We start from the raw sequence: 57,048 nt of genomic DNA, 5'->3' as shown, positions 1-57,048 counted from the left end.
CGAGCAGGTGGATGGTCATGCTGGTGGTGGCGCCGAGCATCGCGGCCGGATCGAGCTTGACCATCGCCTCCATGCGATGGCGCTCCGGCCACAGGATCATGGTCATGACCACGCTGAGCGCGATCAGCTTGCCGAGGCCTTTCAGGAAGTTCGTCGCCGCCTGCTTGCCGAAGATGCGCTTGAAGCCGGCGCCGGGCGAGATCTTGTTGAATTTGGGTTTCAGGGATTCGGCCGACCACACCAGACGGTGCTGGAGCATGTTGCCGGCAATCGCCGCCAGCACCAGCATCAAGAGGGGCACGCCAATCGCCGCAAGCACGGCGAACTCGATCTGCTGCATCAGCGCGAGCAGAGCCTTGCCGTCGGTCTTGATCATCCAGGAATTGGCGAGCAGGTTGCGCATCGGCGTCAGCAGCCCGCTGCCGACCGAGCCCGAGAAGGTCGAGACCACGAGCGTGCCGCCCGCCATCATGAACCAGGTGTTGATCTCCTGGCTCTTGGCGACGTCGCCGCGTTCGAGCGCATCGTCGAGGCGCTTTTGCGTCGGGTCTTCTGTTTGACTCTCTGGATCGTTGTCTTCCGCCATCGATCACCTATTTGAGCGGCATCATCTGGTGCATGACACCGATGAAATAGTCGAGAAACGTACCCATCATCGCCGTGAGCACCACGGCGAGGACCAGAAAGCCCGCGAAGATCGAGAGCGGCACGCCGACGAAATAGACCTGCATCTGCGGCATCAGCCGCGCCAGCACACCTAGCCCGATGTTGAAGACGAGGCCGAACACCAGAAACGGTCCGGAGAGTTGCAAGCCCAGGCGGAACGCGGCTGCAAAGGCCCGCGTTGCCAGCGAGGCGATGTCGCCGCTCGAGACGGTCTCGCCCGGCGAGAAGATCTTGTAACTGTCGTTCAGCGCCGCGATCACCAGATGGTGGCTGTCGGTGGCAAACAACAAGGTCACGCCCAGCATGGTCAGGAAATTGCCGACGAGCACGCCCTGCTGTCCCTGCGTCGGATCGACCGAGGTGACGAAGCCGAGCCCCATCTGCTGCGCGATCACGGAGCCGGCGACCTGCAGGGCCGAGAGCGTCACACGGGCGGTCGCGCCCAGCACGATGCCGATCGCGATCTCATGCAGCATCAGGACCAGGAGCGGCGCGAGCGAGCCCATGTCGACCTGATAGGCATTGCGGTGCAGGGGCAGGATGATCAGCGTGAGCAGCAGCGCGATCGACAGCTTGATCCGCGTCGGGATGTTGGTCTCACCCAGGCCCGGCAGCAGCATCACCATCGCACCGACCCGGGCGAAGGCGAGCATGAAGGAAGCGGCGAGCGCCGGCAGCAGCGAGACGTCGATGCGCATAGTTTACGCATCTTGCCTCAGCCGCCGATGATTCGCGACGAGATCCGCAGCATGTGGGCGTGGAGCGAGTCGGCCATGAACGGCAGCGTCAACAGCATCGTGGCGAAGATGGCCAGGATCTTCGGCACGTAGATCAGCGTCTGCTCCTGGATCTGCGTCAGGGCTTGGAACAGCGATACGATGACGCCGACCACGAGGCCGACCACCATCAGCGGCGACGACACGATCACGATGGTCCAGATCGCATCGCGCGCGACGTCGAGGGTTTCGGGTCCGGTCATTGCAAACTTCCTTTATTCGTTCCTCGCCTCCTCACGCGCTTGAAGCGGTGCGAAGACCTATCTCCGTCATTGCGAGCGAAGCGAAGCAATCCAGACTGGCGCCTGCGGAAAGACTCTGGATTGCTTCGCTTCGCTCGCAATGACGATTGGGGCGAGCGCCATTCCCAAATCAGATCGGCATCTTCATGATGTCTTCATAGGCCGCGATCACGCGATCGCGGACCGAGACCAGCGTGGACACCGCGACATCGGTGTCGGCGACCGCCGTCACAACGTCCATCACGTTGGCCTTGCCGGCGGCCATCGCCACCGTCTGCGCATCGGACTTGCGGCCGGACTCCATGACGCTGCCGACAGCGTCTTTCAGCAGCGAAGCGAAGGATTGTCCGCTGGGCTCGCTGCCCTTGCCGGCGCCGCTATTCTCCAGCACGCGGGCGAGATTAGCGTAAGCATTGGCGGCGATTGTCGGTGATGCCATGGCTCAAATGTCCTGTTCAGCTCTTGAGGATGTCGAGCGTGCGCTGGATCATCCGGCGCGTCGCACTGATGATGTTGAGATTGGCCTCGTAGGATCGCTGCGCATCGCGCATGTCGGTCATCTCGACCACCGAATTCACGTTGGGATATTTGACGTTGCCGCTCGCATCCGCGGCCGGATTGTTCGGCTCGTATTTGACGCGGAAGCTGGACTGGTCGGGCTTGATCCTGCCGAGGGTGACGACCTGCGCCTCGAGCGTGCGGTCGAGCGCGGAAGAAAAGGTCGGCACCTTGCGCCGGTAGGGATCGCCGCCTGATGTCTGCGAGGTCGAATCCGCGTTCGCGATGTTCTCCGAGATCACCCGCATGCGCCCGGCCTGGGCCCGCAGGCCGGAGGTCGCGATCGCCATCGAGCGGGCAAAGTCGCTGCTGTCATTCGCCATGACGGGGCTCCTCTAGGTCTAGCCCTTGCCGATCGCGGTCTTGAGCAGATGCAGGCTCTTCGAATAGAGCGAGGTCGCCGCCGCGTAGTCCATCTGGTTGCTGGCGGCCTTCATCATCTCCTCTTCGAGATTGACGGCGTTGCCCGCAGGACGGGTCTCAAAACCCGCATTCTTGTTCTGGTCGAATGCGGAAGCCGCGCCTGACGGCGTCATGTGGGAGGCGCTGGTGCGGACAAGGGCCAGAAGCCCCATCGAGCCCGTGACGGCGCCGGTCTTGTCGAGCTTCGGCTCGACCAGGTCGCGCGGCCGGAACTTGGGGGTATCGGAGTTGGAGACGTTCTCGGACAGCACGCGCTGGCGCTCCTGGTGCCACTGCATCTTGGTCCGAAGCGCCGACAGCACCGGGAGGTCGTTGATGGACATCGTTGCGGCTCCTTCCGCCCCTTCCGGACCTTGAGGTCCGAAGCTAGGCAGAATTTGCCGCCTGTATGGTTAACAGCTGGTTAAAGATGTCACGGGCACTTGTTCCCCGATGGGACACGATATGCGCGCGTTGTGATTCGACGCTGCCAAAAGTGGCATTAACCCAACCGTTTGGCGGCGCGTATACAGGCCAAGAAGTCGTTTTGGATCGAGCGATTCATAGGTTATTAAGAGTTGGGGACGGCAAAACTTGCCGTGGAACATTAAGAGATCGCAGTTTGGGGCATCGTAGGCCGGTGGTTGGCGCGTCTGACCACGGGCACGAGAAAAGCGCCATTTGTCGGGGACAAGTATGCAAGGCAGCCCTATCACCTTCATCGTCGCGTTCATCGTCGTTCTGGCGTTGATCGGCGTCGCTGCATGGCTGGTTCGCCGATTCGCCGGCAGCCGGCTGGGCGCCAACACCCAGCGCGGCAGGATGCCTCGGCTCGCCGTGATCGATGCCGCCGCCGTCGACGGCCGGCGCCGCCTGGTGCTGGTCCGGCGTGACAATGTCGAGCATCTCCTCATGATCGGCGGCCCGACGGACATCGTCGTCGAGCCCAACATCGTTCGCGCCGCGTCCAGCCGCGACCAGCTTCCGCAGCGTCCCAGCGCCGCGGAACCGCCGCGCCTCGCCCCCATGCCCGATTCCGGCGGCTGGGCCGACGAAGCGCCGCGACCCGAGCTGCTGGATCATCCCGAGCCACACACGCCCGAGCCGCCGCCGCGGCCCGCGCGCCCGTCCTTCGCCGATGAAGTGCGCCGGCCTGCGCCCGCTTTGGCCGAACGCCGCAGCGAGCCGCCGCTCGCCGGCTTTCCGCCCGAACCGATCGCGCCGCGACCCGAGCGTGAGCCACGGCCCGAGCCGTTGCCGCCGCGCATCGCCCGCGGCGAGCCGCCGCTGATGCCGCGCCCGCCGCGCCAGAGCGAGCCGCCGAAGATGCCGCCGGTGCGCGCCGAGCGCGCAGCCGCGCCGCCGCCTCCCCCCATTCCCCAGGCTCCGCCTGTTCCGCCACCGGCGCCGGCCGCTATCCCCTCGAGCGCCGAGCAGAATCTCGCCGAAATGGCTCAGCGGCTCGAAGCTGCCCTGCGCCGCCCAGCCGGCGAAACGGTCGCCCCTCCGGTTGCGCCGGAGCCGCCGGCCGCTCCCCCGCGCGCGGGACGCAGCGAGCCGCCGGCGCCACCGGCCCCGCCTGCAAAGCCCGCCGCGGAAAAGACCAGCTTTGAAAATCTCGAAGACGAGATGGCCTCGCTGCTCGGCCGTCCGAAGCCGTCTTCGTGAGGTTGCCGGCCCTCCCGCGTAGAGTTCTTTTCCTTTCTGTCCTGGTCGGCGCGGCCTCGCTCGCGAGGCTTGCGCATGCGCAGGACATCAGCATCAATCTCGGCGGCGGCGCTGGCGGTGGCGGCGTTACCGAGCGCGCGATCCAGCTCATCGCCCTGCTCACGATCCTGTCGATCGCGCCGTCGATCCTGATCATGATGACGTCGTTCACGCGCATCGTGGTCGTGCTGTCACTGCTGCGCACCGCGATGGGCACGGCGACCGCGCCGCCGAACTCGGTGATCATTGCGCTCGCGATGTTCCTCACCTTCTTCGTGATGGGGCCGGTCCTGCAGAAATCCTACGACGAGGGCATCCGCCCGCTCGTCGCCAACCAGGTCAGTGTCGAGGACGCACTTCAGCGCGCCTCGGTGCCGTTGCGCGGCTTCATGCAGAAGAACGTGCGCGAGAAGGACCTCAAGCTGTTCCTGGATCTCTCCGGCGAACAGCCGCCGGCGACGCCCGACGATCTCGCACTGCGCATCCTCGTCCCCGCCTTTATGATCTCCGAGCTGAAGCGCGCCTTCGAGATCGGCTTTCTGTTGTTTCTCCCCTTCCTGATCATCGACCTCGTCGTCGCTTCCGTGCTGATGTCGATGGGCATGATGATGCTACCACCTGCAACGATCTCGCTGCCGTTCAAGCTGATCTTCTTCGTCCTGGTCGACGGCTGGTCGCTGGTGGCGGGAAGCCTGGTGCAGAGCTACGGGGGGTGAGGCCGATGCATCCGCAGTCATGCCCCGCGAAGGTGGCATCCTCTCCGCTCCCAGCGATAGCCTCCGGCCCCTCCCCGTCATTGCGAGGAGCTCTTGCGACGAAGCAATCCAGACTGCCGCCGCGGAAAGACTCTGGATTGCTTCGCTGCGCTCGCAATAACGGAGGATGCGGCGCCGTTCCGGGCCGCGCTTCGCGCGGCAGCAGAGCCCTATCGCGTCATCTTGATCTGTCGCACGACCGGAATCGTGGGCAGCGAGCCGGTGTGGTCGGACTCGTCGTTGGCCTGCGGCGCGCTTGGGGCGCGGGCGGTGGCGTCGGGGAAACGCTGCTTCATCTCGCGCAGGAAGCCGTCGAGCGTATCGACGCTGGCAGCCAGCTTGGCGATCTCGGCGAATTCGGCGCTGGAGGCCGCGGCCGGCTTGCTCGCGATGTCGAAGGCGAGACGGTCGGCGCTCTCGCTCATCAGCGGCGCGTATTTCTCGCGGAAGCGTGACAGGCCGATCGAATCGTCGGCGAGCGCGTAACCGACTGCGGCGCGGATGATATCGCTCTTCTCGACCGCATTGAGCGGCTTGAAGTCGCGGAATCGCTCGCCGTAATAGAGCTCGATCTGCTCGGCGGATTCGCGCCAGCGCCGCGCCGCCCAGAAGATGTCGGAGCGCAGGCGGAGCACTTCGCGCCCGGAGACGTTGGAAACGATGTCGAGCGCGAGATCGTGACGTCCGACGTCGCTCTGCGCCCGCCCTTCCAGGAGCAGGCGCTGCTGCCTGAGCTCCCCGGAGAGGTCGCTGATGCGGCTCGCGCGCAGCGCGGTGATCGCCATGTCGGGCTTGCGGTTGGCCAGATAGATCATGGCAAGGCGCGCGGCGACCTGGGCGCGGGCGGCGCCTTCGAGGCGGTGATCGACTTGGTATTGCAGGAGCTCGGCGGCTTGGTCGAGCAGATCGATCGAGGCGAGACGGTCGGCGAGACGGCGGATTAGCTCATCGCCGCGGCGGCCGATCGGCGTGAGCTCGCGGAACTCGTAGAACATCCCGAGCGCCTCGACCGGCGGCAGCTCGTCACCCTTGGGCCCTAGGAAGATCTGCGTGAACAGGTCGGAGGCGAGATCCTGCGCCTGGCGCGAGGCTTCTGCGTTCGGCTGCAGCTTCGTCGCGGTGCGCGCCGCCGTGAGCGCGTCCCGGTAGCGCCCGTTCTCGGCATAGAGCTGCGACAGCATCTGGAGCGTCTTGACCTCGATCGCATCGCCGCGCCAGGTCATCGACAGCGTCTCGAGCTCGCGCAGCGCTTCTTCCTTGCCGATCTCGTCGCGCTTCTGACGCAGCGCGACCTCGAGCTGCTTGGCCTCGGCCGCAGCCGGCCCGTCGCTTGAGGCGACCGCGAATTTGTAGTCGTCGAGCGCATCCTTGTCGTGGCCGAGCGCCTCGGCGAGCCGGCCGCGCAGCACGGCGAAGCCGGGCGCAGCCTCGGGCGAGACCCCGACTACCTCGAGCTCGCTGCGGCGCTTGGAGGCGCCGGCATAGTCCTTCACCTCGAGGGAGGCGCGCATCGCATCCATCGTCACGATGCGCTGGATGTCGAGCGGCAGCGAGGCGATGGCGAATTCGACGTTCTTGAATTTCTCGCGCGCGTCCGCCCATTTGCCCTGGCGCGCATAAGCGAGTGCCTTCCAGAGCTGGGAATCGTGGCTGTTGCCGATCACGGGATTGGCGAGGTCCTTCAGGCCCTGCGCCGGCCGGCCGATCAGGATGTTCGCGATCGCATGCATGATCAGCGCGCCGCTCTCCTCCTTGTTGAGGGGATCGCTCAGCATCACGTCCGTCACGGCCTTGGCCTCGTGATACATGGCGCGCGACATGTAGAACTGCGCGAGGTCGAGCCGCGGCAGCGAACGCAGCGCGGGATCGACCGCCGAGATCGCCGTCATCAGATCGCTCTGGCGCGTCCAGAAATTCTCCGACTGGCCCTTGCGCCAGCCTTCGGGGCTGAAGATCGGCCGCACCGCGGTCGGCGCCCGCTCGGCCGAGATGTCGACCGGCGACAGCGTCAGCCCGCCCTTCTTGCCGAGAATGATCTTGTCGGCGCCGACCTCGACGCCGACCTCGTCGGAGTTCGGCCGGATCGCGATGCCGTGCGCGGATTCCAGCAACGAGAGATCGACCAGGTCCTGCCGCTTGATGAAGCCGCGCACCGGCCGCTGCGCGGTGACGACATAGAGCGTGTCGCCAGCATCGGGATCGGTGAGCTTGTGCAGAACGCCCGGATTGGCGAAGGGGATCGCGATGTTAGCGAGCGCAGGATCGGTGATGTTGCGCGACATCATCAGCGGCAGCGGCGTCGCCTGGATCTTGTCGGCGAGCGTCAGCAGCCAGTTGGTCTCCTTGCCGACCTCCTCGCTCGTCAGCGAATAGACCAGCGGACGGGTGAGGCGGATGCGAACCGCCTGCCCCTTGTCGAGCGGCACGCGACCGACCTCGCCGATCATCGCGCCGCCCTTGGTGCGGATCGCTTCGACATCGATCGGCTTCGGTGTATCGAACACCAGCCAGACCGTGTCGCCGCGGCGGAACGCCGCCGCAGGCGTTGCGACCTGAAGCGGGAACGTCACGAGCAGGCCGTCGCTGTCGCGGCGCGCATCGACGTTGGCAATACCGGACTGCGCCGGCGCCGGCGCAGGAGCAGTCTTGGGAGCTTCCTTGGCAGCTTCCTCGACCGGCTCTTTCGCAGCTTCCTTCACGGCCTCTTGCGGTGCTTCGGCGGGCGCGGGCCTGGCAAGGGCGGCTTCGGCAACGGGCGGCGCCGGCTTGGAGGCTTCCATGGGCGCTGCTGGAGCGTGCGCCGCCTCAGTCGCCGGCGCCGGCTTCGGCGCTTCGATGGCCGGCATCGCGGCGGGCGCTTCCGGCTTCACCTCGGGCTTCACCTCTATCCTGGCTTCGCGCGCGATTGTCTCGGACGTCGGCGCCGCGATCTCGCGATGAGCGTCCTTCGGCTTCTCGGCCGCCGGCTTTTCAGGCGCAGGCGCAGGTCCGTGACCAGCGGGCTTGACCTGCGCGATCGCCGCCTCGGGCGTCGCCGCCGCCCTGCCCCTGTCCGGCTGGAAGGCGATGTCGACGACGTAGTTCTTCTCGTCGCGGAACGAATGCACGTCGGAATCGCCGATCAGCGCGATCTCGACACTGGTCTGGTCGATGTCGGCCTTCTGCTTGATCGAAGCGACGTTCGGCGGCGCGGCGACGACCGCGTCCGCCAGATCGAAATTGAGGTTGGCGTTGAACGCGAGCGTGAGCTTCTGCTCATTGAGCACGGAGGACACGCCGACGCCGTCGGGCATCTCGAACACGAAGCGGACGAAGGTCGGCTGCACCGAGGCGCGGACGCGGATCTGCGGACGCTTCTTGGCCTCGGCGGCGGCGCGCTGCGCACGCAGCGCACGCTCGGCGACGCGGGCGCGCTCGGCCAGTTCCTTGACCACTTCCATCGGCAGGCTCGGCGGCGGCCCCTTCCACCCCTCGGGCAAGAGGTCGATGAAGGTGCGCTCGCCGGCATTCATGGTGTTGACGGTGACCCGGCGCGCCAGCGATAGGCGGATGGCGCCGCCATCGGGATCGCGCCGTGCGGAATTGACATAGTCGGGCGCGCCTTCCGGAACGCGATCGACGGGTACGTCGACGGGCCGATCGAAACGGATCACGAGAATGGAGCCGGCCGTGGTCACCTCGGAGGGAACGTCCTCGCCGAGCTTGATCACGAGACGGGCAAAACCGCCGCCCGCGGAAAAGCTCGCCTCGCCCCTGACGGGATCGGCCGCCCGGGCAGGCGCCGCGAAGCCGATCAGCAGGCAGGCCGCGAGCACGGGCACCTTGCGGACATGACGCAACAATTGCCGCGCCACGGCGCGGGCTCGCGTCAACAATCCAGCGGCAGCCTCTCGCGCCATTGGCGGCATTTCTTCCGGTCCGACAATCCATGCCGGCAATGGCGCCGGCCGGTGCCGTCGACTGTAGGTCTCGCCAATTAAGGACTTGTTAATGCTATATCTTGATTTGCCTTGGGGGCAGCACGCGGTGCCGGATCGAGCGTGGGCAGGTCCCCCAGCTTTGGATTTGAGAGGCAGGCGGTTAAGGAGTTGTTAACACCTGCACAACAGCGCTGCCGCGATTGGTCAATCGTTCGACGGCACCCCATAGCGGGCAAAGTCCTCGCGGATTCCAGCGTCGATTCGTCTTGCCGCCGAAATATCGCTATCGCCGCCGGCTCTGTCGCCGAGCTTGAGTCTGGCAACGCCGCGGCCGTAGAGCGCGCTCGCAAGCTTGGGCGCGAACCGCAGCGCTGAGTTGTAGTCATCGATAGCCGCGGAGAGTTGCCCCATTTTCAGATTTATCAGAGCTCGCGAATCGTATGTTGCGGCGTTGTTTGCGTCCGATCGAAGCGCCCTGTCGCAATCGTCCAGCGCAGCCTGCAAGGCGCCGAGGACGGCTCGAGCCCAACAGCGTCCGCTCCACACCGCCTCCAGATTCGGATCAAGGCGAATTGCCTCGTCATAGTCCTGCGCTGCACGCTCGTACGCATTCCTCTTCAGGTAGGCTGCCGCACGGTTGGCAAAAGCAGCCCCATAGTTTGGGTTCAGCTTGAGCGCCTCCTCAAAAGCGCCCAGGGCCAGGTCGTGCGCGCCCTTCCTCAGATAGGCCACGCCGAGGTTGTTGAAGGCTTTGGCATAATTTGGATTAAGCCTGGTCGCTTCGACGAAGTCCTTGATCGCGCGTTCGTAGTCGGTTTTGGCGCTATAGGCATTGCCCCTGTTGTTGTGGGCGACAGCGAAGCCGTTCGCAGTCCCCTCGCCCGCATCGATAAACGCCGTGCAGCCATCGATCCGAGCTTCGGGCGACACGCGATCTGAGCCGTTACACAGTTCAACATTCTTGAGGGAGCTGCCCTTCTCCGGCTTCTGCGCCAAGGCCGACGAGCCGGACAGCACGATGATGATAATGAGCATCACGGCCTTGATGACACTGGCTGTTGCGATCATTTTCACAGCAGGCGTCCAACTCCGAGAACGAACGAAGCGCTAATCCCAGTCTTCTCTGCCCGGCTGCGTTGCGGCGGCATCACGGCGGCTTAGGCCAAGCAAAGTTCTCAGCATCCCCGACAGATGTTGAGCCTGCGGTTGCTGCTTCGATCGGGCCCTGGCGCCGCGGACGCCGGCGGCTTCTTCAGGAGCTTACTTTCGCCCTCTTCGATCAGGGTCGAAAACTTGACCGACCCATCATCCGAAATCTCGATATGCGGCGTCGTGCCTCGAATCCCTAGCGTGGCGACGGGAGTCTCGACCTTCATGTCGCCGGTCTTTGCGACGCTGCCAGCAACGAAAGTGAACGTTCCCTTGGCGAGATTGAACAGGGTCGCATTGGACTTGCCGTCCGGTTCATACACGTAATGATCCAACACCATACGGGCGTTGCTCGATAGATTGAACGAGGTGCCATCGGTAAAGTTGATGCCGACTCGGCCGTCGGCCCCGGTCCGCACCACGTCACCGAGATACACGGGATCACCCGTGTTGGCCCGACCGGGCTCACCCGAGACATTCGCCTGAACGATCACTGCGCCCGCATGTTCGATCGTGACCGAGCCTGTGGCCGCCACCACCTTGCCAATGGGTTTGGCTGACGAGTCAGCGACGGCGGGCTTAGCGGAATCGATTTGCGCTCGAGCGGCACTCGGCAAGAAACTGGCAAGCGCCAAAACGAAGCTGGTCACCAATGCGGCTGTCGTAGGTCTGCACATGATCCCCCCTTTCTGAGAAGGATCTGTCGCTATCGTTGGCCCATTTTTGAACCGCGAAGCGCAGCTGCAATAAAATATAATTGTTGTTTAATCTTCTCGACCGGCCTAATTTATCCTCAACGTTAAGTAAACGCCACATATTAAATACGTCTCGTTTGTCAATTTAATCACATTGGCGGGAGGGAGCACGGCGGGAATGGCGGTACGCGTCGCTGTACCCCGCGCAATGCGTCTCTCTCTAAAGCAGACTTGATTATTTCGGCGGGCAAGCCTTCGGGCTGCCAGCGCCCAGGATATTTTGTCCATTGGCGAGGGCGCCCCGAGCAAGACCCTGGCAGCACGCCGAGCCTGAATCGATCACCCAGGCGAGGTCGAACCATGTCAGTTGCGTCCGACATCCAGGTTGGTAACGGGGCCGCCACGTCCCTGCCCGTCCAGATCATCGGCCACATTCATACGGTGATCGGTTGCGGTACGCTCACGCGAGCGAGCGGCGTCGCCACACAGGCCGTAGCTGGTGCGCCTGTTTACAGGGCCGACGTGATCGAAACCGATGCCGACGGACAGATCACACTTCGCTTCATCGACGGTACTCTTTTCAACATCTCCTGCGGCACTCACGTCGCGCTGAGCGACTTCGTCTTCGAAATCGAAGGCATGTCACATGCAGCGTTGTTCGACGTGACCCGAGGGAGCTTCAGTTTCGTACTGGGCCGGCTGGCAGAAGCCGGGTCTCTCCGGCTGAATACGCCGATTGCAGGCATTCGCACCCGAGGCCATGCGGGCGGTTTCGGGATGCTGACGCTTGCAGCACTGACTTTCTCGGCCGCGCAAAATGCCGAGGCCGCGGATCCGGATGTCACAGTCCTGGATGACGACTCCATCACCTACAAGGATCTTGCGCACGGCGCATTTGAGCTCGTGACCAAGGAACCGATCCCACGACACATCATCGTCGAAGATCCTGGTGAGACGATCATCCTCAAAAAAGTGGGATCCAGCATCAGTGTCAACCAGGTCACGAACACTGCCGCTCGGATGGACGAGTTGCGTGCCGAGCAACAGGACGTGCTCGCCAATCTAGCACAAGGGCAAGGGCCGCATGGCTCGAGCACGCCTCCCTTCGTCAAATCCCAGCTGCTGCAGCCGATCAACTTCGTTCCGCCTGACGCGCCGGAGCTGCAGACGTTGCCAACTGTGTTGCCATTCGCCATTATCGAGCCTCTGGGACGTCTACCGCCGACGCTCAGCACCGGAGCCGGGCCCGCTGAACTCGACACGGTGGTGTTTGACACATTCACTGCGACGACAGGGACTTTCAGTGCCAGTAGCACCAACGGCAGCGGCCAGCTGATCTTCGGCGTTATCGGGGCGAGCGCCGGCAATACGGTCCTGAATGGAGTGACGTACGATCTGTCGAAGACAAGCCCCTACGGGACACTCTATGTCAACAGCACGAGCGGCGCCTATACGTTCGTGCCTGATGACGCCGCAATCAACGCGCTGAAGGCGCCCACGACCGACGGTTTTGTTATCACGGTCTCCGATGGAGATACCACCGTCAATCAGACCTTCACGATCACCATCAACGGTGTCAACGACGCCGCAATCATCTCCGGCACCACGACTGGATCGACGATCGAGGCTGGCGGCATCGCCAACGAAACGCCAGGCGCGCCAATTGCGACCGGCACCCTCACCGACACCGACGTCGACGATCCGCCTAATACGTTCACGACGGTGAGCTCGCCAACAACGAGCGCCGGTGGCTATGGCACCTTCACGATGACGGCGGCCGGCGTGTGGACCTACACCTTGGACAACGGCAACGCCGCTGTGCAGGCGCTCAATGCCGGCGACACACTCATCGACAGCTTTACGGTGACCACGATCGGAGGCACCGCCCAGGTGGTGACGATCACCATCCACGGAGCGAGTGACGCGGCGGTCATCTCCGGCGCGACGACCGGCACAGTGATCGAGGCTGGCGGCATCGCCAATGCAAACCCCGGCACGCCCACCGCGACCGGCACGCTCACCGACACCGATGTCGACACGACCGCAAATGCTTTCACGGCGGTCGGCTCGCCAACGGCAAGCGCCGCCGGCTACGGCACCTTCACCATGACGGCAGCGGGCGTGTGGACCTACACCCTCGACAACGCCAACGCTGCAGTGCAGGCGCTCAGTGCCGACCAGACACTGACCGACACGTTCACAGTGACCACGCTCGACGGAACCGCCCAAGTGGTGACGGTCACCATCCATGGCAGCAACGATGCTGCCGTCATTTCCGGCAGCACGGCCGGCTCGGTGACCGAGGCCGGAGGCGTTGCCAACGCGACACCAGGCGCGCCGAGCGCAACGGGCACGCTGGTTGCTGCCGACGTCGATAATGCGTCCAATACCTTCACAACCGTGAGTTCGCCCAAGGCAAGCACGAGTGGCTATGGCACTTTTACAATAACCGCCGCCGGCGTGTGGACCTACACGCTCGACAACGCCAACGGCGCGGTGCAGGCGCTCAATGTCGGCGGCACGCTCACTGACAGTTTCACTGTCACAACCCTCGACGGCACGCCGCAGGTGGTGACGATCATCATCAATGGCACCAACGACGCGGCCATCATTTCGGGCACGACAACCGGCTCAGTGATCGAGGCAGGAACTTTCTCGCCCGGCGCTCCCGTCGCGACCGGCACGCTCACCGATACAGACGTCGACAACGCGCCGAACACCTTCACCGCTGTCTCTTCGCCTACTGCGAGCGACGACGGATATGGCACCTTCACCATGACGGCGGCCGGCGTATGGACTTACACACTCGACAACAACAATAGCGTGGTTCAGGCGCTCGATGTCGGCGACACGTTGACCGACACTTTCACGGTAACTGCCATCGATGGCACCACCCAGGCGGTGACCATCGCCATCCATGGCGCAAGTGACGCAGACCCCAACGATTTTGATAACCTGGCGACCGGATCCGTCGTGATCTCCGATCCCCCCAACGTGTATGGAACGCCGGGGAGCGAAACCATCGCGGGCGGCGGCGACACAGGTCAGATCATCTACGCGGGGGCCGGCAGTGATACCGTCAATGGCACCGGCAAAGCGGACGTTCTCTACGGAGGCTCCGGCAATGACACGATCAAAGGCAACGATGGGGATGACGTCATCTACGGGGGCTCGGGCAACGATACGATCAACGGCAACAACGGCAGCGACACTATAATCGGTGGATTTGGTGCGGACCAACTCACCGGCAGCAATGGGAACGACCGTTTCGCTTATTTGTTCGTAGCCGATTCCAACGCAAGCCAGTTCGACACCATCACCGACTTCGCCTCGGGGGCCGATAAGATCGACTTGACCGCTCTTGGCGCGCTCGGGTTCGTCATCTTGGCTTTGAGCTCAACCAGCACGGCCGTGCCGGCACATACCATCGCCTGGCTCTATGACAGCGCGGCGAATGAAACCATCGTGTACGTCAATCCAACGGACCAGACCTTGCACCTCGGCGATTCCGGTCTGCTCGAAGTCCATTTGCAGGGAATTGCAACCATCGACGCGTCGGACTTCATCCTGGCGCCGGCTGCGGCACCTGTGATGGCGGCCGCCAGCGAACTGCTCGACCTCACCGCAACCGCTCAGAGTGACGCGACTGCCGTGACGACGACCACCTCCGAGGTCTCCTCCGATTCCGGGAGCGGCGACGGCACGATCTCCGCCGATGGGAGTTCCACAATCCAGTCAAGCGAGGCGACCTACAGCCTGAATTGGAGCTGGGACCAAACCGAAGGGACCGAATATTCCAGCCTCTCCAGTTCAGACGACGTGCAAACGTACGCGACCGAAACTGCGGTAGCTCCCTCAGCCAGCGGACCGTCTACGATCTTGCAGCACATGGCCGCACCGACGGAGGTCAGCTTTGTCTTCAACCACTTGGCGGCGCCCGACACGACGGCTGGCAAAGATGGCGCGATTTCCGGAAGCGGTCAGATGCCTGACATCGCCATCGCCGCGCTGAATTTTGCCCACAACGCCGCCGAACTGCACGCCGGGCACGGGCTTGCGCTGGGGAGCGAGGCTGGCAATCACGGCGTCTCGCCCCCGGGAAACGCCGCCCAGGCGGCTGGTCATCCCAGCGATGACACGGCAAAGACGACGCTCAACCCCGGCCTACTGAAGTCATCGACGGCTGGCGCCAACCATTCGCCCTCGAGCGAGGCGGCCGAGCAGCACGAACCGCCCCATGGAGCGTCCGGGCTAAAGCCCGCCAATCCGCAGCAGCTCGGCGACTCGTTCCAGTTCAAGGATGACGCTTCGCAGGGTTCACAGCACAGCGCGGGGCTGGATCATCTCTCAGACCTCGCCGGTCATCACGACCACGCTGGGACATTCCACGGGTCCGAGCTGGCGTCCGTGCATGAAACATCCCCACCTGATGTTGATCCAGCTTACGGAGCAGGTACAGTTCAGGGCCATGTGTTGCACGATCTGATCGTGTGACGCCCGCAAGCCGATGGCGTCTTCAGTGTCGATTGCCGGCGCCATCCGGCGCGGAGGAGCTCTCTTGACCGAGAGAAGATTCATCATCGTTGCCGTCGTCGCCCTCGGGCGGCGCTGCATGCTGATGGCTTAGCGCGGATGTCCAGGCGGACGTCATCGCCGCTAGGAGGAGCCGGTTGACGGCCTCGATTACGCGTTCTGCTGCGGACGAGTAGTTCATGGCCTCCTCCTCCTGCGCTGCTGATTGCGAATGGCCGAAGCCTACGACGGCGCCTTGGGCGTCACTGTCCGCCACTTCACACCTGCGCGCGTCAACTCACCGCAGTCTCAGAAGGTGCCACCTGCCGCAGCTGCATCCGCAACGGGAGCTGGATGTGCTGCCTTGACAAGTTGCTGAGCACGCGCACTCACAACCTTCGAGGCGTTGCGCTTCGCACGCGACTCTGAATCAGATGTGATCTCGGCGATACGAATCGATTGGTTAGCTCTGGGGGTAATCAATGAGCGGAGAAGCCGGTTGCATTGTGTGTAGCAGGGCAAGAGCGGTCGTAGCGATCGTTCCGATCGCCAGAGGATATGCCCTGAAAGTATATGAATGCTCCTGTTGCCATAGCACGCTGCAGCTCGTGACTCGGGTCACAAAGGCCGCGCTGATCAAGCAGCAGCTCAAAACTCTTCCTCGCGTTGAGAAGCCGTTGCGCCCGCCTGTTCGCAGGGTGCCGCAGGCGTTCGCGAACTAGATACGCAAGGCGTCTCAATTCGGCTTTTGCGTCGGCTTGCCGTCGATCTTGGGTAGATCGCCGGCCAAGGCGGACTGATCCCCGCCGCCATTAGCCCGGCGGGCCATTTCGACCGTGAGCCGCTCGGCGGCCTCGGGCGACATCAGCCCGAGGATGTCCGACATCTTCCGCGGCGCGATGGCCGAGGCGATCTCGATCAGCACGCCCATCTCGAGCCGGTCGAACACCCGTGCGGCATCCTTCGGCTTCATGCCTTCATACATGGTGACGAGGCCCTTCATGCGCTGCGCTTCGGCCGCCTTCTGCTCGGCCTGGGTCGCGGAGATGCGGGTTTCCACCGCCTTCATCTCCTCGACCTTGTTCTCGATGCGCTTCTCGGCCGATTTCAGCAGGCTCTCGCGGATGTCGATCTCGCGCTGGCGGGCCTCGATCTCCTGGCGGCGTGCCTGCAACCGCTCGAGGATCGCGCGCTCGGAGGCCGACACCTGCGGCTGGGCCTCGTCCATCTTGACCACAGTGCCTTCGGGCTTGGTCTCGGGAGCAGCCGGTTTCGGCGCCTCCTTCGGCGCGCCATGGGTCGATCCGGTGATATCAGGGTCCTCGCGACCGGTCGGGAAGTTCAGATTCTCCTGCGCCCAGGATTTCTTGGCCTGGTTCGGCTTGTAGTCGAACACATAGCCGCCATTGATCACGAGACCCGCGACCTTCAGCGTGGCGAGACCTGCGACGGCAACCAGGACGACCGGGATGACGCGGATGTTACGAAAGGACTTCATACCCTGACTTTATGCGGCAAGGCCGTTGGATCGTCGGCGCTCGGAGAAAGCTTCGGCCGCCGCCGCCACCGCCTTCGCCGACGAAGGCTTGGCCGCGGGCGCGGCAACCATTTCCGGATTGGTCACGGGGCGCGCGGCGATCGCGATCTTGGACAGGCGCCGCACCACGTTGTCGGCTTCGCCGAGCTGCTTGTAGAGCTGGTCGGACATCTGGGTTGCCGCCGCAAGCTGGCTGCCGAGGTTCTCGTTGACGTCGCGCACGGCGAGCTTCAGCCCGCCGATCGCGCGCTCGGCGATCTCGGTCGCGGTGATCAGCTCGCCGATCACCGCCTTCAGCGAATGCTCGTCCGCCTTCAGCCGCGTCAGGCGCTTGTTGAGCATGACGCAATAGACGATCGTCAGCATCAGCAGGATAGCCACCAACGACTCGATCGCCATTCCCAGGGAGTGGTTCATGGGGCCTCCATCATCTTGTTCTGCTCGTCCACCTTCTCGAACATCGCAAGTGTCGTACTTGGCTTGCGCAGGGGTTTCGTCACGCGGATCGCGACGCGGTCGCCGACCCGGCCCATCCGCCCTTCGGTCAGCGTGACGCTGCCGCAGCGCACCGACACGTTGGCATCCGCGCGCATCTCGAGCGGCAGCGTGTCGCCGACCTTGAGCCGCATCAGCTGCTTGAGTGGAATGTCGGCCTCGTAGAGCACGGCATCGACGGCGATCTCGGCCTGCACGATCTCGGTGGCGAAATGCCCCTCCCAGACCGGGTCGCGGCCGAACTTTTCGCCCATGAACATCTGGAGCAGGACGCCCCGGATCGGTTCGATGGTCGCATAAGGCAGCAGCAGCTCGATGTTGCCGCCGCGGTCTTCCATATCGATGCGCAGGCGCACCAGGATCGCGGCGTTGGCGGGTCGGCTGATCGCGGCGAAACGCGGATTGGTCTCGAGCCGGTCGATCGTGAACGTCACCGGGGACAGCGGCCGGAACGCCTGCTCGGCGTCGGCCAGCACCACCTCGACCAGCCGCTTGACCAGCTCGGTCTCGATCGTAGTGTAGGGCCGCCCCTCGATGCGGAGCTGGCTGGTGCCGCGGCGACCGCCGAGCAGCACGTCGATCATCGAGTAGATCAGGTTGGAATCGACCGTCGCCATGCCGAAATTTTCCCACTCCTCGGCCTTGAACACCGAGAGCACGGCCGGTAGCGGGATCGAGTTCATGTAGTCGCCGAACCGCACCGAGGTGATGCGGTCGAGCGAGACTTCGACGTTGTCGGAGGTGAAATTGCGCAAGCTCGTCGTCAACAGCCGAACCAGGCGGTCGAAGACGATTTCGAGCATCGGCAGACGCTCGTAGGAGACCATCGCCGAATCGATGATCGCGCGAATGCCGGAATGGTCGTCGAGCGTGACATCGCCGACGGTGAAGCCGAGGAGATTGTCGATCTCCTCCTGCGACAGCACCCTTTCGCCGGAGTTCTTGCCAGTGCCGAGATCGCGGCTGCCGTCCTCGACCATGGCCGCCCATTGCAGGGCCATGGTCTCGGATAATTCGTTCTCGGCGGCAACCTTCGCGGCCTCCGCAGGATCCTCGGAATCGAGCGAAGCCTCCCATTGGGCGGCAATCGCATCCTGGTCCATCTGCTCGTTGCCGGCCATCGTGCTAGCTCATTACCCTCACTGCACCACGACTTCCTTGAACAGCACCGCGCTGACCTGGATCGGGGCGACCGCCGCGTTGACGCGCTTGGTCAGCTCCTCCTTGAGGCGAAAGATGCCGGCGGAACCGTTGAGGTCGGAGGGGCGCAGTTCGCGCACATAGGTCTGGAAGAGGTCGGTGACGCGCGGCATCGTCGGCTTGATCGCCTCGATCTGCTTCTCTTCCTTCAGCTCCAGCACGATCTTCAGCCGCAGATATTGCACCCGCTCGCCGGGCGCGCCGGCGAGGTTGACCATCATGTCGGGGACGTCGACGAAAGCCGGCGGCTTTGGCGGCGGCGCCGCCTCGGCATGGTGCTCGTCATCGCCGTGACGGAAGAAGAAGAACCAGGTCGCAGCACCGCCGCCGAGAACGGCGAGCAGGCCGACGGCCATGATGATGAGCTTGAGCTTGTTCTTCGGCGGAGCGGCTTCCGCGCCCTCGGCGGCTGCACCGCCTTCCGCTTCGTTCTCTGCCATAGTCGCCGCGCCCGGATCTCTCAAAGGGGTCGATAGAGCGAAGCCTCAGACAGTGACGCGATACAAATGCCCCCGGCGCAATGCGCTCCTCTTCATGGCAAACGCTACGGTAATAATGGTTAACGGAATCTTTCGATTGGGCCTCCGCTAGGAAAAATCTGCCGGGCAAACATGGCTAACAGAACCTTTCTGCCGCCCTCCCGCGCCCCGAGAATTCATCAACAATTTGAAATTACACACTTTTTCGAGTTGGCACGGCTTTCGCTGAGAAAGGGCCGAGACCTGACGGTTTGGGAGAACCAGACGGTCTCGTTCACGGGGTCCGCCAAGGCGCTTGGGAGAGCGAGGTGGCAGATCTCACTCAGGGGAGATTTCCGATGCAGAACGCGCTTCTGATCGGCTTGTCACGGCAGATGACGTTGGAACGGCAGATGGATGTCATCGCCAACAACGTCGCCAATGCCAATACCAACGGCTTCAAGGCCGACCATTCGCTGTTCGAGGAGTTCCTCAACTCGAACGCGCGTGAGGACAATTTCATCGGCTCCGACCGCCGGGTCTCCTATGTGCAGGACCGCGGCACCTTCCGCGACGTCGGCCAGGGGCCGATGGAGCCGACCAACAACCCACTCGACATGGCGATCGACGGTAACGCCTATTTCGCGGTGCAGGCCAATGGCGGCGAGCGTTACACCCGCGACGGCAAATTCTCGCTCAACAGCACCGGCCAGCTCGTCACCTCCGACGGCAACCTCGTGCTCGGCACCAGCAGCCCGATCACCTTCCAGCCGACCGACCACGACATCAACGTCGCACCCGACGGCACCATCACGGTGCTCGAGGGCACGGCGAAGACCGACTCGATCCGCGGCAAGATCCGCATGGCCACGTTCGACGATCCGACCAAGCTGACCAAGCTCGGCGCCAACCTCTATGACGTAGGCTCCGCCGTCCCGCAGGCCGACACCAAGTCCAGCGTGCGCCAGGGCTACGTCGAGAAATCGAACGTCAATGCGGTCGGCGAGATGAGCCGCATGGTCGAAGTCATGCGCAGCTACACCGCCATCGCCAATCTGCTCCAGCAGCAGAGCGACCTCCACAAATCGGCGATCGAGAAGCTCGCCGACGTTCCGGCCTGATTGAGGGAGAACTGACATGCAGGCGCTTCACACCGCAGCGACCGGAATGGCGGCACAGGAACTCAACGTTCAGGTGATCTCCAACAACATCGCCAACCTGCGCACCACCGGCTTCAAGAAGCAGACCGCGGCGTTCCAGGATCTGATCTACGAGCACGTCCGCCGCGTCGGCGCGCAGTCGTCCGACCAGGGCACCATCCTGCCGGTGGGCGTCGACATCGGCGGCGGCGTCAAGACCGTCGGCACGCCGCGCAGCATGACGCAGGGCACGCTGTCGCAGACCGGCAACGATCTCGACCTCGCGGTCTCGGGCGAAGGCTTCTTCAAGATCCTGATGCCCGACGGCACCTACCAGTACACCCGCGACGGCACCTTCCAGATGGACAATCAGGGCCGCATCGTCACCGCGCAAGGCAACCCGGTGCAGCCGACGATCACGATCCCGAACAACGCCTCGGGCCTGACCGTCAACGTCCAGGGCCAGGTCTCGGTGACGCTGCCGGGCTCGTCGACCTCGACCATCCTCGGCCAGATCGGCCTGACCCGCTTCATCAACAAGGCGGGCCTCCAGCCCGTCGGCAGCAATCAGTTCACCGAGACGCCCTCCTCCGGCCCGCCCCAGGACGGCACCGCGACGGCCGAAGGTTACGGCAACATCACGCAAGGAAGCCTCGAGCAGGCCAATGTCGACGTCGTCTCGGAGATGAGCGACCTGATCGCGGCCCAGCGCGCCTACGAGATGAACGCCAAGGTGATCAGCGCCGCCGACCAGATGATGCAATCGACCACGGCGCTGTTCCGCTGAGGTGATGACGATGATCCGGACTACCCTCGCCACGATCTCCGCTCTTCTCGCGCTGGCGCTGCCGGCAGCGGCAGCCGACGATTTCATCGCAGCGCCGACGCTGCGCGCGAGCGTCAGCGTGACCTCGGACGTGGTGCGGGTCGGCGATCTCATCGACAACGCAGGATCGGCCGCGCTGATCCCGGTCTACCGCTCGCCCGATCTCGGCACCACCGGCACGCTGACGGTCGCGCAGGTATTGTCGGTGCTCCGCGCGAAACAGGTGATCGGCGTGATGACGGGCGATATCAAGGAGGTCCAGGTCGCCCGCCTCGCCCGCACGCTCGTCAGCAAGGACCTCGAAGCCGCGGTCGCCTCCACGCTCGAGCGCCGCTTCGGCCTTGGCGACGCCGCCAACATCACGGTCACGTTCGACCGCGGCATCTCCGACATGCGGCTCGACGCCTCCAACACAGGTGCGCTCCAGCCGGTCTCGACCCGCTATGACGCCCGCAGCGGCCGTTTCGACGTCGCCTTCGAGATCAACAACGACAACAATCCAACGCCGACCAAGCTCCGCTTCACCGGCACCGCGATCGAGACGGTAGAAGTGGCCGTGCTGACGCGCGACATCGACCGCACCGAGCTCCTGAAATCCTCCGACGTCTCGCTGGAGCGCCGGCCGAAGGCCGAGGTCACCGGCGAGCCCGCTTCGCGCGATCGTACCGTCGGCATGCAGCTGCGCCGGCCGATGCGCGCGGGCATGCCGATCCGCGTCGCCGACATCGTCAAGCCCGACTTCGTGGTGCGCGATCAGACCGTCACCATCATCTACCAGGTGCCCGGTCTCTATCTCACCACGCGCGGCAAGGCGATCGAGAGCGGTGCCGAGGGCGACACCGTCAGCGTGCTCAATCCGCAATCCAAGCGCACGCTGACCGGCATCGTCACCGGCCGCGGCCAGGTCACGGTCCAGGGCGCAAGCCAGTCCGCACCGATGGCGCCCGCGGTCGAGCAGACCTCGTCGCTCAAGCGTGACGATGTGCCGGCGGCCGCAGCCCTGGCGCAGAGCCCGATCCAGGCGCCGGCGTCTCCCGCCCAGATAGCACAAGCCCAGATTCCGCAAGTTCGCGTCTCGCAAGCTCCAGCCAAGTCAGAGTAAGTCATGTCTCCGTTCAGTTCGGCTTCCCGTCTTCGTCGCATTGCGATCTCTGCCCTGCTGCTCGCAACCTGCGCGCTGGCGAGCGGCTGCTCCTCGATCGACCGCCTGTCGCAGATCGGCGAGCAACCAAAATTGTCGGCGATTGACAATCCGACGACGCAGCCCGGCTACAAGCCGGTGCAGATGCCGATGCCAAAGCCGGAAGTCGCCTCCTACAATCCGAACTCGCTGTGGCGTAACGGCAGCCGCGCCTTCTTCAAGGACCAGCGCGCCCGCCAGGTCGGCGACCTCCTGACCGTGACCGTGAACATCACGGACAAGGCCAACCTCTCCAACGAGACCCAGCGTAGCCGCACCAGCAAGGAAGACTCAGGGATTACGGACTTCATCGGCAGCCAGACAGTCACGCAGCCGCTCAAGGTTCTCCCCGGACGTCTCCTCACTACTGACTCGACGTCCTCGGCCGACGGCAAGGGCTCGGTCAATCGCCAGGAGGCGTTGCAGACCAACGTCGCCGCAGTGGTCACGCAGGTGCTGCCGAACGGCAACCTCGTGGTCGAGGGCAAGCAGGAGATCCGTGTCAACTACGAGATCCGCGAGCTCGTGGTCGCCGGCATCGTCCGCCCCGAAGACATCCAGAGCGACAACACCATCGATTCAAGCAAGATCGCGCAGGCCCGCATCGCCTATGGCGGCCGCGGCCAGATCATGGACGTGCAACAGCCGCGCTACGGCCAGCAGGTCATGGACGTGCTGCTGCCCTTCTAAGCCTTCCTCAAGAGCTCCCACATCGTGTTCGCGAACCTAGGCGCGAACGACGATGTACGACGCGGCCCTCGCTAGCTCCCCTGGCGAGGGCCGCATGTATTTTGCGAAAGGCGGCTGCGAGCCCATGGCTTTACGGCCAGTTGGTGCACTCAAGCTCGGCCTCAGCCTCGGTCATTGCGAAGCAATCCAGACTGTCGCCGCGGAAAGACACTCAGTTGATTGCTCAAGCAGCGGCTTGCCGCGACGAGCCGCGCCGCGGCTTCTGACGCACGACCAAATCGACCTTGTAGTCCAGCCGATCCAGGCAGCGCACCAGACGTTCGATCGAGAACTTGCCGACACGCCCGGTGACAAGGCTGGAAACGTCGGGCTGCTTCAGACCCAACAAAGCTGCGGCCTTTGCCTGAGTGAATTTCCGACGCTTGAGGATATCGCGAATTTCACGAACGAGCTTGGCCTTGAGCAGTTCCTCCTCGGGATTGGCAAAGCCGAGATCAGCAAACACATTATCGCTGCCGACCGTGATGTTCTTGTCATCGCTCATTTGCGGTCTTCCTTGACGTAATTCTCATGGTAGTGAGCCTCGGCGAGCTTCAAACGCGCCCTGATGAGGTCGATGTGATGCTTGGGCGTTTCGCTTCCCCTCTTCGACTTCTTCTGAAAAGCATGAAGAACATAGATCCAGCGAACCGTGTAGACCGCCCTGAAGGTGTCGCCGTCGAAGTCATCGACCACTTCAAGCACGCTCCTCCCACCAAATCCTTTCAACGCCTTAGCAATTGAGTTCGGGCCACGAGAAACGGTGAGAGTGGCATGTTGACAGCATGTTTGGAAAGCTCGCCCCCAACATACCCGCTCCAATTGCCGACGAAACGGTTAACTACTCTTCTTCCACAATCTCTGCCCCAGGCAACGCGCTACCCCCCGGAGCGCGAGCCGGCGCTTGATGCCGATGCGCGACAAGCTCGGCGCCGGCTCGACATCACGCGCTTCCCGCAATGTAAAAGGTCACCATCAGCGCGATGATGAGCAGGATTAGAATGCCGACGACCTTCGGTCGGAATACCAACATCAGCGCCAGTAGGACGGCGAAGAAGATGATAATAAACAAACCCTTTTCGCTACCCTTGCCTCAGTGTGCGTGCGGCAAGGTGACGTTGCCGAATGCCATGGCGACTATGATGATCACGATGCACACGCTTAGGAATTGCGCTGCGTTTGGCATCCGGTGGTAATCGCCGCGCAGCCTCGCCGAAAGACCGAGTACTGCGACCACGGCGACAACCCCTAGGAACATTTTTCCGATCTATAGTGCGCCAAGCGTCACTTGAGTTCGCTGCCGGTCTGGAACGTGGCGCGCAGGAGAAGCGCCAAGCGTTGCATATTTACAACCCGCGCCCACCATTAGAGGCAGTAAGCTGGTCGATCGAGACAGCTGAAACAATGTTTACTTTCGATACGATCAGCGGGGGCGAAACGTGTTTGATGTCTATCGCAACGATAAATGCGACTTGCTCGTCCTGAGCAAAGGCTCTGCGATACCTGCGCTCAGCTGCAGGCAAAAGTGGCGTAAGAGCAGAAAAAGGGTTTCCAAAGTTAGCGACGAGATAAGATCAGCCGTTCAAAGACAAGGATATTACGTTCGTAGCTTGCGGGCTATCAAGAAGGGGATGACCTAGGTCGAGCGCGAGCCTGCGACACTCTTCACAACGGCATCTCTTCGCAGATTGTGTCCACCAGCCGTCAAATGCGACCCTATGACCAGACCGAGCCGCCTCAGCGTCAGGAGGGCAAGAGGGTCGCACAGTTCAATTGAAAGTCCGGCTCCCAGTGTCGCAATGGTGCGTTGTTCATCGCTATTGAGATCAGCCCATGAGATGTCCATCACGCGGCTCCGCGCTAAAGAATTATCTAAAACCCGAACGCGTGCCTGATTTGCCGCAGCATAGCCATGGCCGCGTCGGTGTACCGACCGTTGGTTAGGTAGTGATCCACCTGCGCTGTGCTAATCAGCGCGACAACTGCCACTGTGAAGCCCTTAAACATTGGGCCTCTCCTGAAAGAGACCGCCAACCGGGCGTGTCGAAATATTAGACCGTTCTTAGAATGCGCTGCCGCATATGGCGACGACCCATATGTAAATGGTGACAGTGACTCGTAACCAGATCCTTAATGGGGGCCATCTCTGGATGCGCGCACCGAGGGCTTGGGCTCAGGCGCGTATTCGGCGAAGCTGTTGAAGGGCATGAGGCAACGGTTCTCGGGCAACCGCGCCAATTGCAGAATGGCCTTACTTCTTGAGAATGCCGACATCGGTGTTGCCCAAGTTCCTGATGGCGCGTTCAGCGGCGGGCGTATCCACCGCGTTGTCATGCGAGGGTGGAGCCCGAGTAACCGAGGAAGCATCCACGTCGCCGCCAGTCGCTGCATGGCTGAGTGCAGTGCCCACGTTGGGACCGGAGGAGGCCGCAGTGCCGCTTATGGTATGCCCGGTCGATAGGGTGCCGCCCGCATAACCTGTGGGGCCGGTGGACGCAGTTCCACTCGACGCGGAGCCGCCACTGCTCGATCCACCCGCACTCTGGGCCAAGGCGAGCGAAGAGCCGCCAACGAGTAAGATCAAGAAAACGGCGATGTGGTTCACAGAGCGGTCCTCAATACCAATGACCGCTCAATGAGTTGAACGTCCGATAGTTCCGTAGGGCCTATCGCTCCTCCGGCCACCAGAATAACGGTGGATCGCTCGCCGAAATCTTGGTGCGCCGCAGCGCCACCAGATGGCTCCGCTTGTACGGATAGCCCGCGCTTCGGTCCTTACAGCGCATGTACCGCTCCAGCTCATTGATCGGCGTCGTCTTCGGTCGCCTCACAATATCGAGCGCGACAGTCTGATGGGTTTCGCAGCCGAGACACTCACTTCGAGATATAGCTACCCAGCGTTGAGAGCATCCCCGAGCGCTGGCTACGGCTGGGCCGGTCCTTGGAAGGCAATTCCAGGATTCACAGGCAAGCCGGTCGGCGACCTTGCGCGCCTCCGTCGCCCGCTCTGCCGATGCGCGGACTGAGGCGCCATATAGATGCTCTCTCGTGACTTGGTACCCATGCGCATATGAAGGAGCGACGGCGGCCGAGACGCAAATTACCAATCCGTTGGGGAATCGGTTCGCGGGCGGGCTACCGGGCGTCGTGGGTGTGGATATGTCCGCTGTCACAGGTGAACCGGGCAAGCCCATGGGAGCTTCGGACCGCTGCTTTTGACCACAAGAGACATCGATTGCTCGGAGTGCTACATACCAGCCGAGGATGCGGAAATCAGTTACTTGTGCGGTCACCGATAGCTGCCGTCGCTTTGAGCCTGTTGCCGTTTCTTGACGCCGGGATTGACAGTCGCGCCTATGACAAGGCACAGCATCGGCAAAGGCTTTGCGCACGCAAAGCCCATTGCCCGGAGGCCTTCCGCCTCCGGGCTTTTTTTTAATTGTCTTGGCGATCGCTAGTTTCAGTGTTCGACGAGACTTGGCGCTATTGCGACTTCATGGTCCCGTTCGCATTGAAGTCGTTCTTCCGATCATATCCGGAGTCGTGCAAATTTTTCATATACTGAGCGTGGTCCTTGCTGCTCACACCGCCCGGAGCCATGGCGTAGGAATTAGCCGGGTAATAGCCATAGGAATTAGCCGGCCGGAATGGTGCCGTTGCAATCGCGCCTGCGGTATTGACTGCGCCAGCGGCGATCGCTCCGGCCGTTCCAATCGCGGCGCCGGCTGCATCGGCCGGCCAAAAGCCTGAACGCGCATAACCCGGACCATAATAGCCGTTGTTGTAAGCGCTATAAGCGCGGTTGTTCATGGCTTCGCGTTGGGCGGCCCTGGTCGCGCCGTAGGCGGAACCATAGTGAGGCCGGTGGCTATTCCGGTAGCTTTGATGAGTCCATGCCGAAGCGGCAGAAGTGGAGACAGTGAGGATAGCAAGACCAACAAGAATGGTTTTCTTCATGCTCAGCTCCTCTGAAGCGACGCATCATTCGCGCTAAACCGCCTCAGAGAGGCTTCGTTCCGATGCGCTAAAAAGTTTAGGTCCAGCTTGCTGCGTACTTGATTCTCATGCCGGGTTTTAGGGCCCAAATACTCGGACCCGCCGTTCCCTTGGCAGGATGACGATTGAGGCTACCTCAGTGTCGGCCTGACGTTGCGTGAGGATCACGATCTTGCTGCCCCGGCTGTCTGTGTCAACGCATCGCACTGCTCCGCCACGACTGCGATGCCCTCGGCAGGCGGCCTGCCTTCGACGTGAAAGACAAGAGGCAGGACCCGCGCGCCAAATGGTTTCGCACGACCTACGGGCAGCTGTGCTGGGAACTCGATGCGATGGCCCCCAACGCTCTGCGCTCGCGCGTCGAGGAGGAAATCCTCTCGCACATCGAGCGCGTCGCATGGGAGCGTTGTCGGGTCGTTTTCGAGGCCGAGTGTGAGTCAATGCGAGCCTTTCTCGACAAGTGGCCCAATGCCGCGAACAAATAGCGCGCCCGACCATGATCAGCCCCGGCATCATCCGGGGCTTTTCTTTTGGATGTCCACCGTGTTTCAGCCTGTGCCAAGCCACCGACTATCATGATCTAGGGCCTATCCGGGCCTGATCACCTAAATCCTGCAAAAACTTCGGGAAAATTGGCCTTGACGCCAAGTCGTGTGGTCCTGACGCCCGGGGTCTGTGCGTCAAGCCGTGCGGTGATGCGAACTGCCCGACCGGGCGCGCGCATCAGCCATCCGCAAGGCGACGGGGGCAATAGTGCATCGCTCCCCGAGGAGAGCACGAAGGACACCGTTAAAACCATTCGCGCAGGAAAGGCCGGGATGTCCCGGCGTCACCTGTGATCCACCCGTGCGCGTATCCTTCGCACACGGGATTGCGGGTGCCAGCCGGCGCCCGGCCTTCCCTGCGCCTTCTTCAGGAGGGCGAGACGATTGCAAGACTCGGGCGGAAGATACCGCGAGGATGAGAAGGCGTGTCCGTGATTGTGGTCTCATGGAAAGAACGAAGTCGTGCTCCCATACTCCGTCATTGCGAGCGCAGCGAAGCAATCCAGACTGTCTCCGCGGAGAGACCCTGGATTGCTTCGTCGCAAGAGCTCCTCGCAATGACGGTGGAGAGAGCTTCCGTTCAAAACCCGTCACGACTCGCAGCTAACAATTCATGCAGTACCGCGGCCTCAATCTGCGTCATTGCGAGCGCAGCGAAGCAATCCAGACTGCCTCCGCGGAGAGACTCTGGATTGCTTCGTCGCAAGAGATCCTCGCAATGAAGAGCTTGGCCGAGCGCAATCTGCCCTCTCAACTGTCATCGCCCGCGAACGCGGGCGATCCAGTACTGCGAGACATCAGTGATGAACCGAAAGGCCTTGGCCTACGGGATTTCCCGCCTTCGCGGGGAACGACTGCGGAGGGTGCCGCAACGCCTCACGTAAACTCCGCCTCCACCGTCCCCAGCCCGTCCAGCTCGATCCGCACTTTGTCGCCGGCTTTCAGCCAGAGCGTCTTCACCAGGCTGCCGGTGAGCACGAGTTGCCCCGCGTGCAGGCCCTTGCCTTCGGCGGCAAGGTGGTTGGCGAGCCAGGCGAGCGCGTTGTGGGGGTGACCGAGCACGTCGGCGCCGGTGCCTTGGCTTACCTCCTCGTCGTTGACGATGGCGCGGCCTTTCACCGCCATCAGATCCGGCACGGACGAGCGCGGAACCAGGGGTCCCAGCACGCAGCCGGCGGCGAAGAAATCGTCGGCGATCAGGGTCGGCGCGCCCATCGTCTCCCACTTCACGTAGCGATCGTCGACGATCTCGATCGCGGGATGGTAGGCCTCGACGGCCTCGCCGACCCATTCGGCGGTGAACGGCGCCTCGCCGGCGGCAAGGTCACGCTTCAGCCGGACCGCGATCTCGCACTCGACGCCGACACGGACATAGTTGGAGGCGGCGAGCTTCGCGCCACTCTCGTGGACGCCATTCTGGAACACGCCGCCGCCGCAGGGATGCGGGATGCCGATGTAGTCCTGCATCACCTGGCTGGTGCAACCGATCTTGTAGCCGACGAGCGGCCCGACATGGGGCAGCAGGAGATCGTGCAGGGCACGCTGGACTTGATAGCCCTCGGCTTCATCGGCCGGGGGACGCTTCAGCGCCGCGAGCGGCGCATGGTTGCGGCGCGCCAGCGCGATCGCCTTTGCGGCTTCGAGAATCCTGTCCATCGGCGCCGCCTCCCACGCTACGCATTCGAGGGCGACACTTCAGCATCCCCGCTCCGGCCTGACAAGCGCGGGCGGCGGTCGGCTGACGGGCTGCTCCCCGCGTTTAAGGAAATATTGAATTGGTCTGGGCCTTATGGGGCGCGCGCCTTGCGGGCCCCCGCGACCGGCGCCCGAATCGTGATTACAGCGATCCTTGATGCTGCTGGATCAACGCCTCAACATCCGAGTCGATCTCGTTGATGCGACTCGCAAAACCTCCCGCACCTGAAGTGAAGGCTGTTTCTCATCCGACCTCACGTGAGCCCGGAGGAATCGAATCTAGAGCGTTGATCGCGATTCACTTTTCGCGATTGCGCCCTCGCATTGAAGCGCGCGGCTTTCAAGCGACAGGCAAAACGCCAATCGCGACGCCCAAAGGCGCCTTGCGTCCAAAAACAAAGAGCCGCAACTCTGCGGCTCGGGCTCTATTCGTCGCGATAGACCTTCTCGCGCTTCTCGTGGCGCTCCTGCGCTTCCACCGAGAGCGTCGCGATGGGCCGGGCCTCGAGCCGCTTCAACGAGATCGGCTCGCCGGTTTCCTCGCAATAACCATAGGTGTTGTCCTCGATACGCTGAAGCGCGGCGTCGATCTTGGAGATCAACTTGCGCTGGCGGTCGCGGGCGCGGAGTTCGATGGCACGGTCGGTTTCGGACGAAGCCCGATCGGCAAGATCGGGGTGGTTCACGTTCTCCTCCTGCAGGGCTTGCAGGGTGAGCTTGGACTCTTTGAGGATCTCATCCTTCCAGGCGAGGAGCTTCAATCGGAAGTACTCCTTCTGCCGGTCGTTCATGAAAGGCTCTTTGTCGGTCGGTCGGTAGTTTTTCAACTTTTCCAAGGGTGGCCTATCTGTCTAAGCAACGACTCGCAAACGGAACGGGGTCCGTTGAGCGGGGCCTTATATAGCGGCCTCCTATGACAGACAATATTTCCCTGATCGCTCGGGGGCCACCCCCAAGTCCTTGCACAAGAACGTTTATCCGCAAAGACCCGGGGGCGGCTGCCGGCTCAGTAACCGACCGTGAAACGCTGCCTCAGATGGGCCGGCCGCTCGATCTCGTCGGCGAGCGCAATGGCGTAGTCGGCGAAGGTGATCCAGCTCTTGCCGTTCGCATCTGCGAGAAGTTGGTCGGCCCCGAGCCGGAACCTGCCCGTCCGCTCGCCCTCGACGAACTGCGCCGACGGCGAGATGAAGGTCCAGTTCAGGTCCTTTTCCTGCCGCAACAGGTCCAGAAAGGCGGAACCCTTCTCGGCCTCGGCCTTGTACTGGGCGGGAAATCCGGGAGTCGTGACTAGCTTCACGCCCGGAGCGACCTCTAGGCTGCCAGCGCCACCGACGACGATGTAACGGCCCACCTTCGAGTCTTTCGCCGCGCCGATCAGCTTGAGCGGATCGCTGGCCAGGAAGTGCACGGAACTCACGGCGACGTCGTGTCCGGCCCACAGCTTCGCGAGGCCGGCCTGATCGAGCACCTCGCCCTTGGTGGGCGTGACGTTCGGCAGGGCCGCGATCTTTTCCGGATTGCGGGCAATAGCAGTAACCGTATGGCCACGACGGGACAGTTCCTTGGTGATTTCCGACCCGGCCCGGCCCGAGGCGCCGGCGATTGCGATTTTCATGGAAGCGCTCCTTTGCTGCTATAGTAACTAGTGGTTACTAGATATCGTAAAGAATGCTGGTGTTAAGAGGGCACTTTGTGCTTACCTGATAACGCTGGAGTAACCGGCATGCCTATTCGCAAACGGTCAGAATGGAATCCGAGGACCCGACGATGAAGCCCGACGTTTATGCAGCGAACTGTCCGACGCGCCAGATCCTCGATCGCGTCGGCGACAAATGGGCGGTGCTGATCCTCTTGCTGCTGCGCGAGGAGCCGATGCGCTTCAATCAATTGCGCCGCACGATCGAGGGCATTTCACAGAAGATGCTGAGTCAGGTTCTCAAATCGCTCGAACGCGACGGCCTGCTCAGGCGCCGTGCCATCGCGACCGTGCCTGTCACGGTGGAATATTCGATCACGCAGCTCGGCCTGACGCTGGCGGCGGCGGTCGATCCCCTGCGCGATTGGGCCGAGCAGAATTTGAAGGACGTGCTCGCCGCCCAGCGCCGCTACGATTCACAGCAGAAGGAGGAAGCGGCGTAAGGGCTACGCCTGCCCGGCCTTGGCGAGCTCGACTTCGACGCGCAGCTCGATCTCGGAAAGCACAGCATCGAGACCGGGATCTCCCGACGACGATTTGAGGTTCGCTGCGGCATCGCGCAGCCGCATCACGGTCGACGCGTCGAGATTGCCGGACAGGAGCCCCATCTTGAGATCGTCGAGCACGTCGAGTGCGGTCCTACCGCGGGCGACCGAGCGCTTGCGGCGCGCGACCGGATCCTCCTCGACGCCTTGCAGTGCAAGCAGCGCATCGATGTTGGCGGCAGCTTTCGGCGCCGCAGGACTCCGCGTCTCCTGCGCCGACGAGATGTCGGGCAGGACGAAGGTGCCGGATCCCGTCCGCCTGGCCTGGCTGGCCGGCGCTCCAAGCGTGGTGCCGTTCGGTCCGTAGATGCGCATCGCAGCAATCCAGGTGATCGATGCCTCACCTTCGCCGTTTTATGGTTAACGGCGCGTAAACGGCTCGGCAAAATCTGCCGACGGGCGGCAGTTTCGCTCCTCAGGGCGAAAGTCGGCTGACACCGATCGAAACAGATTTATTCAACCTATTCAGCCACCTACCCTCGCTGCCCCGGGTTGGCACAGCGCTCGCAAGGAAAGCGCCGGACCAGCTCGTCATGGGAGTGTCGCAGCCGGTCCTTCGATTTGAGGAGCCTTTTTAGGAGCCTTGGGGAGCAGAGGATGCCAGGCGTTCGTTGGGTGAGGATTGTTGGGGTGGCCTGTGCCGCGCTGTCAGCGCTGGCGCTCTCGGTCACGCCTGCAAGCGCGACATCGCGCATCAAGGACCTCGCCAACATCGAGGGCGTGCGGCAGAACCAGCTCATCGGCTACGGCCTCGTCGTCGGCCTCAACGGCACCGGCGACACGCTCAACAACATCCCCTTCACCAAGCAGTCGCTGCAGGCGATGCTCGAGCGCATGGGCGTCAACATCCGCGGCGCCACCATCCGCACCGGCAACGTCGCCGCCGTGATGGTGACGGGCAACCTGCCGGCGTTCGCCACACAGGGCACTCGCATGGACGTCACCGTCTCCGCGCTCGGCGACGCCAAGAACCTCCAGGGCGGGACCCTGCTCGTGACGCCCCTGTTGGGCGCCGACGGCAACGTCTATGCGGTCGCGCAAGGCTCGCTCGCGATCTCTGGCTTCCAGGCCGAGGGTGAAGCGGCGAAAATCGTGCGCGGCGTGCCGACCGTGGGGCGCATTGCCAACGGCGCCATCATCGAGCGCGAGATCGAATTCGCGCTCAATCGCCTGCCAAACGTGCGCCTGGCGCTGCGCAACGCCGACTTCACCACCGCCAAGCGCATCGCGGCCGCCGTCAACGACTATCTCGGCGTCAAGACTGCCGAGCCGATCGATCCCTCGACGGTGCAGCTGTCGATCCCGCCGGAGTTCAAGGGCAACGTCGTCGCCTTCCTCACCGAGATCGAGCAGCTCCAGGTCGATCCCGATCTCGCCGCCAAGATCATCATCGACGAGCGGAGCGGCATCATCGTGATGGGCCGCGACGTCCGCGTCGCCACGGTTGCGGTTGCGCAAGGCAACCTCACCGTCACGATCTCCGAGAGCCCGCAGGTGAGCCAGCCCAACCCGGTGTCGCGAGGGCGGACCGTGGTCGCGCCGCGCAGCGCCGTCACCGTCACCGAGGACGGCAAGAAGCTGGCCGTGGTCAAGGACGGCGTGTCGCTCCAGCAGCTCGTCGACGGCCTCAACGGCCTCGGCATCGGTCCCCGCGACATGATCAGCATCCTCCAGGCGATCAAGGCCGCCGGCGCGATCGAAGCCGACATCGAGGTGATGTGATGCAGACCGGCACGATCAACACCCCGCGCGTCGCCAACTCCCCGGCCTTCTCGGTCGAGAGCCGCAACGGCCGGCCGGATTTCGAGCTCGCGAGCGCCCTGCAAAAGGTCTCGCCGCAGCAGCAGGCCAAGGCGCAGAAGACCGCCACCGATTTCGAGGCGATGTTCCTCAACAGCATGTTCTCGCAGATGACCTCCGGCCTGAAGGGCGAAGGCCCGTTCGGCGACACGCCCGGCACCGGGGTGTGGCGCTCGATGCTGACGGAGCAATATTCCAAGAACTTCGCCAAGGCCGGCGGCGTCGGCATCGCCAACGAAGTCTACCGCACCTTGATCATGCAGCAGGCGAAAACGATCCGCACGGCATAAGGTTAAACGAGATGAACCACTTCAACGCCTCACGTCAGCCGATGCAAGCGCAGCGTCCGAATATTGCGCCCGGCAACGCCGAGGCCCGCAAGCTCGCGGAGAACCTGATGGATGCGATGAGCGCCCTGCTCGGACTGATCGAGCGCGAGACCGAGCTCGTGCGCGCCGGCAAGGTCCACGAGGCGATGACGCTCGAGGGCAAGAAGCAGGAGCTGTCGCGAAACTATGTCGGCGCCGTCAGCCAGCTGAAGGCGAACCAGGTCCAGCTCGCGAAATCCGCGCCCGAGCTGCTCTCGACGCTGCATCGCCACCACGATGCGTTCCGCGCGATGCTTCAGGTCAACCTCACCGTGCTCGCCACCGCACACGCCGTGTCCGAGAGCGTCGTGCGCGGCGTCAATGCCGAGATCCAGAAGCGCAACGTGCCGAACACCTATACCGCCGCCGGTCGTCGCGCGGCTCCCGGCCCGCGCCACATCACGCCGCTCGCGGTCAGCCGCTCGCTCTGAGCGCCCGCAATAACAAGAGACAATTTTATAAAAAACCGCGCGGCGATGTCGTCGCGCGGTTAGGCATGCTCCCTAACCGGACCTTCAGGCTTGGTGTTCCATGCTTGCGCGATTAGAGGGGTTGGGATTTGACTCAAGCAAGGCAACCAGGAGGCTGCCATGAGTACAGATTTCAGCATCCGGCCGGTGGGGATCCCGGCCCCCGTGCAGATCGTAACGACGTCGAACGCGGCGGCGAACGAGGCTGTGCAAACTGATTTGCCGGTGAGCCAGACGGTCGCCGCGAGCGATACGGGCGCGCCCGTGCGCAATGATTTGCCGAACCACGAGAACGTCTCGCGTCAGGTCGTGTTCGACCAGGCGGCCGCATCCTTCGTCTTCCAGGTCGTCAACGAGAGGACCGACGCGGTGGTCAATCAGTTTCCCGACGAAGCGATGCTGCGCCGGCGGGCCTATTTCCATGCGCTTGATCTGAAGTCCGAACACTCGCGTCCGCTCAGCACCGACCGCAGCGCCTGACGCTCAGGCGTCGAGCTTGGCCTGTGAGAACGACGGTCGAGAGCTCATGATGTTCGCGATCACGGTCGGCCGGACAAACCGGCAGCGATATTCCTGTTGATCTCGATAAGCGGACGGAAGTGATCGAATTGCGGGCTCATCTGCAATGCTGCGGTCTGGCTCAGCACGAACACGCTGATGTTGGCGATCTTCTGCCGGACGTCGAACGGCTGCGGATTGGTGTCACGCATGGCCTCGCTCAAGAAGATCGTCCAGAGCTTGCGGTTGAACATCAGGGCCTGCATGGTCTGCTCGCTGAGTGGATCGGCGCTGTTGACGGCATCCTGCAACTTGTTCGCGGCCTTGAGCAGAGTCTGCGCCTCGATGTCGCGAGGAGATGCGGTGGTCGTTGCAACGCGCGCATAAGCTGAGGCAGCAGAATTCGACATCAATCACACCTTGGAGGTTTACCTAGCCCGTTGAACGCGCTTAAGGATTTCTTTCCCAACCCTAGGCAGCACCGCTTAAGATTTGCTTACGTGTGTGCTTGGAAGCCCTCCGGTTTATTACGGGTCGCGGAGTCCCTCTCCATCGCGAAGCTAGATGTGCACACGCGCGCTGTAAACACGTCGCGCATGATGCGCATCGATCTCAGCTAATCCTGTCTTAGCGATCTCCATAAAAACGGCGGAGCATCAGCTCCGCCGCGATATTCCCGTTCATTGTCCTGCGCTGCGAGATTAGCGGAGCAGCTGGAGCACGCTCTGCTGCGACTGGTTGGCCAACGACAGCGCAGAGACCGCGATCGACTGGCGGGTCGACAGCGCCTGGCTGTTGGCTGCTTCCTCGTTGGTGTCGGCCAGCGTCAGGTTGGACGAGCCGGTCTGCAGCACGTTGATCAGGTTCTTCGAGAAGTCCTGGCGCACCTGCACGATCGAGAGGTTCGAGCCGAGCGCGGAACCTTCCGAGCGCAGCGTGCTCGAGGCCGCATTCAGGCTCGCCAGCACCTTGTTGGTCGCACCGTTGTCGATGAAGTCGACGCCGTTGACGAGGTTGCTGAGGCCGAGGCCGGCCGCGTTGAACACCACGCCGTTGATGCTGAGCGTCGAGCTGCCGGTCTCGTTGAAGACGAGCTTGAGCGTGTCGCCGTTTAGCAGGTTGACGCCGTTGAACGAAGCGTCCTGCGAGGTGGTGTCGATCTGCGCCAGGATGTTGTTGAACTGGTTGACCAGATTGGAGCGCGCCGTCTGCGCCACGGGATCCTGGATCGGCGGCTGCGCGGTCGTGAAGGCAACCGTGCCGGTGATCGTGCCGCCGACGGCGCCGCCGGCGGTCACCGAGCCGAGCGTCGAAGAGGCGTATTCGTTGACGGTGGTGATCGTGAGCACGCCGTTGGCGTCGATCGTCGCCGTCAGGTGGTTGGCCTGAAGCTGGTTATTGAGCTGGTCGAGCGTCTTGACCGTGCCGTTGGTGCCGTCGCCGAAGGTGACGTTCACGGGCGTGCCGCCGTTGAAGGAGGTGAAGGTCAGCGTCTTGCCGGAAATGCTGCCCGGACCCGGCGAGCGGCCCGCGGTAAAGGCGGTGCCCGTGCCGGTCGGACCGGTCAGCCCGAACGCGGACAACGCGTTGCCCGTTCCGGTGATCGACAGATCTGCGGTGGTGCCGGTGCTGAGCTTGAGAGCGCCGTTGACGACCGAGGACAGCGACGATCCGCTCGCCGCGACCACGGCGCCGGCGCTGACGATGCCGGCGCCCGATGCCAGGTCGACCGCGTTCAGCGAATCCTGGACGGTTGCGCCCTGGAGATAGACAATGGAGTTGCCATTGTTGTCGGTCACGATGTTGCCGATCTTGGTCGACCCCGTCGGCGCGGCGGCAGGGACGGCCGCGTTCTTGAACGTGACTGTCTTGCCGTCGACGTTGAGCGTGGAGCCGTCCTGAACGAGCGTGCCCAGCGTGGCTGAGGTGGTCAGACGCGCCTTGGTCACATTGACATTGCCGGAGCCGGTCGCGGTTGTCAGGCCCAGCGCCTTGAGGAAGTCGGCCTTGCCGGTGATGCTGAGATCGGCGCCGGTGCCGGTGGTGAGCGTGAGTTGGCCGCCGGCGATGGAAGCGTTGGTGCCCGAGGAGTTCGACAGGGTTGCGGTGCCGCCCGCGATCGCAGCCTTCTGCACGCCACTTGCGAGATCGATCGCATCCATCACGTCCTGGACAGTTGCAGCCGGCAAAGCGTTTGTTCCGAGGTAAACCGTGGAGTTGCCATTACCGTCGGTGACGACGTTGTTGTTCTTGCCGGAGCCGGCGGGAACGTTGGCGACCGCAGGTGCAGCCCCGGCCCTGAAGGTAATGGTCTTGCCGTCGACGATGAGGACGTCGCCGTCCGATGGAGCACCGTTCGTCGCGATGGTAGTGGCGCTCGGTGTACCAAGCAGAGTCAGACCCGTAGCCAGGCTGGCAGCGGTGCCGGCACCGTCGGGAGCGGCGTTACCGGTCAGGGATTGCGAAATGCCCCCGAGCGTGGTGCCAGTGGTGATCGGAGTCGTACCGCCGGCCGTGCCGTTGGTGACGACGTTGCCGGTCGCCGTCGCATAAGTGTAGCTCGTGGTGCCGCGCAGATCCGCGGGCGTCGCGCCGGGGATCGTGGTCGAGATGTTCGACTTTGTCGAGTAGCCGACCGTGGTCTGGAGCGCCTGGTTGGCGATCGACTTGGCACTGTCGATCAGCTTCTGCAGCGAGGTGATGCCGGTGTTGGCCGCCTGAAGCACCTGCACACCGTTGTTGATCCCATCGAGCAGGTTGCTGATGTCGCTCGCCCGATTGTCCAGCCCCTGCGCGGTGAAGAAGTTGGTGGGGTTGTCCAGCGCCGTGTTGACCTTCTTGCCGGTCGACAGTCGAGACTGGGTGGTGGCGAGCAGGTCGGCCGTTGATTGCAGCGACAACAGGTTCTGGCGAACTGACGCCGAGAGAACGATGTTGGACATTGGCGGTCTTCCTTTTGAACCGGATACGAATCGGGCTCGCCGATCTGGAAAGCGGGCTTTTGTCGAGTTTTAGGGGCTGTCCTTTAAAGTATGGTTAACGGCGACTTAAGGGATAGGGTTAATGCAGGGTTAGCGCCCTCACCGGCTCGGAACACGGGCTCCATCGAGCTTTTGCACGAACGAAAAAAGCGGCGGGGCCGAAGCCCGCCGCCGGTTTTAGTTCCGTGATTTCAGACGCTTATTAGCGGAGCAGCTGGAGCACGCTCTGCTGCGACTGGTTGGCCAGCGATAGCGCTGAGACCGCGATCGACTGGCGGGTCGACAGCGCCTGGCTGTTGGCCGCTTCCTCGTTGGTGTCGGCCAGCGTCAGGTTGGACGAGCCGGTCTGGAGCACATTGATCAGGTTCTTGTTGAAGTCCTGACGCACCTGCACGACGGAGAGGTTCGAACCGAGCGTCGAGGCTTCCGAACGCAGCGTGCTCGAGGCTGCGTTCAGCTTGGCCAGCACCCTGTTGGTCGCGGAATTGTCGATGAAATCGACACCCTGCACCAGGCCAGCCAAACCCAGACCCTTCGAGTTGAAGGTCACGCCGGTGATGTTCAGGCTCGATTTGCCGGTCTCGTCGAACACCAGCTTGAGCTGATCGCCGTTCAAAAGGTTCACGCCGTTGAAGGAGGAGTCCACCGACGTCGTGTCGATCTGCGACATGATGTTGTTGTACTGGGCAACCAGGTTCGAGCGGGTGGCCTGGGCAACTGCGTCGACGGTCGGCGTCGTCGCGTTCGTCCAGGTCAGTGAGGTCGTGATCGTGCCACCGATGGTGCCACCAGCGACGGCAGATCCGATCGTCGAGGACGCATAGTCGTTGGTGGCCGAGACCGTGAGCAGGCCGTTGGCGTCGATCGTGGCCGTCAGGTTGTTGGCCTGAAGCTGCGTGTTGAGCTGATCGAGCGTCTTGACCGTGCCGCCGGTGCCATCGCCGAAGGTGACGTTGACCGCCGTGCCGCCGTTGAAGGAGGTGAAGGTCAAGGTCTTGCCCGAGACGCCGCCGGCCGACGCGGCGCGGCTCGCCGTGAAGGCGGTGCCGGTGCCGGTCGAGCCAGTCAGGCCGAGTGCGGACAATGCGTTGCCCGAACCTGTGATCGATAGATCCACGTTCGCACCGGTCGAGAGGTTGAGCGCGCCGGCCACGATCGACGAGTTCTTGGCGCCTGCGGTCGTCTGCAGGGCACCGGAAGCACCCGCCGTCTTGACGGTCTGCACACCGGTCGCGAGATCGATGGCATTCAGAACGTCGTTGACGTTGCCGGCCTGAAGGTAAACGGTCGAGTTGCCGTTTCCATCCGTGACCAGATTGCCGACCTGGGTGGAGCCCGTTGCGACTGTCGTGGGCGTCTTCGCGTTCGAGAACGTGATCGTCTTGCCGTCCACGTTCAGCGTCGATCCGTCCTGAATCAGGGTTCCGAGCGTGGTCGAAGCGGTCGAACGCGCCTGGGTGACGGTGACCTGGCCGCTGCCGGCCGCGCCCGTCAGGCCGAGGGCCTTCAGAAGGTCGGACCTGCCGGAAATGCTGAGGTCAGCGCCGGTACCCGTGTTCAGGGTGACCTTGCCGGCAGCGATGCTGTTAGCAGTTGCGCCGCCGCTCAGGGTCGCAGCGCCACTGGCGATCGAGACCGTCTGAGCTCCGCTGGCAATGTCGATGGCATTCAGCAGGTCCTGCGCAGTACCCGTCGCAGCCGTAGCGCCAAGATAGACGGTTGAGTTACCGTTACCGTCCGTGAGGACATTGCCGATGGTACCGGATCCCGACGGGATATTCGCCCCGGTCGGAACGTCCGCGGCCTTGAAAGTGATCGTGTGTCCATCCACGGTCAGCGTTTCGCCATCGGTGGGAGCGCCGTTGGCGGCGATGGTCGTCGCACCGGCGGTACCGGCCAGCTTCAAGGCGCCGCTGAAGGCGGTCGTACCGTCGCCGGCAACTGCAGCCGAGCCGGTCAGGGCAGCCGAGACACCGCCGAGCGTCGTCGTTCCGGTCGCAACCGTCGCGCCGCCGGCAGCGCCGGAGAACAGCACGTTGGAGAGCGCGGTCGTGCTGGTGTAAGTCGTGGTGCCGCGCAGGTCGGAGGCCGTCGCGCCAGCAATCGTGGTCGAGACGTTCGACTTGGTCGAATAACCGACCGTGGTCTGCAGCGCCTGATTGGCGATCGACTTGGCGCTATCCAGCAGCTTCGACAGCGAGGTGATGCCGGTGTTGGCGGCCTGCAGAACCTGCACGCCGTTGGCGATGCCATCGAGCAGGTTGTTGATGTCGCTGGCACGATTGTCGAGCGACTGGGCGGTGAAGAAGTTGGTGGGGTTATCCAGTGCCGTGTTCACCTTCTTGCCGGTCGACAGACGGGACTGGGTGGTGGCGAGGAGGTCGGCGGTGGACTGGAGAGAGAGCAGGTTCTGGCGAACCGACGCAGAGAGAACAATACCGGACATAACTCTTACCCTTCTGGTTTACGCGTCTTCGTTCGATCGCTTCGGATCGAGTGACGGGCACAGCTTGCGCGGACATGGCTAACAAAGGATGAAATCTGCTCACGAGCCGTAAGCGCCGATTCACCATAAGGCAGCGGAAGCGAGTCGATGCCGGTGACGATCGACCTGAAACTCTTCACGTTTTTTCGGCGTTTGCTCCCTGTTAACCATAACCAACAGCTACTTTTTCAGAGCCGCCAGACCACCTCTCGATCGGCTGCGCAAAAAGAAAGCGGCGGGGCCGAAGCCCCGCCGCCATGACTTGATTGCGATTTCAGACGCTTATTAGCGGAGCAGCTGGAGCACGCTCTGCTGCGACTGGTTGGCCAGCGATAGCGCTGAGACCGCGATCGACTGGCGGGTGGACAGCGCCTGGCTGTTGGCCGCTTCCTCGTTGGTGTCGGCCAGCGTCAGGTTGGACGAGCCGGTCTGGAGCACGTTGATCAGGTTCTTGTTGAAGTCCTGACGCACCTGCACGACGGAGAGGTTCGAACCGAGCGTCGAGGCTTCCGAGCGCAACGTGCTCGAGGCCGTGTTCAGCTTGGTCAGCACCTTGTTGGTCGCGGCGTTGTCGATGAAGTCGGTGCCCTGCACCAGACCAGCCAGACCCAGACCCTTCGAGTTGAAGGTCACGCCGGTGATGCTCAGGTTGGACTTGCCGGTCTCGTCGAACACAAGCTTGAGCTGATCGCCGTTGAGCAGGTTGACACCGTTGAACGACGCGTCCAGCGAGGTCGTGTCGATCTGCGTCATGATGTTGTTGTACTGTGACACCAGGTTGGTGCGGGTCGCCTGGGCAACAGCATCAGCAACCGGCGCGGTCGCGTTCGACCAGGTCAGGGTCGAAGTGATCGTGCCGCCGATGGTGCCGCCAGCGGCGGCAGATCCGATCGTCGAGGACGCATAGTCGTTGGTGGCCGAGACCGTGAGCAGACCGTTGGCGTCGATCGTGGCCGTCAGGTTGTTGGCCTGAAGCTGCGTGTTGAGCTGATCGAGCGTCTTGACCGTGCCGCCAGTGCCATCGCCGAAGGTGACGTTGACCGCCGCGCCGCCGTTGAAAGAGGAGAAGGTCAAGGTCTTGCCCGAGATGCCACCCGACGCCGCGGAACGGCTCGCCGTGAAGGCGGTGCCGGTGCCGGTCGAGCCCGTCAGGCCGAGCGCCGACAGCGCATTCTTGGTGCCAGTGATCGATAGATCCACGTTCGCACCGGTCGAGAGGTTGAGCGCGCCGGCCACGATCGACGAGTTCTTGGCGCCTGCGGTCGTCTGCAGGGCACCGGAAGCACCCGCCGTCTTGACGGTCTGCACACCGGTCGCGAGATCGATGGCATTCAGAACGTCGTTGACGTTGCCGGCCTGAAGGTAAACGGTCGAGTTGCCGTTTCCATCCGTGACCAGATTGCCGACCTGGGTGGAGCCCGTTGCGACTGTCGTGGGCGTCTTCGCGTTCGAGAACGTGATCGTCTTGCCGTCCACGTTCAGCGTCGATCCGTCCTGAATCAGGGTTCCGAGCGTGGTCGAAGAGGTCGAGCGCGCCTGGGTGACGGTGACTTGGCCGCTGCCCGCCGCGCCCGTCAGGCCGAGGGCCTTCAGAAGGTCGGACCTGCCGGAAATGCTGAGGTCAGCGCCGGTACCCGTGTTCAGGGTGACCTTGCCGGCAGCGATGCTGTTAGCAGTTGCGCCGCCGCTCAGGGTCGCAGCGCCACTGGCGATCGAGACCGTCTGAGCTCCGCTGGCAATGTCGATGGCATTCAGCAGGTCCTGCGCAGTACCCGTCGCAGCCGTAGCGCCAAGATAGACGGTTGAGTTACCGTTACCGTCCGTGAGGACATTGCCGATGGTACCGGATCCCGACGGGATATTCGCCCCGGTCGGAACGTCCGCGGCCTTGAAAGTGATCGTGTGTCCATCCACGGTCAGCGTTTCGCCATCGGTGGGAGCGCCGTTGGCGGCGATGGTCGTCGCACCGGCGGTACCGGCCAGCTTCAAGGCGCCGCTGAAGGCGGTCGTACCGTCGCCGGCAACTGCAGCCGAGCCGGTCAGGGCAGCCGAGACACCGCCGAGCGTCGTCGTTCCGGTCGCAACCGTCGCGCCGCCGGCAGCGCCGGAGAACAGCACGTTGGAGAGCGCGGTCGTGCTGGTGTAAGTCGTGGTGCCGCGCAGGTCGGAGGCCGTCGCGCCAGCAATCGTGGTCGAGACGTTCGACTTGGTCGAATAACCGACCGTGGTCTGCAGCGCCTGATTGGCGATCGACTTCGCGGAGTCGAGCAGCTTCTGGAGCGAGGTGATGCCGGTGTTGGCGGCCTGCAGCACCTGCACGCCGTTGGCGATGCCATCGAGCAGGTTGTTGATGTCGCTGGCACGGTTGTCGAGCGACTGGGCGGTGAAGAAGTTGGTGGGGTTATCGAGCGCCGTGTTCACCTTCTTGCCGGTCGACAGACGGGACTGGGTGGTGGCGAGGAGGTCGGCGGTGGACTGGAGGGAGAGCAGGTTCTGGCGAACCGAGGAGGAGAGAACGATACCGGACATACTGTTACCTTTCTGGTAGCTACGCGTCCTGCTTGACCGAGATTGATCAAACGACCGGCGGACCGTGCGTCCAAGCCTCTAACAATCCGTGAAATGAAATCTCCGGTTTGTTCGCGTCGCGCCCCAAATCGGCCTATCGAGAGCTTCCCCGCCGCGGTCTCGACAGCACTCAATCACCTGAAAATGCTAAGTTTTTTACCGCAATTTCCGGCGTTTACGACCCGTTAACCACATTCGGCAAGGATCAGCTCCAAATCAGAGCCGACTGCCGTCATCGCGTGGGCGCGCAGGAGTTCGTTACAAAACAATTGATGGAGAACAGGCATGGCTCTCAAGGTCGAGCTTAAACCGCACGAACGGATCATCGTCGGCAACTCCGTGATCACCAACACGGACCAGCGCGCACGTCTTCTGATCGACGGCGAGAACGTGCCGATCCTGCGCGAGCGCGACATCCTCACGCCGGAGACCGCCGACACCCCCGCCAAGCTCGTCTATCTGGCGGTTCAGCTGATGTACATTTCGCCGGATCCGCAGACCCAGCACGGCACCTACTTCAATCTCGTGCGTGACATCGTCACCGCGGTGCCGAGCTCCTGGCCGATCATCGAAGGCATCAACAACAACATCATGAGCGGCGACCTCTATCGGGCCCTCAAGGAGGCCCGCAAGCTGATCGCCTATGAAGACAAGCTGCGCGATCAGTACAAAGCCACCCATCCGAACGGCGACGTCAGTTCGGCCGCCTGATCGAGCCGCATCCTGCCTGAACGACAATGGCCCGGATCAGCTCCGGGTTCGTTTTCATCGGCGTTTCGTGGTCACTGTGCCGCGAGCGGCGGCGCCTCGACCTCGATCAGGCCGCCGCTGCGCTGCGCGCCGAACTTGAGCACGGCCGCAACCAGCGCATCGATGTCTGTTTCCTCGGTGCGATGATTGACGATCGCCGCGCGGATCGCGAACTTGCCGTCCAGCGTCGTGCTCGACGGTGCCGCGATGCCGGACTCCTGGATGTCGGCGGCAACCTCGCGGTTGACCGCGTCGCCTGCGCGATACCGGAAGCAGACGATGTTGAGGTTCACCGGCGCCAGCAATTCCAGCCGCGGCTCGGCCAGAATGCGCGCCTCCAGATATTTTGCCAGCGCGCAGCTTCGCGCGATCACCGCGCCGAGGCGATCGGTCCCGAACGTCTTCAGCGTGAACCAGGTCTTCAGCGCGCGGAAGCCGCGCGACAGATCGGGGCCGAGATCGCAGGGCCAGACCGTGCCGGCCGCAAGCCCCCTCGCCTCGCGACTGAGATAGGCTGCCGGCTGCGCAAAGGCCTGCCGATGCTGCTCGCCGTCGCGCACCAGCAGGAAGCCGGCATCGTACGGCACCTGTCCCCATTTGTGGAAATCGAGCGCAATGGAATCGGCGAGCTCGATGCCGCCGAGCAGTGGCGCGAGCTCAGGCGAGAGAATTGCGAGCGCACCGAAGGCACCGTCGACGTGAAACCAGATCCCTTCCTCGCGGCACAGCTCCGCGATTGTTCTGAGATCGTCGATCGCGCCGACATCGACCGTACCCGCAGACGCGACCACCAGGAACGGCTTGAAGCCGACCTCGCGGTCAACAGCGATCTGCGCGCGCAGCGCGGCAACATCGATGCGATGATCGGCATCGACACCGATCTTGCGTAGCGCATCCGTGCCGAGCCCGGCAATGTCCATCGCCCGCGAGATGCAGCCATGCGCAGCGTGCGACGTATAGGCCGTAAACAGTGCGCCGTCATTGCCGATACCGTGCTGGCGCGCCAGCGTGCCGCGTGCGTTCGTACGTGCCACCAGCACCGCCATCAGATTGGCCATCGACGTGCCCGTGACGAAGATGCCGCTCGCGTCTTCCGGAAAGGCGAACAGGCGGCGCATCCACGCGACGATCTGGCGCTCAACCTCGATCGGCATGTGGTCGCGTCCGCCGAGATTGGCATTGAGGCCGGCTGCCAGCATCTCCGCGAGCATGCCGACCGCGGTGCCGCCGCCATGGACCCAGCCCATGAAGCCCGGGTGGACGTTGCCGGTCGCATAGGGCGCGACATGCGCGGCAAATTCACGATAGACATCGGCAAGGTCGCTCGCCTCGCGCGGCACGTCGGCTTTGAATGCCGCGCGGACCTCGTCGGGGATCGGCTGCCAGACGGGGCGCGCACGAACATTGGCGATGCCATCGATCGCCTCGTCTAACATGCGACGGGCCAGCGCGCGAAATTCGCTCCAGTCCTGCGGATCGAGCGAGGTGTGGGTGACGGAGCTTTGGGTGTTGCGGATGATCTCGTTCATGTTGCGCTTCCCTTGCCCGCTCGCGCATGCCGCGACAGCATCGCCGTGAACGCCGCAAATATCTTGCGCATCTGGGGCGGCTTGTACGGAAACACGACCGGCGAATCCATGTTGTGCACGACGGCGGTGTTGTCGGCTTCGAACACCAGGAGCTCGCCGTTCTGGTTCTCGGCGCAGTCGACGATGAAATAGTCGAGGCCGACGCGCCTGCTCATCTCCTCGAGCGCGCTCTTGTGGCGCGCGGCAAAGGCGTGGTCGAAGTCGAGCATGAAGACGGCCTCCTCGGCCCGCTTCTCCTCGCTGAACGCCATGTAGGCGTTGAGATACCAGATGTCCCAGCGATCGGCGATCGCCATGTGGCAGGCGTAAGGCTTGCCGTCGACCATAGCGAGGCGATATTTGCGGTAGAGCCCGTCGGGGCTAACATAGTCGACGAAGCGCGCGACGAACAAGTCCTGCTCTTTCCGTTCGGCGAGATAGGCCGCGAGCGCCGCCGCATCAATGAGCTTCGCGAGCCCGACACCGGCATGCGAGCCGCGCGGCCGCGCGATCATCGGAAAGTGCAATTCGTCCGCGATGGCCTCGCAGGCGATTCGCCCCTGCGCAAGATCCGACAATTGCTCGCGTGTGGCGTGGACGGTCGCGGGAATGTCTAGGCCGGGCACACCCGTCAGCAGCCGATACAACTTGTCGCGATCGAGGTTGCCGATGAGATCGGGGCGATTGAGCAGCGGCCGCGGCCACTCGGGTGCGGCCTTCTCGATCAGCGCGAGCGCGTCCCGGCATTCCTCGGAATCGGATGCAATCACGATGGCGACGTCGTGCTCGGGCAAGTTCTCGGGCAGACCGACGCCCTTGACCACGTAGAGCGTCAACAGTTCGATGTCGGAACCTTCGAGCAGGAAATCGATCGGCGTGTTGCCGCCCATGTCGATGTCGGCTGCAAGCGCGAGCACGCGCAAGCCCGGTTTCGGAGCCGCGCTGGGCGTACGAAACAACTGATGGAAGGTCAGCACCTCCGATTGGATCGCAAGCCCCGCCGCCTTGTCGCCAAGGAGCTGGACGATCAGCGACAGATCCAGGCCTTCGCCGGCCTGCGCCGTCCCCTCCGTGATCCGGACGACGAGCTGGTCGCGCAACGGCTGCAAATCGACACCTTCGAAGGCCCGGCGCGTCAACTGCGCAAAGCCGATACGGTCGGCAAATTTCGGCACGGAAACCGGCTGCTGCATCTCACACCTCGAACGCGGACTTTGCCGGCATGGGCGCCGCCGCGCCACGATCAAGCAACAGTTCGATCTTCATCAGGACGACGGCGACGCGATCGAGCACGTGCTGCAAATTGCGTTGCGCCTGCGCCATGTCCGGGGACCAGATCTCGGTCACGAGCCGTGCGCCGACGCAGAGGCGCAATACGGCCAGCAGGGCCTCGTCCTGGCGCTCCAGCCGGACCGGCTGGCCGATCAGGCAGCGCTGCGCGGCGACCTGCCGGTCCGCCGTGCTGCCGCCGATCTCTTCGTTCATGTCACGCGTCAGCGCCTGTTGAACGGCGCCGGTCTCCGCGATCGAGATCGGCTTGCCGTCGCGCAGCAGCAGAAACGGAAAGATCGTAGTTTGCGCGAACTCCTCGTCGTCGACACCGACCTTTTCGATTCCGGTTGGAACGGGGCGAAGCGACGGCGACAGCGCGATCATGCTGTCGATGTCGGCCGCGAGTTCGGCCAGCGCCCTGGCGCGAAATGCAACTGGCACTGCATAGTAGCTGCCGATCTCGGCCAGCGCCCCCTCCCTGCGCAACCATTGGCCAAAATTCGGCCGGCGCTCGAAGCGCGAACGCAGGATCGTCCAGGCCATCGGCCAGTCGCAACGGCCGACATCGAAAAAGCCAGGCGCGATCGCCTCGCCCCGGTCGAGCGATCGCGAGACGAGCAGCGCGCCGCTGAAGGCGGGACCGCCGAAGAATTTCGAGCCGGTGATCAGCATGAGGTAACCGCGGTCGAGATAGGAGCGCAGCCGGCGGCGGCCGAGCCGGGCCTGACAGGCGTCGAGACGATCTGAACCTTGCGCGGCCAGCGCCGCGCGATCTCGTCGAGGCAGGCCGCGCTCGGTGCGCGCCAGCCGAGTTTCGAGGCATCCATGATCTGAAGCAGCACCGGCGCGCCCTGCGCAATCGTGGCCTCGATCGCGCCCAGCACCGCAGCATCCGCGTCCGTGCGCATCGCGATTCCGGGTCCCGCCTCGCGCAGTGGCAGCGCGATGCTGGCGCCGGCCAGCCCCGCAACCGCACCGTCCTTGCGGACCGCAAAGCCGCTCGCCGTCATGGAGCTGAAATGTTGTCCACGCGAGGTATGGATCGTCCCACTGCCGGTCTGGTAGGCGCCGACCACGATCGTCACCGGCGGCGCGCTGAGCACCGCGCGCGCCACGAACAGGGCGTGGAGCTGGGAATCCGTGCCGGACGGCGAGAACACCACATCGACGCGCGGCGAGAGCTGGAAATGGCCGCGCAGCTCCTCGCGCATGCCTTCACAGCGCGCATCGAAGGCGATCTCGACCTCGTCGAGCAGGCACTTGTGCATCAGCTCTTCGCGCGCGAGCGCGGCGCGATCGTAGGCCGCCTGCGAGATCGTCGACGCGGTCGAGGAGGCGAAATTCCAGATCTCCGGCTCCGGCGAGGCCGCGCAGCCATAGGCGTTGACGCGATCGCTAGCGTCGAGCGCCAGCCGCGGATCTCCGCCGGAGACGAGCAGCGTGTCCAGCGGCGTGAAGAGATCGCGCAGGCGGTAACGCGAGCCGCGCTCGGGTGCGCGTTCCGGTGACAGACGGGATGCGCCGGCGCTCATCCCGAGAGGCTCACGCCGCATCGGCCGCCGCCGCTGCAGGCGCGGGCGCGAATTGCGAGGCGATGTCGCCGTGGAACACCGACGGTCCGACGTGGTCGAGCGAGCTCTGGATGTCGGCCCAGATCTCGCCGCCGATGTCGGTCCAGCGCTTGCAGAAGGCGAAGTCCTCGGAAAGATACGTGCCGGTCGCCGGATCGATCATGCATTCGAACAGCGCGAACCGGTTCGGGCTTGCCGCCAGCGTATCGTGCGAATGCTCGCGGAAGAATTGCAGAGCTGCATAATCCGGGTGGCGGCACATCGCTTCCAGCACGTGGCGCCGGATCATCAGGAAGCCGGTGCCGGCATAGCGCACGCGGGTGAAGCCGTTGACGACCACGATGCGGTCGGGATCCTCGATTTCCAGCACGTAGTCGAGCGAGGCCGCCGGCACATCGGTGCGGCCGGCTTCGACGGCGCGCCTCGCCTTGTCCCAATTGACCCGCTTGATCGGGTAGCAGCCGGCGACGACGTCGGCGCCGCATTCGATCAGCCGGAACACCTGCTCCGGCTTGAAGCCGATGTCGGCATCGATGAACAGGAAATGCGTCGCCTTGGGATCGTCCAGGAACATCGCGACCAGATTGGCCCGCGCGCGCGTGATCAGCGCGTCGCCGTCGCGCAAGTGCACCTTGAGCTCGAGATTCGACATGCCGTGCACGGCGCGCTGCAGCGCAAAGATCGAGCTCGCATAGATGCTCGACACCTGCCCGCCGAAGCATGGCGTTGCCACCACCAATTGCATCTTGTCCAACATCGGCAGCCCTGCCCCGCTCCAATCCTCACCAAGAGGTAAAGAGGCATGGTTAACGGCGCCTTAACGCGACCTTACAAGAACTTGACGAGCGAGAGCTGCGCCAGGTTCGAGGTCACCTGATAGGACGCCTGGAGCGCGTTCTGGAGCGCCAGGATCTGGCTCGCGACCTGGTCCGGCGAGGCCGATTCCGCCTGGTCGATGATGGTCTGGAGCTGCGCCTTGGCCTGGGTCTGGCGCGTGGTCGCGTCCTTCATCGTGTTCTGGGCCATCGCGATGTCGGTCTGGATGTCCTCGATGCGCTGCTGACCGGGCTGCTGGGTCAGCGCCTGCGTCACGCGCAGGCTCAGCGCGGAAACCTGCCCGCCCGAATATTGCCCGGTCGGCGAGGTCGAGAAAGTCCCGAACACCGCGATCGCCTGCAATTGCCGGCGGATCGCATCCTCATTCGCCTGGGCGCCATACTGCACCGTGACGGCATCGTCGACCCGTGCCATCGCGGTCGAGCGCGGCGAGCCCGGCCCGTCATTGCCCAAATACCATTTCACCGTATTGGCCGAGCCGTTCACCAGCGTGGTTGCCGAGCTCGCCGGGAACGAACCGACGCGCAGCGGCGGTTGCGTGGCGATCACGGGCGTCGAACCGAAACCGAGCGAAACCAGCGCCCCCGTGTTCGAGCTCGTGATGTTGAGCCTCGCCGCATCGTCGGTGTTGATCGTGATCGAACCGCCATGGGCGGTCGAGGGCTTCGACGTCCCCGTGATCTGGTCGATCTTGCTCAGCAGGGTCTGGATGCTGTCGGTGACGTCGAGCTGGTTGCCGGTCGCACCCGAGCTGACGAAGGTCAGCGTGGTGCCGTTGATGGTGATGGTGTCGCCGGCGACGAAGCCCGGCGAGATCGAGTCCGACGGGCTCGCGCCGGACAGTGCCGTCGCGCCGGTGACGGGGGCCGGCGGCGCAGCCTGGTTGTTGACGGGCGTGCCGATCGCAGAGCTCGCCGTGTTGAAGAAATTGTCGCCGGCGACCACCGCGGATGCCGCCACCAGCGAGGTGTTGGCGAGCTTGGTGATCGCGGTGTTCAGCGCCGTGTTGAGGTTCGCGGCCGTGTTGTTCGGGTTGACGGGGACGCTCGCGTCGATCGCGAAGCTGCCGAGCGGGGTCGGCGTCGCCGTCGAGGCGGTCAGGTCGATCTGCTCGGTCGTGCCGTCCGGTAGCGTGAACTGGACGCTGAGCTTGTCGCCGTTGTTCGGGTTGACGCCGTTGAGATCGACCGAGAACGACACCGGCGAGCCGCTCGGGCCGGTGACGGTCGCACCTGTCAGCGTCGAAGAGACCGCCTTGATCTTGAGCCCGAACGGCGATCCGGCGACGTCCTCCGACACCCGCACCGAGCTCGGCGTCGGCTGCGTCTGCACCAGGCGGCCCATGCCATTGGCGCCGAGGTCGGCGGCCTGGCGCTCCGCCATGACGGCCTTGAAGCCCGCCTGCGTCGTGGTGCCATTGATGATGTCGCCGGCATCCGCGACCGACTGGGTGTTGACGGCCGTTCCGGAGAACAGATAGCGGCTGCCCGTCTGCGTGTTGAGAACGCCGACCATCGAGCCGAACTGGGCGGCGGCGGTGTTCTGCGCGACCGTCTGGCCGTTGACGTTGAGGTCTTGCGCGGTGCTGGCCGAGCCCGTCTGCACCGTGTTGCGGATCTTCGTCAGCGACTGCAGCGCGGTATTGGCGAGGTTGATGCTGACATTGACGTTGGTGATCGTGTCGGTATAGGCGGCGATGTTGGAGAGCTGCGCGCGTCCGGCGATCGCAAAGCCCTCGTTGGTGCCCATGCCGGAATAGTTCTGCGACAGCTTGCCGGTCGAGAGTTGCGTCGACAGATCCGTGAGCTGCTCATTGATGTTGCGGATCTGCGCGCCGAGAATCGACGAAGAGTAGTTGATGCTGCTGATCGACATCTTTCAGAGCCCTGTTACTTGCTACACTTGAGCCTGGAGCAACGTGTTCATCATGCTCTGCACCACCGACATCACGTGAGCGTTGGCGGCATAGGCATTCTGGAGCTGGATCAGGTTCGACATCTCCGAATCCAGATTGACTTTGGAGGTCGAGTCGAACTTCGCCTGGAGCGTCGAGACCACCACGCTTTGGCCCTGCTGGAGCTGGGTCGCCTGGGTCGCGGCGTTGGCCTGGATGCTCAGGAACTGCTGGAGGTAGTTCGAAACGCTGCCGGTAAAGGGCTGGTTCGCCGAGCCGAGGCCGGTCTGCGGCGAATAGGAGAACACCGCACTGGTGAGCTGCGAATAGAGATAATCCGAACGCGTGGTGTCGCCCGCGGGCGTCACCGGCGAGGTATTGTAGACCGACAGCCGGGTCGGATCGGAAACCAGCTGCGTGTTCACGGCGATGCGCCCGGCAAGGCCGGTCATCTGCGAGCCCGACGCGGTGATGGCACCGGTGTAGAGCGCCTGCCCGCCGTCGGTGAACAGCGGCAGCTGCGGATTGCCCGAGGTCAGCGACGAGATCGTCTTGATGGTCGAGGCCGAATTGACCTTGGCAAGACCGGTGTTGTCATCGGTCACCCGCAGGGTCGTGGCCGTCGCCGGCGATGGGGCGGCGGCGAACGACAGATGCGTGCCTGATAGCGCGGTATTGAGCGCAGACGCGATCGCTCCCATGCCGCCGGAGAAGTTGACACCGATCCGCATCGGGTTGGCATTCGTCGCGTTCTGCAGCGGTAGCGCCGCCGGATCGGTCACGTTGACGAGCGTGATCTGGCGCTGGGTGTTGGTCGCCGTGTCCGTGTAGGTGATGTTGACGGTATTGCCAGGCTGCGCACCGGCAAGGTCGAGATCGAATCCGGCCGGCGGGCCCGAGACCGTACTGCCGGCCGTGGTCTTGTCGGACAGCGCGCTCGACATCGTCGCGGCGAGCTGATCGAGCTGGGTCTGCGCCTGCACCAGGGTCTGGTCGCGCAGCTTCAGATCGGCCGCGATCTGGCCGGAAGACACCACGTTGTTGGCGACGACGTCGAGCTGCGAGCCGTTCGGCAGCTTGATCGTGAGCGCGCCGACACCGGACTTGGCCGGATCGCTGTTGTAGAGCGACGTTGCCGAGAGCGCGCCGGCGGACGCAAAAGAGAATTGCGAGGCGAGCCCGGCACCGACGAGCTGAATGCCGGTCGTGGTGTAGATGTTGGCCTGGTTCGAGCCGTCGGTGGTGACGCGGACGTCGACATATTTCGACAGCGTGTTGATGGCCTGGTCGCGCTGGTCCATCAGCGTGGCCGCCGAGGGGTCGTTGGCCGACAGGCCCTGGAGCTTGGTGTTGATATCGGCGACCTTCTGCATCGCCGCGTTGGCGGCTAGCGCCGAGGTGCCGAGATCCTGCTCGACATTGGAGCGCAGCGACTGGATGCCCTTGGTGGTGACGTTGAGCTGCTGCGCCAGCGCCTGCGCCGCGCCCAGCGCAACGGTCTGCGCCGACGAGGCGCCCGAACTGGTCGACAACGCCTGGAGTGCCGTGGTGAATTTGTTGAGCGCGCTTTCGAGCGTGCCGTCGTTGCCCGGCGTGCCGTAGACATTCTGAAGCTGCTTCAGGATGTTGGCCATCTGGTCGGCGTAACCGCTGCCGCCGGTCTCGGTCCGCAGCTGGTTCAGCACGTAGCTGTCGAGCTCGCGGCTGACGCCGGTGGTCATCGCCGTCGAGCCGAAGTCGCCGGTGGTGACCTCGATCTGGTTCGGCGTCTGAACGATATAACCCGGCGTCTGCGAATTTGCGACGTTCGACGAGACGATCGAGAGCGCGGCCTGGTTGGCACGCAAACCGCTCATCGCACTGGCGAGGGCTGAACTCAAACCCATGTTACTTACCCGCCTTTGGTTACGTCACGCGCCGATCAGCGCAACACGTTCAGGAGATCCTGCACCATCGAATTCGCGGTCGTGATCACCTTGGTGTTGGCCGAATAGGCCTGCTGGGTCACGATCAGCTTGGTGAATTCGTCGGCGATGTCGGTGTTCGAGCCTTCCAGCGACGAGCCGCTGATGGTGCCCGAAGCGCCGTCGATCGCAGGTCCCGACTGCTCGGTCGCGGCATAGGCGCCGCCATCGAGCGCCTTCAAATAATTGGTGCCGTTGAAGTGCGACAGCGAGACCTGCGCGAGGTCGAGGTTCTGGCCGTTGGAGAAGGTGCCGACCACGAGGCCGTTGTTGTTGACGGCGACGGAGCGGAGCTGACCCGCGGCGTAGCCGTTCTGGGTGATGGTGTTGATGGTCACCGCGCCGCTGGTGCTGGCGTATTGCGTCAGACCGCCCTGGGAGATGTTGAAGGCGACCGAGCCGAGCGACTGGCCGCTGACGCTGACATTGTTGATGGTGATGCCCGAGCCGCTCGGCGAGGTCAGCGAGCCATCGGCGGCGAAGGTAAAGGCTTGTCCGGTGTTGACCCAGCCGACCGTCGTGCCGGTCGCATTCGGATCGGTCTGGTAGAACAGGTTCCAGGTGTCGGAATGGCCGGTGCCCAGCGAGGCGCTGTCGGTCTTGGCCCAACGCAGCTGCAGGTTCACCGGTGTGCCCGCGGCGTTGTAAGCGGTGACCGCGCCGCCGCTGATCGATTCCTTGGTGAAGGTAGCGATGTCGTTGCCGATCACGCCGCCCGTGCCGGCAGTGCCGCCACCGCCACGGTTCTTGGAAATGGATGACGTGAAGCCGAGCGCGGCGAAGGCGCTGCTGTTGTTGCTGGTCACCGTCAAGGTGGGATTGGCGATACCGGTATTCAGGGTGATCACGCCATTGCTGATCGAAGAACCGCTCGCACCGCTGAGCGTGTCGATCCTTTGAAGCAAGGTCGCGATGTCGTCGGTGATGTTGATCTGGTTCGGAGCGACAGCACCGGAGGCCACGAAGGTGATCGTATTGGCGGGTGCCGTGCCGTTGACCTGGATCGTGTTGCCGACCACGAAGGGCGTCGAGAGGACTTCCGGACCGCCGGGCGTCGCGGTGCCGCCGAGCTGTGTACCACTCGTAATCGCGGGGGTGGACAGCACGTTACCGCCGCGTGTCACGCTGCTGACCCCGAGCAAGCTTGCCGCAGTGCCGCCGATCGTGACGTCGGCCGTGGTGCTGGTCGTGATCTGGATGTTACCGCTGGCGTTCATTGTCGCGGTGGCGGGGGCGCCGCCGGCGCCCAGGGTGATCGCATTCAGGATGTCCGAGATCTTTGCGCCGGTAGGCGAGAGCAGGCCGATCGTGGTGACGCTGCCGACCGTCGAAGCGCCAGAAACGGTGGCGTCGAAGTTGATGGTCTGGCCGTTGACCGTCAGCGACTTGCCGGCCAGGTTGGTGAGAAGGCTGGTGTTGAGATGCGGGGACACGGTGGAATCGAGAGACGTGCCGCCAGTTGCCGCCGCCGAAGCGCTATCCAGCAGCGCCACCGTGCCGGTCGCGGTCGTCGCCGTATAGGCCGAGCGCAGATTGCCGGTCGCCGCTGCGCCGGAGATCGTCGCATTCGTATAGGGCGGCGGCGGCGTGCCGACGATCAGCGGGTTGGCGGCGAAATCCGACGGGTTAAGGCCGCCGGCCGCCAGCAGCGTGCCGCTCGCCGCGGTCGAGCTCGCCGCCGTGTTCGGCACGCTCGGCAGGTTCGCCGCGTACTGGATCGAGGTGGTCGCCTGGGCCGGGATGAAGTTGTTCTGGAATTTCAGGACCGTCGCCACGTTGCCGGTCGGGTTGCCGGTCTTGGGGTCGACCGTGGTGCCCATCAGATAATAGCCGGCGCCATTGACCAGATTGCCGTTGGCGTTGAGCTGGAAGTCGCCGCGACGGGTGTAGTAGGTGACGCCGTTGAACACCGGCACGTTGTCGACGACGCCGGTCGCCTTCTGGATCGAGAAGAAGCCGTCGCCGGTGATCGCCATGTTGGTGGCGACGGTGGAGGACGAGATCGTGCCTTGGGTGGTGATCGTGGCCTTCGCGTTGGCCGTCACGCCGCCCGCGACCTGCTTGCTCGGGACCGAGGCGTCGGGAATGAGATCGACGAAGCTGGTGCCGATGCCCTTGTAACCGGTGGTGGATGAGTTCGCGATGTTGCCGGAAATGTTCTGCAGCGCGTAGGACTGCGCCTGCAAGCCACCCACCGAGGTGTTCATTGCATCGAAGATACCCATAACTTTGTCTCCAAATCCGATCTCGGCGGCCGGTCGACCATGGCCGCAGTCGGGGGAGACAATCGCAAAGGCCATGCCAATGCGGGTATGTTCAGGAAATCAACGACTTAAATAGACATGCCCCGGTCGAATGACCGGGGCACAATTGCCGGGGCCGGCAACAATTGCCGGGACCAAACCTCAAGTTGCCGATGCGGCAGCGGGGTGGAAGACCAGCCCGAAGCCGTCGATGCAGTAGCGCAAGCCGGTCGGTTTCGGACCGTCGTCGAAGACGTGGCCGAGATGGCCGCCGCAGCGGCGGCAATGCACTTCGGTGCGGACCATGCCGTAGGCACGGTCCTCGGTCTTGCCGACATTGCCCTCGATCGGCTGGTAGAAGCTCGGCCAGCCGGTGCCGCTCTCGAACTTGGTCTCGGACGCAAACAGCGGCAGGTCGCAGCCGGCGCAAGCGAAGATGCCCTTGCGGTGCTCCTTCAGCAGCGGGCTGGAGCCGGGCCGCTCGGTGCCGTGATTGCGCAGGATCTCATATTGCTGCGGCGTGAGCTGAGCACGCCATTCGGCCTCCGTCTTCGTGATTTCGAACTTCTCCGCGGCCTTCTCACCAGCCTCGGCCGGGGATGCCCTCAGCCAGCGGAAGGCCAAGAGGCCGAACAGGCCGGCGGCAGTCGATAGCAGGATGCGGCGATCAAACATCTCATTCTCCGTGCGGGAGCGTGTCCACGCCCTGAGATACGGGCTTCTTGCTGCTGACGTTACACTTCCGGGCGGAAATTTTCTCGGGTCTATTGCGAGACAATGTCCTCGTGCGAGGCCGGTTCCGCGTTCTGGGCCGCAGCTCGTGGCGGGGGGGCCGGCCGTGGCCGGACACCGGGCGGCGGACGGCGCGGACCAGTGCCGGCCGCCCGGTTGGCTTCGGCAAGGCGGGCCTCGCGTTCCCTGTCCTTGACCCGCGCCCGCTCTCGGTAGCGGGCGAGCGAGCCGGCGGCGGCGGAGCTCGCCCTGCCCCAGATCCCGACCAGCTGGCCCGCGACCCGTCCGGTCGTGCCTCCCGCCCAGACCAGCTCGAACGGCGAAAACAGGCGCCAGCGCTCGTCGCCCCACAGGATGCTGCGCGCAATCATCTGTCCGGCCATGGCCGAAATGTTCATGCCCTGGCGACCGAACCCGCTCGCCACCCACAGGCCTTTGCGTAGCTGGCCGATCTGCGGCATGCCGTGCACGGTCTGGCCGGTGGCGCCGCCGAACGTATCGGTGATCTCGACATTGCCGAGCTGGGGAAAGATCGTGCGGATCCGCCGCTTGATGGCGCCGGCGAAGCGTTGCGGACGTGCCGCCCAGGTGGTCTCCGGGCTCTCCCACATCAGCCGGTCGCCGTCGACGATACGGAAATGGTCGATGCCGTCGGAATCCAGCACCGATCCCTTGAAGGCGACGATCTCATGCACACGCTCGCCGAGCGGCGCGGTGATCCCGGCATAGCGCCAGACCGGGAGCAGCGTCTCCGACAGGCGCCGCAAGGGCGCGCCGAGATGGATGTTGCCGGCGAGCACGATATGCGTCGCGCGCAGCCGCGCCAAGGGCGTGACGATGCGCTTGCGGATGCCCGAATGATCGATGCTGACGACCGGCGTGTCCTCGAAGATGCGGGCGCCCGCCCGCCGCGCCAGCGTCGCAAGGCCATGCACATATTTGCGGCCGTCGACCTGGAACGCGCGGGGATAATGGATGCCGTGGAAATAGCGGTCGGTCTTGAGCACCGCGCGGACGCGATCGACCTGCCAGCCCTCGACCTCGGTGTCGAAATCCTCGCTCAGCATCTGCAACCGGCTGATCAGCCGGTCGCCGGCATCGACATTGGAGACTTCCAGCACGCCCTCGCTGAGGCCGATCCCCGGCATGTTCTCTTCCGTGGCGTTGGCGCGGACGAACTCGGCGCCCTCCTTCGACAGCGTCCACAATTCGTGCGCATCCTCGAAGCCGATGCGCTCGATCAGGTCGGTGAGCGGCAGTGCAAAGCCCGGCATCACGGTGCCAAGCTGATTGCCGGAGGCATTCCAGCCGACATGGCGGCCCTCGAGCACCGCGACGCTGGCCCCGAACCGGGCCGCCTCCAGCGCGATGGAAAGGCCGGCAAGCCCCGCCCCGATCACGCAAATGTCGGCATCGAGATCGAACGACAGCCGCTCCCGCTCGTGAAAGCCGGCTTCGTCTTTGGGCACGCCTGTGAAGGTCTCATTCATGTCGTTTTCTTAAAGGACCGATCGGGCGCTTGTCACCTTGTCCTCAACCCGCGCCTGTAGATTATCCTGGATGCGTAACGATTCGAGAATGCCATGCGCCGTTTGATGCTGCTGCGTCACGCCAAGACCGA

The 57,048-nt window shown here is 63.7% G+C and carries 50 protein-coding genes and 2 pseudogenes (2 of these 52 cut by a window edge); 17 read left to right on the top strand and 35 right to left on the bottom strand.

The features are described from left to right. The 6 genes from flhB to flgB all read right to left on the bottom strand — a co-directional run. Positions 1-586 carry the 5' portion of a flagellar biosynthesis protein FlhB gene (flhB, locus tag ACNJX8_RS15325; protein ID WP_439361263.1) on the bottom strand. Its footprint begins 494 nt before the window's first position, so the window shows 586 of its 1,080 coding nt (coding positions 1-586); it begins with the start codon at positions 584-586; its stop codon lies beyond the left edge, outside the window. Between the two features lie 7 nt (positions 587-593). Further along, positions 594-1,364 carry a flagellar biosynthetic protein FliR gene (gene fliR, locus ACNJX8_RS15320; protein WP_091897984.1) on the bottom strand — a complete coding sequence of 257 codons (771 nt, stop codon included), beginning with the start codon at positions 1,362-1,364 and terminating at the stop codon, positions 594-596. 17 nt (positions 1,365-1,381) lie between these two features. Beyond that, positions 1,382-1,645 (bottom strand): flagellar biosynthesis protein FliQ, encoded by a 264-nt coding sequence (gene fliQ / locus ACNJX8_RS15315; RefSeq protein WP_439361262.1) that lies wholly within the window; start codon positions 1,643-1,645, stop codon positions 1,382-1,384. 169 nt (positions 1,646-1,814) lie between these two features. Then, entirely contained in the window at positions 1,815-2,123 is a 309-nt protein-coding gene (fliE, locus tag ACNJX8_RS15310; protein WP_122402438.1) for a flagellar hook-basal body complex protein FliE, read from the bottom strand. Between the two features lie 16 nt (positions 2,124-2,139). Continuing rightward, positions 2,140-2,565 carry a flagellar basal body rod protein FlgC gene (gene flgC / locus ACNJX8_RS15305; RefSeq protein WP_128932833.1) on the bottom strand — a complete coding sequence of 142 codons (426 nt, stop codon included), beginning with the start codon at positions 2,563-2,565 and terminating at the stop codon, positions 2,140-2,142. Between the two features lie 18 nt (positions 2,566-2,583). Beyond that, positions 2,584-2,988, bottom strand: a complete 405-nt coding sequence (gene flgB / locus ACNJX8_RS15300) for a flagellar basal body rod protein FlgB (RefSeq protein ID WP_128932832.1) — start codon at positions 2,986-2,988, stop codon at positions 2,584-2,586. Between the two features lie 352 nt (positions 2,989-3,340). Here flgB and ACNJX8_RS15295 point away from each other — a divergent pair, with 352 nt between their 5' ends. Together ACNJX8_RS15295 and fliP are read left to right on the top strand one after the other, a co-directional pair. Continuing rightward, the gene (locus ACNJX8_RS15295; RefSeq protein ID WP_439361261.1) at positions 3,341-4,312 is read left to right on the top strand and encodes a flagellar biosynthetic protein FliO; all 972 of its coding nucleotides are present in this window, start codon (positions 3,341-3,343) and stop codon (positions 4,310-4,312) included. Beyond that, positions 4,309-5,067, top strand: a complete 759-nt coding sequence (gene fliP / locus ACNJX8_RS15290; protein ID WP_128932830.1) for a flagellar type III secretion system pore protein FliP — start codon at positions 4,309-4,311, stop codon at positions 5,065-5,067. Before ACNJX8_RS15295 ends, fliP begins: the two co-directional genes overlap by 4 nt. Before the next feature lie 209 nt (positions 5,068-5,276). Here fliP and ACNJX8_RS15285 read toward each other — a convergent pair whose 3' ends face one another. From ACNJX8_RS15285 to ACNJX8_RS15275, 3 genes are all read right to left on the bottom strand, one after another. Continuing rightward, positions 5,277-9,005, bottom strand: coding sequence for a tetratricopeptide repeat protein (locus ACNJX8_RS15285; RefSeq protein ID WP_439361260.1), 3,729 nt, complete (start codon positions 9,003-9,005; stop codon positions 5,277-5,279). 225 nt (positions 9,006-9,230) lie between these two features. After that, positions 9,231-10,094: a tetratricopeptide repeat protein gene (locus ACNJX8_RS15280; protein ID WP_439361916.1), complete on the bottom strand. Its 864-nt coding sequence runs from the start codon at positions 10,092-10,094 to the stop codon at positions 9,231-9,233. A gap of 107 nt (positions 10,095-10,201) precedes the next feature. Beyond that, on the bottom strand, positions 10,202-10,825 hold the full coding sequence (locus ACNJX8_RS15275) for a FecR family protein (protein ID WP_439361915.1): 624 nt from the start codon (positions 10,823-10,825) through the stop codon (positions 10,202-10,204). Between the two features lie 405 nt (positions 10,826-11,230). Between ACNJX8_RS15275 and ACNJX8_RS15270 the strand changes: the two genes are divergently transcribed. Beyond that, the gene (locus ACNJX8_RS15270) at positions 11,231-15,364 is read left to right on the top strand and encodes a VCBS domain-containing protein (protein WP_439361259.1); all 4,134 of its coding nucleotides are present in this window, start codon (positions 11,231-11,233) and stop codon (positions 15,362-15,364) included. Between the two features lie 22 nt (positions 15,365-15,386). Here ACNJX8_RS15270 and ACNJX8_RS15265 read toward each other — a convergent pair whose 3' ends face one another. From ACNJX8_RS15265 to fliL, 5 genes are all read right to left on the bottom strand, one after another. Beyond that, complete coding sequence (locus ACNJX8_RS15265) at positions 15,387-15,584, bottom strand: hypothetical protein (protein ID WP_128943249.1); 198 nt, start codon at positions 15,582-15,584, stop codon at positions 15,387-15,389. A gap of 534 nt (positions 15,585-16,118) precedes the next feature. Continuing rightward, positions 16,119-16,880: a MotE family protein gene (locus tag ACNJX8_RS15260; protein ID WP_128938742.1), complete on the bottom strand. Its 762-nt coding sequence runs from the start codon at positions 16,878-16,880 to the stop codon at positions 16,119-16,121. Between the two features lie 9 nt (positions 16,881-16,889). Then, complete coding sequence (locus tag ACNJX8_RS15255; RefSeq protein WP_091898006.1) at positions 16,890-17,336, bottom strand: DUF6468 domain-containing protein; 447 nt, start codon at positions 17,334-17,336, stop codon at positions 16,890-16,892. Continuing rightward, positions 17,333-18,535, bottom strand: coding sequence for a flagellar motor switch protein FliM (fliM, locus tag ACNJX8_RS15250; protein ID WP_439410339.1), 1,203 nt, complete (start codon positions 18,533-18,535; stop codon positions 17,333-17,335). Before fliM ends, ACNJX8_RS15255 begins: the two co-directional genes overlap by 4 nt. A gap of 18 nt (positions 18,536-18,553) precedes the next feature. Beyond that, positions 18,554-19,054, bottom strand: a complete 501-nt coding sequence (fliL, locus tag ACNJX8_RS15245; protein ID WP_128943250.1) for a flagellar basal body-associated protein FliL — start codon at positions 19,052-19,054, stop codon at positions 18,554-18,556. 377 nt (positions 19,055-19,431) lie between these two features. On the opposite strand from fliL, the gene flgF reads away from it, so the two are divergent. The 4 genes from flgF to flgH are packed head-to-tail and all read left to right on the top strand — an operon-like array spanning position 19,432 to position 22,907. Continuing rightward, the gene (gene flgF, locus ACNJX8_RS15240) at positions 19,432-20,193 is read left to right on the top strand and encodes a flagellar basal-body rod protein FlgF (protein WP_439361258.1); all 762 of its coding nucleotides are present in this window, start codon (positions 19,432-19,434) and stop codon (positions 20,191-20,193) included. 16 nt (positions 20,194-20,209) lie between these two features. Then, positions 20,210-20,998: a flagellar basal-body rod protein FlgG gene (gene flgG, locus ACNJX8_RS15235; RefSeq protein ID WP_091898014.1), complete on the top strand. Its 789-nt coding sequence runs from the start codon at positions 20,210-20,212 to the stop codon at positions 20,996-20,998. Between the two features lie 10 nt (positions 20,999-21,008). Beyond that, positions 21,009-22,139 carry a flagellar basal body P-ring formation chaperone FlgA gene (gene flgA, locus ACNJX8_RS15230; protein ID WP_439361257.1) on the top strand — a complete coding sequence of 377 codons (1,131 nt, stop codon included), beginning with the start codon at positions 21,009-21,011 and terminating at the stop codon, positions 22,137-22,139. A gap of 3 nt (positions 22,140-22,142) precedes the next feature. Continuing rightward, complete coding sequence (flgH, locus tag ACNJX8_RS15225; protein WP_128943253.1) at positions 22,143-22,907, top strand: flagellar basal body L-ring protein FlgH; 765 nt, start codon at positions 22,143-22,145, stop codon at positions 22,905-22,907. Between the two features lie 223 nt (positions 22,908-23,130). Here flgH and ACNJX8_RS15220 read toward each other — a convergent pair whose 3' ends face one another. The 3 genes and pseudogenes from ACNJX8_RS15220 to ACNJX8_RS15210 all read right to left on the bottom strand — a co-directional run bounded on the left by ACNJX8_RS15220 (position 23,131) and on the right by ACNJX8_RS15210 (position 24,018). After that, the gene (locus ACNJX8_RS15220) at positions 23,131-23,451 is read right to left on the bottom strand and encodes a helix-turn-helix domain-containing protein (protein WP_128957229.1); all 321 of its coding nucleotides are present in this window, start codon (positions 23,449-23,451) and stop codon (positions 23,131-23,133) included. Then, a pseudogene (locus ACNJX8_RS15215) lies at positions 23,448-23,699 on the bottom strand (type II toxin-antitoxin system RelE/ParE family toxin); the annotation flags it as partial. The gene ACNJX8_RS15220 and the pseudogene ACNJX8_RS15215, both read right to left, overlap by 4 nt. A 190-nt stretch (positions 23,700-23,889) precedes the next feature. Beyond that, positions 23,890-24,018, bottom strand: coding sequence for a hypothetical protein (locus ACNJX8_RS15210; RefSeq protein WP_439361256.1), 129 nt, complete (start codon positions 24,016-24,018; stop codon positions 23,890-23,892). A 367-nt stretch (positions 24,019-24,385) separates the two neighbouring features. On the opposite strand from ACNJX8_RS15210, the gene ACNJX8_RS15205 reads away from it, so the two are divergent. Then, positions 24,386-24,586, top strand: a complete 201-nt coding sequence (locus tag ACNJX8_RS15205; protein ID WP_439361255.1) for a hypothetical protein — start codon at positions 24,386-24,388, stop codon at positions 24,584-24,586. A 1,843-nt stretch (positions 24,587-26,429) separates the two neighbouring features. On the opposite strand, the gene ACNJX8_RS15200 is transcribed toward ACNJX8_RS15205, so the two are convergent. Next, positions 26,430-26,903, bottom strand: coding sequence for a hypothetical protein (locus ACNJX8_RS15200; protein WP_439361254.1), 474 nt, complete (start codon positions 26,901-26,903; stop codon positions 26,430-26,432). A 293-nt stretch (positions 26,904-27,196) separates the two neighbouring features. On the opposite strand from ACNJX8_RS15200, the gene ACNJX8_RS15195 reads away from it, so the two are divergent. After that, a complete protein-coding gene (locus ACNJX8_RS15195) occupies positions 27,197-27,427 on the top strand; it encodes a hypothetical protein (protein ID WP_439361253.1) in 231 nt (76 codons plus the stop codon). Positions 27,428-28,363: 936 nt separating this feature from the next. Here the strand turns inward: ACNJX8_RS15195 and ACNJX8_RS15190 are convergent. The 3 genes from ACNJX8_RS15190 to ACNJX8_RS15180 form a co-directional block, all read right to left on the bottom strand. Next, a complete protein-coding gene (locus ACNJX8_RS15190) occupies positions 28,364-29,143 on the bottom strand; it encodes a 2-keto-4-pentenoate hydratase (RefSeq protein ID WP_128957227.1) in 780 nt (259 codons plus the stop codon). 464 nt (positions 29,144-29,607) lie between these two features. Further along, complete coding sequence (gene dksA / locus ACNJX8_RS15185; protein ID WP_128932817.1) at positions 29,608-29,973, bottom strand: RNA polymerase-binding protein DksA; 366 nt, start codon at positions 29,971-29,973, stop codon at positions 29,608-29,610. A gap of 215 nt (positions 29,974-30,188) precedes the next feature. After that, positions 30,189-30,800 (bottom strand): NAD(P)-dependent oxidoreductase, encoded by a 612-nt coding sequence (locus ACNJX8_RS15180; protein ID WP_439361252.1) that lies wholly within the window; start codon positions 30,798-30,800, stop codon positions 30,189-30,191. Between the two features lie 152 nt (positions 30,801-30,952). Between ACNJX8_RS15180 and ACNJX8_RS15175 the strand changes: the two genes are divergently transcribed. Then, positions 30,953-31,324, top strand: coding sequence for a winged helix-turn-helix transcriptional regulator (locus tag ACNJX8_RS15175; RefSeq protein WP_128932815.1), 372 nt, complete (start codon positions 30,953-30,955; stop codon positions 31,322-31,324). 3 nt (positions 31,325-31,327) lie between these two features. Here the strand turns inward: ACNJX8_RS15175 and ACNJX8_RS15170 are convergent, their stop codons facing one another. Then, a complete protein-coding gene (locus ACNJX8_RS15170; RefSeq protein WP_439361251.1) occupies positions 31,328-31,741 on the bottom strand; it encodes a flagellar assembly protein FliX in 414 nt (137 codons plus the stop codon). 282 nt (positions 31,742-32,023) lie between these two features. Between ACNJX8_RS15170 and ACNJX8_RS15165 the strand changes: the two genes are divergently transcribed. The 4 genes from ACNJX8_RS15165 to ACNJX8_RS15150 all read left to right on the top strand — a co-directional run bounded on the left by ACNJX8_RS15165 (position 32,024) and on the right by ACNJX8_RS15150 (position 34,544). Beyond that, positions 32,024-33,148 (top strand): flagellar basal body P-ring protein FlgI, encoded by a 1,125-nt coding sequence (locus tag ACNJX8_RS15165; RefSeq protein WP_439361250.1) that lies wholly within the window; start codon positions 32,024-32,026, stop codon positions 33,146-33,148. Then, the gene (gene flgJ, locus ACNJX8_RS15160; protein ID WP_164934501.1) at positions 33,148-33,516 is read left to right on the top strand and encodes a flagellar assembly peptidoglycan hydrolase FlgJ; all 369 of its coding nucleotides are present in this window, start codon (positions 33,148-33,150) and stop codon (positions 33,514-33,516) included. Before ACNJX8_RS15165 ends, flgJ begins: the two co-directional genes overlap by 1 nt. A gap of 11 nt (positions 33,517-33,527) precedes the next feature. Next, positions 33,528-34,025: a hypothetical protein gene (locus ACNJX8_RS15155; RefSeq protein WP_439361249.1), complete on the top strand. Its 498-nt coding sequence runs from the start codon at positions 33,528-33,530 to the stop codon at positions 34,023-34,025. Between the two features lie 159 nt (positions 34,026-34,184). Further along, entirely contained in the window at positions 34,185-34,544 is a 360-nt protein-coding gene (locus ACNJX8_RS15150) for a hypothetical protein (RefSeq protein ID WP_128932811.1), read from the top strand. A gap of 59 nt (positions 34,545-34,603) precedes the next feature. Here the strand turns inward: ACNJX8_RS15150 and flaF are convergent, their stop codons facing one another. The 3 genes from flaF to ACNJX8_RS15135 all read right to left on the bottom strand — a co-directional run bounded on the left by flaF (position 34,604) and on the right by ACNJX8_RS15135 (position 39,989). Then, positions 34,604-34,972: a flagellar biosynthesis regulator FlaF gene (gene flaF / locus ACNJX8_RS15145; protein WP_439361248.1), complete on the bottom strand. Its 369-nt coding sequence runs from the start codon at positions 34,970-34,972 to the stop codon at positions 34,604-34,606. A 291-nt stretch (positions 34,973-35,263) separates the two neighbouring features. Then, positions 35,264-37,504: a DUF1522 domain-containing protein gene (locus tag ACNJX8_RS15140; RefSeq protein ID WP_128932810.1), complete on the bottom strand. Its 2,241-nt coding sequence runs from the start codon at positions 37,502-37,504 to the stop codon at positions 35,264-35,266. A 241-nt stretch (positions 37,505-37,745) separates the two neighbouring features. Beyond that, the gene (locus ACNJX8_RS15135; RefSeq protein ID WP_439361247.1) at positions 37,746-39,989 is read right to left on the bottom strand and encodes a DUF1522 domain-containing protein; all 2,244 of its coding nucleotides are present in this window, start codon (positions 39,987-39,989) and stop codon (positions 37,746-37,748) included. Positions 39,990-40,136: 147 nt separating this feature from the next. Here ACNJX8_RS15135 and ACNJX8_RS15130 point away from each other — a divergent pair, with 147 nt between their 5' ends. Continuing rightward, positions 40,137-40,289, top strand: coding sequence for a hypothetical protein (locus ACNJX8_RS15130; protein WP_164940658.1), 153 nt, complete (start codon positions 40,137-40,139; stop codon positions 40,287-40,289). Positions 40,290-40,313: 24 nt separating this feature from the next. Here the strand turns inward: ACNJX8_RS15130 and ACNJX8_RS15125 are convergent, their stop codons facing one another. Continuing rightward, a complete protein-coding gene (locus ACNJX8_RS15125; RefSeq protein ID WP_128932808.1) occupies positions 40,314-42,557 on the bottom strand; it encodes a DUF1522 domain-containing protein in 2,244 nt (747 codons plus the stop codon). A gap of 324 nt (positions 42,558-42,881) precedes the next feature. On the opposite strand from ACNJX8_RS15125, the gene flbT reads away from it, so the two are divergent. Continuing rightward, on the top strand, positions 42,882-43,307 hold the full coding sequence (flbT, locus tag ACNJX8_RS15120; RefSeq protein ID WP_128932807.1) for a flagellar biosynthesis repressor FlbT: 426 nt from the start codon (positions 42,882-42,884) through the stop codon (positions 43,305-43,307). Between the two features lie 71 nt (positions 43,308-43,378). Here the strand turns inward: flbT and ACNJX8_RS15115 are convergent, their stop codons facing one another. The 9 genes and pseudogenes from ACNJX8_RS15115 to ACNJX8_RS15075 all read right to left on the bottom strand — a co-directional run bounded on the left by ACNJX8_RS15115 (position 43,379) and on the right by ACNJX8_RS15075 (position 56,917). Next, positions 43,379-44,875: a pyridoxal phosphate-dependent decarboxylase family protein gene (locus ACNJX8_RS15115; RefSeq protein WP_439361246.1), complete on the bottom strand. Its 1,497-nt coding sequence runs from the start codon at positions 44,873-44,875 to the stop codon at positions 43,379-43,381. Further along, positions 44,872-46,107, bottom strand: a complete 1,236-nt coding sequence (locus ACNJX8_RS15110; RefSeq protein WP_439361245.1) for a hypothetical protein — start codon at positions 46,105-46,107, stop codon at positions 44,872-44,874. The genes ACNJX8_RS15115 and ACNJX8_RS15110 overlap by 4 nt, the downstream gene beginning before the upstream one ends. Before the next feature lies 1 nt (position 46,108). Continuing rightward, positions 46,109-47,739, bottom strand: a pseudogene (locus ACNJX8_RS15105) (hypothetical protein). Further along, on the bottom strand, positions 47,729-48,514 hold the full coding sequence (locus tag ACNJX8_RS15100; protein ID WP_439361244.1) for a hypothetical protein: 786 nt from the start codon (positions 48,512-48,514) through the stop codon (positions 47,729-47,731). The pseudogene ACNJX8_RS15105 and the gene ACNJX8_RS15100 overlap by 11 nt, the downstream one beginning before the upstream one ends. Positions 48,515-48,585: 71 nt before the next feature. Then, on the bottom strand, positions 48,586-50,469 hold the full coding sequence (locus tag ACNJX8_RS15095; protein ID WP_439361243.1) for a flagellar protein: 1,884 nt from the start codon (positions 50,467-50,469) through the stop codon (positions 48,586-48,588). 21 nt (positions 50,470-50,490) lie between these two features. Further along, positions 50,491-52,374 (bottom strand): flagellar hook-associated protein FlgK, encoded by a 1,884-nt coding sequence (gene flgK / locus ACNJX8_RS15090; RefSeq protein WP_439361242.1) that lies wholly within the window; start codon positions 52,372-52,374, stop codon positions 50,491-50,493. 35 nt (positions 52,375-52,409) lie between these two features. Beyond that, complete coding sequence (locus ACNJX8_RS15085; RefSeq protein ID WP_439361241.1) at positions 52,410-54,677, bottom strand: flagellar hook-basal body complex protein; 2,268 nt, start codon at positions 54,675-54,677, stop codon at positions 52,410-52,412. A 180-nt stretch (positions 54,678-54,857) separates the two neighbouring features. Further along, complete coding sequence (gene msrB / locus ACNJX8_RS15080) at positions 54,858-55,370, bottom strand: peptide-methionine (R)-S-oxide reductase MsrB (RefSeq protein ID WP_249756699.1); 513 nt, start codon at positions 55,368-55,370, stop codon at positions 54,858-54,860. Between the two features lie 89 nt (positions 55,371-55,459). After that, on the bottom strand, positions 55,460-56,917 hold the full coding sequence (locus ACNJX8_RS15075) for an NAD(P)/FAD-dependent oxidoreductase (RefSeq protein WP_439361240.1): 1,458 nt from the start codon (positions 56,915-56,917) through the stop codon (positions 55,460-55,462). Between the two features lie 93 nt (positions 56,918-57,010). Between ACNJX8_RS15075 and ACNJX8_RS15070 the strand changes: the two genes are divergently transcribed. Further along, positions 57,011-57,048: the 5' portion of a SixA phosphatase family protein gene (locus tag ACNJX8_RS15070; RefSeq protein WP_128932797.1), read on the top strand. The gene runs 499 nt beyond the window's last position; only the first 38 of its 537 coding nucleotides appear in the window; its start codon is at positions 57,011-57,013; its stop codon lies off the right edge, out of view.

The organism is Bradyrhizobium sp. SPXBL-04 (genome assembly GCF_051853035.1).
Lineage (GTDB): Bacteria > Pseudomonadota > Alphaproteobacteria > Rhizobiales > Xanthobacteraceae > Bradyrhizobium > Bradyrhizobium zhanjiangense.
Note: the sequence above shows the minus strand (reverse complement) of the source record. Positions and strands in the feature narration are given on the sequence as shown.

Coding starts and splice junctions, on each gene's coding strand:
- ACNJX8_RS15255 (WP_091898006.1), bottom strand. CDS start 17,336: ATGAACCACTCCCTGGGAATGGCGATCGAGTCGTTGGTGGCTATCCTG.
- ACNJX8_RS15085 (WP_439361241.1), bottom strand. CDS start 54,677: ATGGGTATCTTCGATGCAATGAACACCTCGGTGGGTGGCTTGCAGGCG.
- ACNJX8_RS15155 (WP_439361249.1), top strand. CDS start 33,528: ATGAACCACTTCAACGCCTCACGTCAGCCGATGCAAGCGCAGCGTCCG.
- ACNJX8_RS15180 (WP_439361252.1), bottom strand. CDS start 30,800: ATGAAAATCGCAATCGCCGGCGCCTCGGGCCGGGCCGGGTCGGAAATC.
- ACNJX8_RS15165 (WP_439361250.1), top strand. CDS start 32,024: ATGCCAGGCGTTCGTTGGGTGAGGATTGTTGGGGTGGCCTGTGCCGCG.
- fliR (WP_091897984.1), bottom strand. CDS start 1,364: ATGCGCATCGACGTCTCGCTGCTGCCGGCGCTCGCCGCTTCCTTCATG.
- ACNJX8_RS15260 (WP_128938742.1), bottom strand. CDS start 16,880: ATGAAGTCCTTTCGTAACATCCGCGTCATCCCGGTCGTCCTGGTTGCC.
- fliL (WP_128943250.1), bottom strand. CDS start 19,054: ATGGCAGAGAACGAAGCGGAAGGCGGTGCAGCCGCCGAGGGCGCGGAA.
- ACNJX8_RS15190 (WP_128957227.1), bottom strand. CDS start 29,143: ATGGACAGGATTCTCGAAGCCGCAAAGGCGATCGCGCTGGCGCGCCGC.
- msrB (WP_249756699.1), bottom strand. CDS start 55,370: ATGTTTGATCGCCGCATCCTGCTATCGACTGCCGCCGGCCTGTTCGGC.
- ACNJX8_RS15100 (WP_439361244.1), bottom strand. CDS start 48,514: ATGTTGGACAAGATGCAATTGGTGGTGGCAACGCCATGCTTCGGCGGG.
- flgG (WP_091898014.1), top strand. CDS start 20,210: ATGCAGGCGCTTCACACCGCAGCGACCGGAATGGCGGCACAGGAACTC.
- ACNJX8_RS15130 (WP_164940658.1), top strand. CDS start 40,137: ATGCCGGTGACGATCGACCTGAAACTCTTCACGTTTTTTCGGCGTTTG.
- ACNJX8_RS15110 (WP_439361245.1), bottom strand. CDS start 46,107: ATGCAGCAGCCGGTTTCCGTGCCGAAATTTGCCGACCGTATCGGCTTT.
- flgK (WP_439361242.1), bottom strand. CDS start 52,374: ATGGGTTTGAGTTCAGCCCTCGCCAGTGCGATGAGCGGTTTGCGTGCC.
- flgC (WP_128932833.1), bottom strand. CDS start 2,565: ATGGCGAATGACAGCAGCGACTTTGCCCGCTCGATGGCGATCGCGACC.
- flgB (WP_128932832.1), bottom strand. CDS start 2,988: ATGTCCATCAACGACCTCCCGGTGCTGTCGGCGCTTCGGACCAAGATG.
- flgH (WP_128943253.1), top strand. CDS start 22,143: ATGTCTCCGTTCAGTTCGGCTTCCCGTCTTCGTCGCATTGCGATCTCT.
- ACNJX8_RS15075 (WP_439361240.1), bottom strand. CDS start 56,917: ATGAATGAGACCTTCACAGGCGTGCCCAAAGACGAAGCCGGCTTTCAC.
- ACNJX8_RS15265 (WP_128943249.1), bottom strand. CDS start 15,584: ATGAACTACTCGTCCGCAGCAGAACGCGTAATCGAGGCCGTCAACCGG.
- ACNJX8_RS15270 (WP_439361259.1), top strand. CDS start 11,231: ATGTCAGTTGCGTCCGACATCCAGGTTGGTAACGGGGCCGCCACGTCC.
- ACNJX8_RS15150 (WP_128932811.1), top strand. CDS start 34,185: ATGAGTACAGATTTCAGCATCCGGCCGGTGGGGATCCCGGCCCCCGTG.
- fliE (WP_122402438.1), bottom strand. CDS start 2,123: ATGGCATCACCGACAATCGCCGCCAATGCTTACGCTAATCTCGCCCGC.
- ACNJX8_RS15125 (WP_128932808.1), bottom strand. CDS start 42,557: ATGTCCGGTATCGTTCTCTCCTCCTCGGTTCGCCAGAACCTGCTCTCC.
- ACNJX8_RS15135 (WP_439361247.1), bottom strand. CDS start 39,989: ATGTCCGGTATTGTTCTCTCTGCGTCGGTTCGCCAGAACCTGCTCTCT.
- ACNJX8_RS15200 (WP_439361254.1), bottom strand. CDS start 26,903: ATGAAGAAAACCATTCTTGTTGGTCTTGCTATCCTCACTGTCTCCACT.
- ACNJX8_RS15280 (WP_439361916.1), bottom strand. CDS start 10,094: ATGATCGCAACAGCCAGTGTCATCAAGGCCGTGATGCTCATTATCATC.
- flaF (WP_439361248.1), bottom strand. CDS start 34,972: ATGTCGAATTCTGCTGCCTCAGCTTATGCGCGCGTTGCAACGACCACC.
- ACNJX8_RS15170 (WP_439361251.1), bottom strand. CDS start 31,741: ATGCGCATCTACGGACCGAACGGCACCACGCTTGGAGCGCCGGCCAGC.
- ACNJX8_RS15220 (WP_128957229.1), bottom strand. CDS start 23,451: ATGAGCGATGACAAGAACATCACGGTCGGCAGCGATAATGTGTTTGCT.
- ACNJX8_RS15095 (WP_439361243.1), bottom strand. CDS start 50,469: ATGTCGATCAGCAGCATCAACTACTCTTCGTCGATTCTCGGCGCGCAG.
- ACNJX8_RS15295 (WP_439361261.1), top strand. CDS start 3,341: ATGCAAGGCAGCCCTATCACCTTCATCGTCGCGTTCATCGTCGTTCTG.
- ACNJX8_RS15115 (WP_439361246.1), bottom strand. CDS start 44,875: ATGAACGAGATCATCCGCAACACCCAAAGCTCCGTCACCCACACCTCG.
- ACNJX8_RS15175 (WP_128932815.1), top strand. CDS start 30,953: ATGAAGCCCGACGTTTATGCAGCGAACTGTCCGACGCGCCAGATCCTC.
- ACNJX8_RS15140 (WP_128932810.1), bottom strand. CDS start 37,504: ATGTCCAACATCGTTCTCTCGGCGTCAGTTCGCCAGAACCTGTTGTCG.
- fliQ (WP_439361262.1), bottom strand. CDS start 1,645: ATGACCGGACCCGAAACCCTCGACGTCGCGCGCGATGCGATCTGGACC.
- dksA (WP_128932817.1), bottom strand. CDS start 29,973: ATGAACGACCGGCAGAAGGAGTACTTCCGATTGAAGCTCCTCGCCTGG.
- fliM (WP_439410339.1), bottom strand. CDS start 18,535: ATGGCCGGCAACGAGCAGATGGACCAGGATGCGATTGCCGCCCAATGG.
- flgJ (WP_164934501.1), top strand. CDS start 33,148: ATGCAGACCGGCACGATCAACACCCCGCGCGTCGCCAACTCCCCGGCC.
- ACNJX8_RS15285 (WP_439361260.1), bottom strand. CDS start 9,005: ATGGCGCGAGAGGCTGCCGCTGGATTGTTGACGCGAGCCCGCGCCGTG.
- flgA (WP_439361257.1), top strand. CDS start 21,009: ATGATCCGGACTACCCTCGCCACGATCTCCGCTCTTCTCGCGCTGGCG.
- flbT (WP_128932807.1), top strand. CDS start 42,882: ATGGCTCTCAAGGTCGAGCTTAAACCGCACGAACGGATCATCGTCGGC.
- flgF (WP_439361258.1), top strand. CDS start 19,432: ATGCAGAACGCGCTTCTGATCGGCTTGTCACGGCAGATGACGTTGGAA.